This is a genomic window from Cupriavidus sp. YAF13 (assembly GCF_052113425.1).
Taxonomy (GTDB): Bacteria; Pseudomonadota; Gammaproteobacteria; order Burkholderiales; family Burkholderiaceae; genus Cupriavidus.
Genome location: NZ_JBFRDD010000002.1, coordinates 113342 through 170204, shown reverse-complemented (window position 1 = coordinate 170204; position 56863 = coordinate 113342). Strand labels below are relative to the sequence as shown.

Sequence of the window (56863 nt, the reverse complement as noted above, 5' to 3'; positions counted from 1 at the left end):
CCCTGCCGGCCGCTACGTTGCTGGCGGCGGCACGCGCCAGCGCGGGTGAGCGGTTCACGCCGCTGTCGGTGCGCTATCAGCACTACGGCGACGCCAACGCGTTGGTCGAGATTCGCGGCGACAGCGCACGCGTCCTTGGCAACTACGGGTCGGTGTCGGTACGCGCTGCCGCCGGCCAGCCGGACAGCGGCAGCGTGCTGGCGGACCAGACCGCCGCCGGGCGCGACAGCAACCATGCCATCTTCAGCATGATCTACGCGCTGCACTTTGGCACCTACGGCGACCTGGCCCTGCGCCTGGTCTACCTGCTGGCGGGACTGGCAGGGGCCTTCCTGTTCTATTCCGGCAACCTGCTGTGGATCGAATCGCGCCGCAAACCCCGGCAGCAGGCGCAGCCGCGCGTGCACCGTCTGCTGGCGCAGGCGACGGTCGGCGTGTGCATCGGTTGCTGCATCGGCGTGGCGGCGGCCTTCTGCAGCGCCCTGCTCTGGCCCGCGTGGGCTTCCAGCCACACCTACTTCCCGGTCTTTTTCGCGGCCCTTGGGTGGGCTCTGTTACGTGCGCCGGCACGCGCCGCGATCGAGCTGCTGTGGGCCGCGGCCGTTGCCGCATTGCTGGTGCCGCTGGTCAATGCGCTGGTGACAGGGGACTTCCTGTGGCGCGCCGCGCTGGCCGGGCACTGGGCCGTGGCGGGCTTCGATATCGGTGCGCTGGCGCTGGCCTGCGGCTTTGCCGCGCTGGCCTGGGTGACGCAGCGCCGTGCGCGCAACGGCCTGCCCAACTCGGTGTGGGCCATGCAAAGGAAGCCTCGCCCTGATGTGGCGGACACTGCCGCAGTGGGATCGACGGCTGGCTAGGATGACAAAAAGGCAAAAAAGGGCCGCCCCGGACACAGTCGGGGGCGGCCCTTTTCATTTCATGCCACCAGGCGGGCTTCCATCGCGCCGCGCAGGTCGGCGATCAGGTCGCGGGTATCCTCCAGCCCGATATAGAGGCGTACCAGCTCGCCGGCGTTCTCCCAGCCAACGGGCGGCCAGCTGCCTTGGGGCCGCATGGTCTGGACGTGGTACGGCACTGCCAGGCTATGCGCGCCGCCCCAGGACCAGCCAATCGCGAACAGGCGCAAGGCCTCGACAAAGGCATCGACCTGGGCGCGCGTGTAGCGCGCATGCAGCACGATCGAGAACAGGCCCGTGGCGCCGCTGAAATCGCGCAGCCAGAAGTCGTGGCCGGGACAGTCCGGCAGCGCCGGGTGCATGACCTTGACCACTTCCGGGCGCTGGTTCAGCCACTCGGCCACTTCGCGCGCGGCGCGGTCGTGCGCCGCCAGCCTGACCGGCATGCTCGGCAGCGAGCGCAGCACCAGATAGCAGTCGTCGGCCGACACGCCCCAGCCCATCAGCATGCGGGTGCGCTTGATGCGGTCGTGGAGTTTATCGTCTGCGGTCAGCACCGCGCCCATCAGCACGTCGCTGCCGCCCGACTGGTATTTGGTAAGCGCCTGCACCGAGATGTCGATGCCCTTGTCGAACGGCCGGAAATATACGCCGGCGGACCAGGTGTTATCGATGGCGGTGAGCACCCCGCGCGCCTTTGCCGCGGCCACGATGGCCTCGGTGTCGGGGATTTCCATCGTCACCGAGCCCGGCGACTCCATCCAGATCAGACGGGTGTTGGGGCGGATCAGCCCGGCAATGCCCGCGCCGATCATGGGGTCGTAATAGCGGACGGAGACACCGAAGTCCCGTGCCAGCCATTCGCCGTGCTCGCGGTTGGGGCCGTAGACGTTATCCGGGACGAGCACGTCGTCGCCCGACTTGACCAAGGCGAAGTAGACCTGCGAGATCGCGGCCAGCCCCGACGGCAGCAACAGCGTATGGCGCGCGCCTTCGATCAGCGCGAGGTGCTGGCACAGCGCCTCGCTGGTGGGCGTGGCGTGCAGGCCATAGCGCCAGTAGGTGGTGGCACCGTCGCCATGCGCGCGCAGCTCCGCCAGGTTGCGGAACACCACGGTGGAACCACGATGGGTAGCTTGGGAAAACGAGGCGAACCCCGGCGCGATATCCAGCTCTGGCTGGACGGCCATGGTCGCCAGGTAGGCGGGTTGGGAAGCGGGCTGCTCGGGTGGCTGGCGGTCGGACACGGCGATTCCTTGTCTGGCGATAACTCGATGAACGGTCGAGCTTACCAGCATTCGGGTGCGCGTTGGCCCACCTGGCGGGCCCGCCCCTGTCCACCCCGGCTTGACGCTACCGGCCGGAAATCGAGGACTTCGGCGCGGGCGGGGCGTAGGTAATGCCGCTGTTGGGGGTCATGTCGAAGGGCGGGATCACCAGCACGCCCAGTGGCCGGATCATGAAGGGGAGCACGATGGCCGGGTTGACCGGATCGGTCCAGTTGCCGTGCACGATGCCGGCACCGTCGATGGTGCCTTCCCAGTTGCCCGTGACATGCGTGCCGTCATTGGACTCCTCCATCAGGAAAGCGCCGTTCTCGAATTCGCCGGCCAGCAACCGCACACCGCCGGCACGGCCAACGCTGTACTCACCGCGCACGCTGTCGCGCTCGTCGGGCTTGGGGCCCAGGCGCAGGCGCACCGGCTGGTCGCCGAGCGTGCCCACGTAGACCGGCAGCGATGCGTACTCCGGCCGCGGCGCGAGCGCCTTGGGCGCGGGCCCGGTCGAAAGCTGCGTACCGCGCCGCGACTCGCCCTCGCGGATGGCCTGGTTGATCCCGAAACCCTGCACCTGGCTGGCATCGCTGGCGACATTGGCGGTGCCGGGCGTGCCGGTGGACAGCTCGGTACCGCCGGCGGCCAGCGCGGCGCCGGCCAGCGTTGCCGCGGCCAGCCCGGCTGCCAGGGACAGGGAAACGGGAAGTGGCAAGGACATGGACAAAGGCAAGGACAGAGTCGCTACGCGCCGCAAGGCAGCCTCAGGTTCAGAGTCGTTCGAAAATCGCCGCGATGCCCTGGCCACCGCCAATGCACATGGTCACCAGTGCATAGCGGCCTTGCACGCGTTGCAGCTCATACAAGGCCTTGACGGTGATCAGCGCGCCGGTGGCGCCGATCGGGTGGCCCAGGGAGATGCCCGAGCCGTTCGGGTTGACCTTGGCCGGATCGAGGCCGAGCGCCTTGGTGACTGCGCAGGCTTGCGCGGCAAAGGCTTCATTGGCTTCGATCACGTCGAGGTCAGCCACGGTCAGGCCAGCACGTTCCAGTGCCTTCTTGGTGGCCGGCACGGGACCGATGCCCATGGTCTTGGGATCGACGCCGGCATGCGCATAGGAGACCAGGCGCGCCATCGGCTTGAGGCCGCGCTTCTCGGCCTCGGCACGCTCCATCAGCACCACCGCGGCGGCGGCATCGTTCAAGCCCGAGGCGTTGCCCGCGGTTACCGTGCCGTTCTCCTTGACGAAGACCGGCTTGAGCTTGGTCATGTCTTCCAGGACCGCGTCGTGGCGCACGTGCTCGTCGGTGTCGAAGGTCACGTCGCCCTTGCGGCCCTTCAGCGTGACCGGCAGGATCTGGTCCTTGAAGTGGCCCGCGCGGATCGCCACCGATGCGCGGCGGTGCGACTCCAGCGCGGCTTCGTCCTGCTGGCCGCGGGAAATGTCGTATTCCTTGGCCACATTCTCGGCGGTGACGCCCATGTGGATGCCGTGGAACGGGTCGTGCAGCGCACCCAGCATCATGTCGAGCATCTTGGCGTCGCCCATGCGTGCGCCCCAGCGGGCCGACTGCGCCAGATACGGTGCACGGCTCATGCTCTCCGCGCCGCCGCCGATGGCCACATCGGCATCGCCCAGCAGGATGGTCTGCGCCGCGCTGACGATGGCCTGCAGGCCCGAGCCGCACAGGCGGTTGACGGTCAGGGCCGGCGCGTCGATGGTGACGCCGCCCTCCACTGCCGCCACCCGGCCAAGGTACATATCCCGGGGCTCGGTCTGGATGACGTTGCCGAACACCACATGGCCGACGTCGTCGCCGCTGACCTGCGCGCGGGCCAGCGCTTCGCGCACGACCATGGCGCCCATCTGGGTCGGGGAAAGATCCTTCAGGCTGCCGCCAAAGGTACCGATCGCGGTCCGAACGCCGCTCACCACCACCACTTCACGTGTCATTTTGTGTCTCCTGGGCTGATGTTGCAGCGCACAGTATAGCGGCGCGCACGCCAAAACGAACGATCGTACTTTTACCTATCCGGACCGACGGCTGCTGGCAGCCTCAGACTTCGCCCCACAAGTCGTGGCCATCCGCGCCGGTGATCTTCACCGAGACGAATTCGCCGACCTTGTAGCGCGGCGCGCCCTGCGCCGGCGGGTCGATATAGACCAGGCCGTCGATCTCCGGCGCGTCGGCCGACGAGCGGCCGATGCCGCCGTCCTGGTTGATCTCGTCGACCAGCACGCGCAGGGTCTGGCCGACCTTGCGCTGCAGGCGCCGGGCGGACACTTCCTCGGCCACTTCCATGAAGCGCGCGCGGCGCTCTTCGCGGACTTCGTCGGGCAAGGCGCCCGGCAGGTCGTTGGCCGTGGCGCCGTCCACCGGCGAATAGGCGAAGCAGCCCACGCGGTCCAGCTCAGCTTCGGCGATGAAGTCCAGCAGCGTCTGGAACTCTTCCTCGGTCTCGCCGGGGAAGCCCGCGATAAAGGTGCTGCGGATGGTCAGCTCGGGGCAGATCTTGCGCCAGGCCCGGATGCGGTCCATGGTCTTTTCGGCGTTGGCCGGGCGCTTCATGCGCTTGAGCACGTCCGGGTGGGCGTGCTGCAGCGGCACGTCCAGGTAAGGCAGCACGTGCCCTTGCGACATCAGCGGAATGATCTCGTCGACGTGCGGGTACGGGTACACGTAGTGCAGGCGCACCCAGGCGCCGTACTTGGCAGCCAGCTCACCCAGTGCGCCGACCAGCTCGGTCATGCGCGTCTTGAGCGGACGGCCGTCCCAGAAGCCGGTGCGGTACTTCACGTCCACGCCGTAGGCGCTGGTGTCTTGCGAGATCACCAGCAGTTCCTTGACGCCCGACTTGAACAGGTTCTCGGCCTCCAGCATGACTTCCGCCACCGGGCGCGAGACCAGGTCGCCGCGCATCGACGGGATGATGCAGAAGGAGCAGCGATGGTTGCAGCCCTCGGAAATCTTCAGGTAGGCGTAGTGCTTGGGCGTGAGCTTGATGCCGGCGGCCGGCACCAGGTCCATGAACGGGTCATGCGGCTTGGGCAGGTGCGTGTGCACGGCCTGCATCACCTCGCCCAGCGCGTGCGGGCCGGTCACGGCCAGCACCTTCGGGTGCACGGACGTGATGATGTCCTCACCCGCGGCGTTCTTCTTGGCACCCAGGCAGCCGGTGACGATCACCTTGCCGTTCTCGGCCAGTGCCTCGCCGATCGCATCCAGGCTTTCCTGCACGGCTTCGTCGATAAAACCGCAGGTATTGACGACCACCAGGTCGGCGCCGTCATAGGTGCCGCTGATGGCATAGCCCTCGGCGCGCAGCTGGGTAATGATCTGCTCGGAATCCACAAGTGCCTTTGGACATCCAAGGCTTACGAATCCCACATTTGGAATATGGTCTTTCTTGATCGTTGATTCTGAAGGGTTTTTCACGGTTACTTCCAAATGTGGGGCAAGCAGGGCGGGACATGGCCGCCCGGCGGTTCAAAGCCAATCGCGCATTTTAACCGCTCGCCCAAGTTTCTCGGCGCCTGATCCCCGACATGTCTTCGTAAACCTATCGCGACGAGGATGACATCGCTGGCATGCCCGCCAGGGCGCTCTCGATCACCGCCTGGATCGAAAGCGCATCATGCAGGCGCCGGATGGCCGCATGCAGTTCGGCGGCCTCGGGCCAGGTCCGCTTCAGATAACTGAGCCACAGTTTGACGCGCCCGTGCTCATGCAGGCATTCCGCATTGGCCTGCAGTTTCTTCAGGTAGTCGGCGATATGACGGAGCACGGCCGGCCATTCCTCGCCGGAGGCCGACCTGTCCATCAGGCCGCGTATGCGCAAGGCCAGGAACGGATCGGACACGGCGCCCCGCCCGATCATCACGTCGGCACAGCCGCTGACAGCCCGGCATCGCTCCCAGTCGGCAACCGTCCAGACTTCGCCGTTGGCAACAACCGGCACGTCCACAGCAGCATCGATCCGCGCGATCCACTCCCAGTGTGCGGGAGGCCGGTAGCCATGATCGCGCGTCCTGGCATGCACGACGAGCGAGGCTGCGCCGCCTTCCGCCAGCGCCGTGGCGCAGTCGATCGCCAGCGCGGTATCGGACACGCCGAGCCGCATCTTGGCTGTCACGGCGATGTTTGCGGGCACTGCGGCGCGAACGGACAACACGATCCGGTTCAGCAGTTCAGGGTCCGCCAGTAGCATGGCCCCGCCGCCGTGCCGGTTGACGACTTTGGCGGGGCAGCCGAAATTCAGGTCGATGCCATGCGGCGACACGGTAGCAGCCTGGGCCGCATTGACCGCCAGCCATTCGGGATCGCTCCCGAGCAGTTGGATCACCATCGGTGTGCCGCCTGGGGTATGGCCGCCGTGGAGGATTTCCGGTGTGTCCCTCTCGTAGACGCGCTCGGGAAGCAAGGAGCCCGTCACCCTGACGAACTCGGACACACATCCGTCGTATCCTCCCGAGCCGGTCAGCACGTCGCGCAGCACATAATCAGCAAGCCCCTCCATGGGGGCAAGAAACAGCCGGCTCATGCGAAATCTGGCGTCGATGCCGGAAAACGGGAAAACGCCAAACCAACCGTCGGAACGGGCGTGGCCTCGGCGGCAAGCGCCTGGCGAATGTCTTGGGTTGCGGAGGGCATTGGGATTCGCGCTGTGCAGGCGAGTCCGCAGTATGAATCGCCACATTTGACAGGGGTAGCAGCCGCGGTGATTCCGCGCGTTACCCGAATCTGCGTGATTTTAACCGATCGCCCCGGTCAGCGAAGGAAGGTCATGCGTGTGCCGGGAATTCGCCTCCACGACAGCCCGGCCTGAAGCCACTTTGCGGGAAAGGAGGTCGCCGGCGCCGCGAGGGTTTCATGCGTTCCCCGGGGGGGGAATGGGAACGCGCAATAGGCCGGCGCGGCGTGCGCCGGCTCTACTTCTTGTCCGGCTGATTGAACGGGAACGTGCCAAACATGTTCTTGGCCTGGCTTTGCATCTGCTCCTGCATCTGCACGAACAGGTTCTTGCTCTGCTCGATGTAGTTGCTCATCATCCCTTGCATCATCGGGCCCTGCATGTTCATGAACTGGGACCACATGTCGGGGCTGAACGGCTCGCCCGAGTACAGGCCCTTGGAGTTCTCGGCCAGCTTGCTCTGGATGTCGATGAAGGCCTGGATGTTCTTTTCCAGGTAGGTGCCCATCATGCCCTGCATCGCATGGCCGTAGTACCGGATGATCTGCGACAGCATGGAGCTTGAGAACATCGGCACGCCGCCTGTCTCTTCTTCGAGAATGATCTGCAGGAGGATGCTGCGCGTGAGCTCGTCGCCGGACTTGGCGTCGATCACTTTGAAGTCTTCGGTATCCATCACGAGCTGCTTGACATCGGCTAGCGTGATGTAGGTGCTGGTCTGCGTGTCGTAGAGCCGGCGGTTTGGATACTTCTTGATCAGTCGCTCTGCGCCTTTCTTGGTGGTAGCCATCGTGCTCTATCCTTTTATCGTCGCTGTTGCATGCTGCTGCACCGCATGCTGTGCGGTGCGCAAATAGGGACCGCCAGCGGGGGATACAACGTGTTGACCTGCAACGCATGATCTATTTTGGTGCGGGCTAGCCGCTGCCCTGATTCTATGCCCAACAAGGCACTATTGAAAGCCGGACCCGTTAAGGAAAACCCGCACGGGGCAAAGGATTGCGGGTGTTTGGGGCCAGCAATGCCGCGCCACGCCCGCGCATTGGTGCGGTGCGGGGTGTGCGATGCAATATTGCTGCGGGGTGAGAGGCCTCCCGGGCGGCCCCGGAAATAAAAAAGGCCCTCCGCAGAGGACCTTCCCGAGACAAGAAACCATCCAGGAAAACGAGGGATGGCTTGCCGGTCATCACCCCATGTGCAGGCCGCCGTTCAGCGAGAAATCCGCGCCAGTCGAGAAACCCGACTCTTCGGACGCCAGCCACGCGCAGATCGAGGCAATTTCTTCCGGCGCGCCCAGGCGCTTGACCGGAATCGTGCCGACGATCTTGTCCAGCACGTCCTGGCGGATCGACTTGACCATATCGGTGGCGATATAGCCCGGCGACACCGTGTTGACGGTCACGCCCTTGGTCGCCACTTCCTGCGCCAGCGCCATGGTGAAGCCGTGCAGGCCAGCCTTGGCGGTGGAGTAGTTGGTCTGGCCAAACTGGCCCTTCTGGCCATTGACCGACGAGATGTTGACGATGCGGCCAAAGCCGCGATCCGCCATGCCGTCGATGACCTGCTTGGTCACGTTGAACAGCGAGGTCAGGTTGGTGTCGATCACGGCATCCCAGTCGGCGCGCGTCATCTTGCGGAACACCACGTCGCGCGTGATGCCGGCGTTGTTGATCAGGATGTCGACCTCGCCCACTTCGGCCTTGACCTTGTCGAACGCGGCTTTGGTCGAATCCCAGTCGGCAACATTGCCTTCCGAGGCGACGAAATCGAAGCCCAGGGCCTTCTGCTGCTCGAGCCATTTTTCGCGGCGCGGCGAGTTGGGGCCGCAACCGGCCACGACCTTGTAGCCATCTTTGGCCAGACGCTGGCAGATGGCCGTTCCAATGCCGCCCATGCCACCGGTTACGTATGCAATGCGCTGAGTCATATCTACTCCTTGATGGCTAGTTTTTATTGACGCCGGCGGCGGGAAGCCCCCCTCGCCGGCACACCCCTCAGACCGGCCTGCGCGCTTGTTCGCTGCGGCAAGCCCGGCAAATCGTCACTTGCGTTCCACAGCCAGCGCCACACCCATGCCGCCGCCGATGCACAGCGAGGCCAGGCCCTTGTGGGCGTCGCGGCGCTTCATTTCGTGCAGCAGCGTGACCAGGATGCGGCAGCCCGACGCACCGATCGGGTGGCCAATCGCGATGGCGCCGCCGTTGACGTTGACCTTGGACGTATCCCAGCCCATCTGCTTGTGCACGGCCAGGGCCTGGGCGGCGAAGGCTTCGTTGATTTCCATCAGGTCGAGCTCTTCCACGCTCCAGCCGGCGCGCGACAGGCAGCGCTTGGACGCAGGCACCGGGCCCATGCCCATCACCTTGGGATCGACACCGGCGGTGCCGTAGGCGCGGATCGTGGCCAGCGGGGTCAGGCCGAGTTCCTTGGCCTTGGCTGCCGACATGACCACCACCGCGGCGGCGCCGTCGTTCAGGCCCGAGGCGTTGGCGGCAGTCACCGAACCCGCCTTGTCGAAGGCGGGCTTGAGGCCAGCCAGCGCGTCTTGCGTGACACCGTGGCGCACGAACTCATCGGTGGCGAACATCACCGGGTCGCCCTTGCGCTGGGGAATCGGCACCGGCACGATTTCCTCGTCGAACTTGCCGGCCTTCTGCGCGGCTTCCGCCTTGTTCTGCGAACCGGCCGCGAACGCGTCCTGGGCTTCGCGCGTGATGCCGTATTCCTTGGCCACGTTCTCGGCGGTGACGCCCATGTGGTACTGGTTGTAGACGTCCCACAGGCCGTCCACGATCATGCTGTCGATCAGCTTGGCGTCGCCCATGCGGAAGCCATCGCGCGAGCCCGGCAGCACGTGTGGCGCGGCGCTCATGTTTTCCTGGCCACCGGCCACCACGATCTCGGCATCGCCCGCGGCAATCGCGTTGGCTGCCAGCATCACGGCCTTCAGGCCGGAGCCGCAGACCTTGTTGATGGTCATGGCCGGCACCATCACGGGCAGGCCAGCCTTCAGCGCTGCCTGGCGCGCCGGGTTCTGGCCGGAGCCGGCCGTCAGCACCTGGCCCATGATGACTTCGCTGACCTGCTCGGGCTTGACGCCGGCACGCTCAAGCGCAGCCTTGATGACGATGGCGCCCAGCTCAGGCGCGGGAATCTTGGCGAGCGAGCCGCCGAACTTGCCCACCGCGGTACGGGCAGCGGAAACGATGACAATGTCAGTCATTGGGAGGTCCTCTCGAGTTGGATGCAAATAAGGGGTGAAAGAGGCCGGCCCCGCACGGCGCCGGCCCGGACAAATCCTATGCCTTCGCCTTGACGTAGCGGCCCGGTGCCGGCTCGATCGCGTGGTAGTCCTTGTTGCCGTAGTCGGCAGGGGCCGCCTTGCGCGCGCCGGCGTGCTTGGCCAGCCAGGCCGCCCAGTCCGGCCACCAGCTGCCGGCATGCTCGGCGGCGCCGTCGAACCACTCCTGCGCCGAAGCCGGGAGCTTGTCGTTGGTCCAGTGGCTGCGCTTCTTCTTGGCCGGCGGGTTGATCACGCCGGCGATATGGCCCGACGCGCCCAGCACGAAACGCAGCTTGTTCTTGAGCAACGCGGTAGAGGCGTAGGCCGACATCCAGGGCACGATGTGGTCTTCACGCGAGCCGTAGACGTAAGTTGGCACGTCGATGCTGCCCAGGTCCACCGGCGCGTTGCACACGGTCAGCTTGCCCGGCACCTTGAGCTCGTTCTGCAGGTAGGTATGGCGCAGGTACCAGCAATACCAGGGGCCCGGCAGGTTGGTGGCGTCGCCGTTCCAGAACAGCAGGTCGAACGGGACCGGCGTATTGCCCTTCAGGTAGTTGTCGACGACATAGTTCCAGACCAGGTCGTTGGGACGCAGGAACGAGAACGTGTTGGCCAGTTCCACGCCACGCAGCAGCGCGCAGGGCGTGCCCGCCGCGCCACCCAAGGTGGTTTCGCGCAGTTTGACATGGGCCTCGTCGACGAACACATCGAGCACGCCGGTATCGGCGAAATCGAGCAGCGTGGTCAGCAGCGTCAGGCTGGCGGCGGGACGCTCGCCGCGCTTGGCCAGCACCGCCAGCGCCGTGGAGACGATGGTGCCGCCCACGCAGAAGCCCAGCACGTTGATCTGGTCCTGGCCGCTGATCTCGCGCGTGACTTCGATGGCGCGGATGGCGGCATGCTCGATGTAGTCATCCCAGCTGAGCTCGGCCATCGAGGCATCCGGATTGCGCCAGGAAACCATGTAGACGGTATGGCCCTGCTCCACCATGTAGTGCACCAGCGAGGTCTGCGGCTGCAGGTCGAGGATGTAGTACTTGTTGATGCAAGGCGGCACAAGCAGCAGCGGGCGCGCAAACACGTTGTCGGTGACGGGCTTGTACTGAAGCAGCTGGAAGTAGGCGTTCTCGTAGACCACCGCGCCTTCGGTCACGGCCACGTTGCGGCCCACTTCGAAGGCGGATTCGTCGGTCTGCGAGATCTTGCCGCGGCCAAGGTCGTCGAGCATGTTGCGCACGCCGGCCCGCAGCGATTCGCCGCCGGAGTCGATCAGCTTTTTCTGCGCCTCCGGATTGGTGGCGAGGAAATTGGCCGGCGACATGGCGTCAACCCATTGCGAGATCGCAAAACGGATGCGCTGGCGGGTCTTGGCATCGGCTTCGACCGCGCCCGCCAGCTCATTCATGGCGCGCGCATTGATCAGGTAGAAAGCGGCGGCGTAGTGAAACGCCGCGCTGCTGCGCCAGGCATCGCCGGAAAAGCGGCGATCGGCCAGGGCCGTGGCGGGATTGGCGCCGCCCTCGGCCATGCTTCGCCAGAGCGCGGTGAAGTCCTTCATGTAGCGTTGCTGGATGTCGGCCAGTTGATCGGGCGCGATTTTCACGCCCGCCATGGCGGAACCCTTCAATGCCTCGAAACCGGGGATAAATGGCATGCCAGGCATGCCCTGCTGGGTCGTCGCACCGTTCGCCTGTGCCTGACGGGACCATTCCAGCCATGTCGCTGGATCAAATGGCCCCGAAGCAAATGAAAACGGTTGGGACTTGTCTTCCTTGGTGGAAGCTGCCGCACCTTTGCCGGTTGCCATGATGTTTCGTCTCTCTGCCGTCACTTATTTGAAAGCTGGCTGGGCGGCGTACCACCACCGCGGGGCTCTCCCCCGCCGCCAGCCTCGGAACCGGTCCGCGCTGACGCCCTCGGCTGGTGACGTCATGCGGTATGCTTGCCGGACACGCCGCGCCGCAGACCTGAACGTCCCGGCGGAGCCTGCGAATGCCTGCCAGCACACAGCCTTGCAGTGCATTCGAGGCCATTGTTGCCTTGCAATGTTATGCCTGTCAATGCGGAAAAATGCGCGGACCGGCGCTAACGGCAAAATGCGCTCAGCGCGAACCTGCGAGCCTCCCTTTGGCGCCACTCCGGCCACGGGGCTAGCTTGCCCGAGAAGGATGACTTTCTGATGTACATCGTTGCAATCGGTTGGCTGTATGTGGTCCTGATGATGGCCATTACCGAGCATACCGTGGTCGCGGGACTGGCCACGTTCGTCTTTTACGGCCTGTTCCCGGTGGCGATCCTGGTGTACATCATGGGCACCCCGGGGCGCCTGCGCCGGCGCAAGGCAGAGGAAACCAGGCAGGCGAAGAGCGCGCAAGCGCCCTCCGGCTCCGCGGAGCCTGCAGAATCCGCGGGGCCGGAACAGCCGCCTGCCAGGGACTGACGCTGGGAGAGTTTCAGGCGGCCAGCCAGACCAGGCTGGCCATGCGCCCCGTGACGCCGTCGCGCCGGTAGGAGTAGAAGCGCTGCGCATCGCCAACGGTGCAGGCGTCGCCGCCGTACACCGCGGTGCAGCCGGCGCGGGCCAGGCGGATGCGGGCCAGCGCGTAGATATCGGCGAAGTACTTGCCGTCTGCGCCTGCGCGGAAGGCAAGATCCACCTGCGCCGTCTCGTCAGGCCGCGCCTGGACCAGGAATGCCTGCCGGACTTCGGCGCCGACCTCGAAGGCATCGGGGCCGATGGCCGGCCCGAGCCAGGCCAGCCATTGCGCCTGCGCGCCAGCCTGCTCGCCCATGCGCGCCAGGGTTGCCTCGATCACGCCACCACACAGCCCGCGCCAGCCGGCGTGCGCGGCGCCAACCACCGTGCCGGCACGGTCGCACAGCAGCACGGGCAGGCAATCGGCGGTCATCACCGCACAGACCCGGCCAGCGGTCGTGGCAATGCAGGCATCCGCCTGCGGAACCACGCCATCGGCGGCAAACTGGTCCTCGGTGGCAATCGCGCAGCCATGCACCTGCTCCAGCCAGCCCGGCACGGCCGGCAGCCGCGCGGCCAGCCGTGAGCGGTTGGCCGCGACCGCGGCGGCATCGTCGCCCACATGGGTGCCGAGGTTCAGCCCGCCAGGGCTGCCGTCAGCCAGGCCGTAGGGGCCCTCGCTGACACCGCCCTGGCGGGTGGTGGACAACGCGCGCACCCGCGCCGGCGCCGGCCAGTCGGGGACCAGCCAAGGCGCCTCAGTCGTCATCGCCGTATTCCCACGCACCGTCCTCGCCTTCCGTCCAGCCGTCGTCCTCGTCTTCGTCGTCGGCACGGTCAAAGTCGAGCGCTTCGATCAGCGCCTGCAAGTCATCGGGTGGCTGCGCTTCCCAAGATGCGAGCTTGCCGGTGGCCGGGTGCACCAGCCCAAGCCGGAAGGCGTGGAGGGCCTGGCGCGCCAGCGGCACCGGCAGCGGCGCCTTGATGGCCGGACGCTGGCCGCGCTGGGTGGCGGCGCGGTGATAGACCGGGTCGCCTACCATCGGGTGGCCGATCGACTCGAAGTGGACGCGAATCTGGTGGGTGCGGCCGGTTTCGAGCTGGCACATCACCATCGAGACATGGCCGCGCCCGAGCGGCACCGTGCCAAGGGTACGGAAATGGGTGCGCGAGGGCTTGCCGCTGTTGGTGAGCACGATCGCCATGCGGATCCGCTCGCGCGGATCGCGGCCGATCGGCGCATCGATGGTGCCGGACTCAGGCGTCTCGCCCCACACCAGCGCCAGGTAGCTGCGCTTGACGGTACGCGCCTGCAGCTGGCGCACCAGGTCGGTCTGGGCGGTCAGCGTGCGGGCCACCACCATCAGCCCTGATGTTTCCTTGTCGAGCCGGTGGACGATGCCCGCACGCGGCAGGCTTGCAGCTTCCGGGTAGCGGTGCAGCAGGCCGTTTAGCACCGTGCCGCCCCAATTGCCGGCGGCAGGATGGACCACCAGGCCGGCGGGCTTGTCGATGACCAGCAGCGTGGCGTCCTCGTACACGACGTTGAGCGGCACGTCTTCGGCCACGAAGGCGCGCGACTCTGCCGCCGCCTGCGGACGGACCACGACACGCTCGCCCATCTGCACGGAGGACTTGGAGCGGCGCACCTCGCCGTCGACCAGCACCGCCCCGTTCTCGATCCATTGCTGGAGGCGGCTGCGCGAGAAGCCGTTGAGGTGGCGTGCCAACAACTTATCGAGGCGCTCGCCGTGTGATGCGCCATCGACTTCGATCTCTACCGGCTGCATTTCCAATTCGATTGGAGATGCCTCCGTTCCTGCCTCCAGGCCGCCTAGCGCGGCCACATCGGTCAGGTCTTCCAGGTCCTCCACCTCGTTCAAGATGTCGGTTGAATCGGCAGCTTGCTGCTCGATGCCCTTGGCGGCGGTTTCCGGCAAGGGGCTTGGGCTATAATGCTTGACGCTATTTTTCATCCGGGATACGTTGCCCATGCAATTGATGAGCATGAAGCGCGCCAGCTGGCGCGCAAGAATTGGAGCGATTCTGCTCGCAGGCGGCTGCGTCATGCTATCGGCGTGCGGCCTGCTGTCGGATCAACCAGACGAAACTGCCGGCTGGTCGGCTAACAAATTATATTCGGAAGCCAAGGACGCACTAGATTCCGGCGACTTTACCCGAGCTGTGAAGCTGTACGAGAAGCTGGAGGGACGTTATCCCTTCGGCCGTTTCGCCCAGCAGGCACAGATCGATACCGCCTACGCCAACTACAAGGACGGCGAAACCGCCGCCGCGCTTGCCTCGGTCGACCGCTTCATCCAGTTGCATCCGAATCACCCGAACGTGGATTATGCCTATTACCTGAAGGGCCTGATCAACTTCAATGACAATTTGGGCTGGCTTGGCCGTTTTTCCGGCCAGGATCTGAGCGAGCGTGACCCCAAGGCCGCGCGCGCTGCTTATGACGCCTTCAACACGCTGGTCACGCGCTTCCCGGACAGCAAGTACACGACGGATGCTGCCGCACGCATGCAATACATCGTGAACTCGCTGGCCCAGCACGAGGTCCATGCGGCACGCTACTACTACCGCCGCGGCGCCTACCTGGCCGCTGCAAACCGGGCCCAGCAGGCGCTCAAGGACTATGACGGCGCGCCGGCCAACGAGGAAGCGCTGTACATCATGATCCGCTCGTACGATTCGCTGGGCATGAAGGACTTGCGCGACGATACCGCCCGCGTGATGGAAAAGAACTTCCCCAACAGCGATTACATCAAGTACGGGGAACGCCGCAAGGACAAGTCCTGGTGGGAAGTGTTCTGAACGTCAGGCACGGCGCTTGAGTGCGCTGGCAACAAAAAACCCGATCGAAAGATCGGGTTTTTTGTTTGTTGCCCGCCGCCCGCGCCAGGCGGTCAATCGGGCGCGGCTTCCCCTCCGGCGCCGTCGGCCGCCGGCGCGCTTTCGCCATTGCGCAGCGACTCCAGGAAGTGGACCACCGTCTCGACCTCGCGCGTGCGCTTGAAGGGCGGCAGGCTCTGCCAGATCTGGCGGCCGTAAGGCTTCTCCACCAGCCTGGTATCGCAGATCACCAGCACGCCACGGTCGGATTCCGAGCGGATCAGCCGTCCGGCGCCCTGCTTGAGCGTGATCACGGCATGCGGCAGCTGATGCACGGCGAACGGGCTCAGGCCCTTCTTTTGCAGCACTTCCATGCGCGCCGCCAGCACGGGGTCGTCGGGCGGGGCGAACGGCAGCTTGTCGATGATGACCAGCGAGAGCGCCTCGCCGCGCACGTCGACGCCTTCCCAGAAGCTCTGGCTGCCCACCAGCACCGCGTTGCCAAGCTCGCGGAAGCGATCCAGCAATTCGGTACGGCTGGCCTGGCCCTGCACCAGCAGGGGCAGCTCCAGGCCACGTTCCGCAAAGGCCTCGTAAAGCAGGTCGGAGGCGCGCTGCACTGCCCGCAGCGTGGTGCACAGCAGGAAAGCGCGGCCGCCGGCGGCCTCGATCAGCGGCAGCGCGGTCTGCACCACGGCGTCGGTGAACTGCGGCGACTGCGGCGCCGGCAGGTCGCGCGGCACATAAAGCAGGCCCTGCGTGGCGTAGTCGAACGGACTCGGCAGCGTCAGCGACTTGTCCTTGTCCAGGCCAAGCTGGGCCGCATAGTGCGTGAAATTGCCCTTCACGGATAGCGTAGCCGAGGTGAAGATCCAGGCGCGAGGGTGCCCTTCGCGCTGGCGCGTGAAGATTGGCGCGATCGACAGGGGCGTGCGGTGCAACTGCACGGTCTGCGAGAACACCTCGACCCAGCGCACGGTTTCCGGCCCGAAGGCCGCGCTGGCCGGGGCTTTTTCATCGCCATCGACTGCAGCGGGTGCTGGCACCGCCTTGGCATCGTTGCGCCAGGCGGCCAGGCGCTGGTCGAGCTCCACCGCGCGGCGATGGCACTGCTCCAATGACTCGGCACGTTCGGCCTGGCTTTCCAGCAGGGTCACAAACTCCGACAGCGCGGTTTCGAGCGCATCCAGCGTCTCGAAGAATGGCTTGCCGATGCGGGGATCCGCCTCGATCTGGCTCACCGCCAGGCGGGAATTGTCCCGGGTGAAGGCCAGGCGCAGGTCCCGCGCGGCGCGCTCCAGGGGGGCCGCGATCCGCACCCAGTCGGCGGCGTCCCGCGCGTGCGAGAGGCCCTCGGCCACGGTGTCCCGCGCCAGTTCCAGCAGCTGACTGGTGGACAAGCTTTCGCCGAAGAACAGCGTCGCCGTATCGGGCAACTGGTGCGCTTCGTCGAAGATCACCGTATTGGCCGCCGGCAGCAACTCGGCCATGCCCGTGTCACGCAGCACCACGTCGGCAAAGAACAGGTGGTGGTTGACTACCACGATGTCGGCCTGCTGTGCTTCCTTGCGAGCGCGCATCACAAAGCACTCTTTGTAGTTCGGACACTCCGTGCCCATGCAGTTGTCGCGGGTCGAGGTAACCAGCTGCCAGACCGGCGCGTTTTCCGGCACCGAGGCCAGCTCGCCCTTGTCGCCCGACGACGTGACCTTGGCAAAGCGGGCGATCTCGCGCAGCCAGGCGGCATCCTGGCGCGAAGCCAGGCGGCCCTGGATCTCGGCCCGCTCCAGGTGGTAATGGCAGAGGTAGTTGGCCCGCCCCTTGAGCAGCGCCACCGACACCGGCACATTGAGCGCTTTGCGCACCGTGGGGATATCGCGAAGGAAAAGCTGGTCCTGCAGGTTCTTGGTGCCGGTGGAGAGAATCACCTTGCCGCCCCACAGCATGGCCGGAACCAGGTAGGCGAAGGTCTTGCCCGTGCCCGTGCCGGCCTCGACGATGACCGTGTCCGCGCGCTCGATCGCCCCGGCCACGGCGGCGGCCATCTGCTCTTGCGCCGCGCGCGGGCGATAGCCTTCGATGCCGGTGGCCAGTGTCCCGGTCTCGGCAAAGATAGTGGCCAGTTGGGCAGCGTGCGAAGCCGCCGTCCCGGACGGCCCGGCAGCGCTGGCCGCCGGTGCTTCGGGCGAGTCGGGCGTGTCAGGCGTAGCGGCGTGATCAGACGGGTCTGACGTTACGTTGGCGGCGGGCAGGTCTTCGGAATCGGGCAAGGCGAGGCTTTTTGGCGAGCCGCTTCAAGAGCGGCCCGGGGCAAGGGGAATCGGGGAATCAGGAAATCAGGCGGGCACGTCCGGCTCGAGCTGAAGCTGTAGCAAGGTAATCGCATCCTTGAGCTTGAGACGGCGCTTTTTCAGTCGGCGCAGTTGCAGCTCATCGTGCGCGGCATCCGCCGCCATGCGGTCGATCAGGTAGTCGAGATCGCGATGCTCGATCTGCAATTCCATGATCTGTCGCGATAAGGTGTTCAGGTTGCGGTCCATGGGCTCCCCCGCTCAAAGCCGGCGCTGGGCGCCGGCGGGCCGGTACGGCAAATGACGTGGGCGCGGCCAGATGCATCGCGCCGACGTCTGGTACCGGCTATTGTCGCCGGTATTGCCCCCGGCTGTGGGCGCGGCGCTTAGCCGCTCAGAAACCGAAGGGACGTGGCGCGGACGCCTGACCCTGCTGCTCCTTGGCCTTGGCACGACGCTCGTCGACGTCTTTCTGCCGTTGCTCGGCGTCACGCTGCTTTTGCTCGTAAGCCTTGACATTTTCCTGCCGCTGCTTGGCTTGCTGCGCGCCCTGCTCCTGGGCGGCCTTGACGCGGGCATCGAAATCGGCCTGCTTCTTGTCGTAGGCCTGGGCATTGGCGGCGCGCTGCGGCGCATCGGCCTCGTGCTGCGCATCGCGCAGTTTCTGCTCCTGCTGCTTGCGCTCGTAGCTTTCGCGGCTGGCGCGCTCGTTGGCATCGCGGCTGGGCTGCTCCGCTTCGTACTGGGCGCGCTGGATCGCCTGCTGGCGGTCACGCTCGGCCGCCTTGAATGCGCGCTCCGCGTCACCGACCTCAAGCTCCCGCTTGCGCAGCACCTGCAACTCGGCACGCTGGGCGTCCTTGGCCTTGTCGATGCAATGCGTGACGAAGAACTTGTTGTAGCAATCGTGCTCGGCCGTGCCATAGCGATAGGTGGTCCAGGCGCGCGAGTCGCTGATGGCCTTGCGCTCCGCGGCGAAATCCCGGGGCGGCGTTTGCGCCGCGCCGGCAGCGGCAGGAGGCTGCGCGGCACCAGGTGCCGCCTGCGCCTGGCCGAGCGTTGGCAGGAACAACGCCGCCAGGCCCGTGGCAAGCACGGTAAGCCGCACCTGCGCGCGCAGGAAGCGGGCTGCGCGGAGCACAGCCGGAGTGGCGAGGTGGTCGGGGAACGCGGCCGCAAGGGCGGTCGGATGTGGCTTGACGATCATGCTTGGATTCTAACATCCGCCCTGCCGGTTGCCGTGCTTGTCGCCACGCTTGTTGACATACGGGCGGACCGGCATCCCGGCGCGGCGCCACCGCCCCTGCGGGCGCCCCGGGTCACGCGGGCAACCCCCTGCCCAAGCGCCTCGCCGCATGGCGGCAAGCTTGTGGCAAAATGCCCCGCTTTCGACCGACTGTTTTCCTGATGTCCACTCTGCCAGCTTCCGTCATGCAAAAGATCGTGTCGCTCATCGCGGCCGAACTGTCCGTCCAACCCCGCCAGGTGGCGGCGGCCGTAGAACTGCTCGACGAAGGCGCGACCGTGCCGTTCATTGCGCGCTACCGTAAGGAAGTGACCGGCAACCTGGACGACACGCATCTGCGTAATCTGGAAGAACGCCTGCTCTATCTGCGCGAGATGGAAGAGCGCCGCGCCACCATCCTCGCCTCGATCGAGGAACAGGGCAAGCTGACGCCTGAGTTGCGCGCAGCCGTCGAAGGCGCAGAGACCAAGCAGGTCCTGGAAGACCTTTACCTGCCCTACAAGCCCAAACGCCGCACCCGCGCCCAGATCGCGCGCGAATGCGGGCTGGAACCGCTGGCGCTGGCGCTGCTGGCCGACCCCACGCTGGACCCGCAGGCCGAGGCCGCCAAGTACGTCAACGGCAACCCCACCGCCGACGGCGGCGTGCCGGACGTCAAGGCCGCGCTGGATGGCGCGCGCGACATCCTGTCGGAACAGTTTGGCGAAACCGCCGAGCTGCTCGGCAAAGTGCGCGAGCACCTGTGGAGCCAAGGCCTGGTTACCTCCTCGGTGATGGAAGGCAAGGAAGGCGCGGAAGAAGAGAAATTCCGCGATTACTACGAATACAGCGAAACCATCCGCACCATTCCGTCCCACCGCGCGCTGGCGCTGTTCCGCGGCCGCAATGCGGGCGTGCTGATGGTCAAGCTCGGCCTGGGCGAGGAACAGGACGCGATGGTGCCGCACCCGTGCGAAGGCATGATCGCGCGCCATGTCGGCATCCAGAACCAGAACCGCCCGGCCGACAAGTGGCTGGCCGACGTCTGCCGCTGGTGCTGGCGCGTCAAGGTGCAGCCGCACCTGGAAACCGAGCTGCTGACCCAGCTGCGCGAAACCGCGGAAGGTGAAGCCATCAAGGTGTTCGGCCGCAACCTGCACGAGCTGCTGTTGGCCGCGCCGGCGGGCCCGAAGTCCGTGATGGGCATCGACCCGGGCATCCGCACCGGCTGCAAGGTCGCCGTCGTCGACGCCACCGGCAAGCTGATCGACACCGCCACCATCTACCCGCACGAGCCGCGCCGCGACTGGAACGGCTCGCTCGCCACGCTGGCGCGCATGGCCAAGCAGCACAATGTCATGCTGGTTTCCATTGGCAACGGCACCGCCAGCCGCGAAACCGACAAGCTGGTGCTGGACCTGATGAAGGCATTGCCCGAAGCCAAGCTGACCAAGATCGTGGTCAGCGAAGCCGGCGCCTCGGTGTACTCGGCATCGGAGCTGGCCGCCAAGGAATTCCCGGACCTCGACGTGTCGATCCGCGGCGCGGTCTCGATCGCGCGGCGCCTGCAGGATCCGCTGGCGGAACTCGTCAAGATCGATCCCAAGTCGATCGGCGTGGGCCAGTACCAGCATGACGTGAACCAGCGCGAGCTGGCCCGCGCGCTGGATGCCGTGGTGGAGGATTGCGTGAACGCCGTGGGCGTGGACGTGAACACCGCCTCGGCCCCGCTGCTGGCCCGCGTGTCCGGCCTGAACACGGTGCTGGCGCGCAATATCGTCGAGTACCGCGATGCCAACGGGGCTTTCCCCAATCGCGCCGCGCTGAAGAAGGTACCGCGGCTGGGCGACAAGACGTTCGAGCAGGCCGCTGGCTTCCTGCGCGTCAACGACGGCGACAATCCGCTGGACCGCTCCTCGGTCCACCCGGAAGCCTACCCGGTGGTCAAGCGGATCCTCGACCAGATCAAGAAGGGCCTGCCGGAAGTGATGGGCAACCGCGAAGCGCTGCGCGGCCTGTCGCCGGCATCCTTCACGGATGAAACCTTCGGCCTGCCGACCGTGCGCGACATTCTGTCCGAACTGGAAAAACCCGGCCGCGACCCGCGTCCCGAGTTCAAGACCGCCACCTTCCAGGACGGCGTGGAAGACATCAAGCACCTGCAGCCGGGCATGGTGCTCGAAGGCGTGGTCACCAACGTTGCCGCCTTTGGCGCGTTCGTCGATATCGGCGTGCATCAGGATGGACTGGTCCACATCTCCGCCCTGTCCACCAAGTTCATCAAGGATGCGCACGAGGCGGTCAAGGCTGGCCAGATCGTCAAGGTCAAGGTGATGGAGGTGGACGTCAAGCGCAACCGCATTGGCCTGACCATGCGCCTGGACGACGAGCCCGGCCAGGGCCCGGTCCGCGCGGGCCAGACCGACCGCGGCAACGCGCCGCGCCAAGGTCAGGGTCAGCGGCCCGGCCAGGGCAAGGGGTTCGGCGGCAATCAGCGCCGCGATGAACCGTCAGGCGCCATGGCGGCAGCCTTCGCCAAGCTCAAGCGCTGAGCCTCGCGGGACTGACGTAAAAAAGCCCCTGTGCCATGTGCACAGGGGCTTTTTTTCTTTCCGCGGGCCAGTGAGGCTAGCCCGGCCGCAACTGCCGCATGCGAACCGAGGGGGCTGCCGTCAGATCTCCACCTTGGTTCCCAGCTCAACCACACGGTTTGCCGGAATCTGGAAGAAGTCCGAGGGCTTGGCACCGTTCTGATGCATCCAGGCGAACAGGCTTTCGCGCCACATCGACATGCCCGGCAGCTTCGACGGAATCACCGATTCGCGGGCAATGAAGAACGAGGTTTCCATCAGCTCGAACTGCATGTTGAGCTTGCGCTGGGCCAGATCCAGCACCCGCTGCACATCCGGCGTCTCCTTGAAGCCGTACTCGGACTTGAGGATGAACACACCGCCGCCAAGATCCTTGCAGGTCAGGCGATGGTCATCGTCCACATAGGGCACGTCGCGCGTGACGAAGCTCAGGAACACCACGCGCTCATGCAGCACGCGGTTGTGCTTGAGGTTGTGAAGCAGTGAAACCGGTACTGACTCGGTGTTGCCGGTCAGGAACACCGCCGTGCCTTCGACCCGATGCGGAGGGTGCGCCAGCAGGCCGCCGATAAACGGCTCGAGCGGAATGCCATCTTCCAGGCTGCGTGCGCGCAGCAGCTTGCGCCCGCTGTGCCAGGTCATCAGCAGGAAGAAGGCGGTGCCGCCCATCAGCAGCGGGAACCAGCCGCCCTCGGCGATCTTGAGCAGGTTGGCCGAGAAAAACGCCAGGTCGACCAGCAGGAAGGTCAGGCCGATCAGGGTCACCAGGATCGGGTTCCACTTCCACACGTTGCGCATGACCACGGCGGCCAGGAACGTGGTGATCACCATGGTGGTCGTCACCGCGATACCGTAGGCGGCCGCCAGGTTGTCGGATTTCTTGAAGGCCACCACCACGATCACCACCAGCACCAGCAGGAGCCAGTTGATGACCGGCAGGTAGATCTGGCCGATTTCAGCGTCCGAGGTATAGCGGATGCGCATGCGCGGCACAAAGCCCAGCTGGATAGCCTGGCTGGTCAGCGAGAAAGCACCGGAGATAACAGCCTGCGAAGCGATCACCGTGGCGCAAGTGGCCAGCAGCACCATAGGAATCAGCAGGGGCTGCGGCACCATCAGGTAGAACGGGTTGCTGACGGCTTCGGGGTTCTGCAGCAGCATCGCGCCCTGGCCGAAGTAGTTGAGCATCAGGCAAGGCATCACCACCGCGAACCAGCCCGTGCGGATCGGCCGGATGCCAAAGTGGCCCATATCGGCGTACAGCGCTTCCGCGCCGGTCAGCACCAGGAACACCGAGCCAAGCACCACGAAGGCCTGCAGCGAATGCTCCATCAGGAAGGTCACCGCGTAGTACGGGTTGACGGCCATCAGGATCGCGGGCACGTGCATCATGTGATACACGCCCAGGGCGCCTAGCGCGGCGAACCACACCATCATGATGGGCCCGAACAGCTTGCCCACTGCGGCGGTGCCGCTGCGCTGGATCATGAACAAGGCCACCAGGATCACCAGCGTGATCGGTATGACGAAGTGTGTAAGCCCGGGCGCGGCGATCTCCAGGCCCTCCACCGCGGACAGGACCGAGATCGCCGGGGTGATCACCGCGTCGCCATAGAACATGCAGGCGCCGAAGATGCCGAACATCATCAGCAGCTTTGCCATGCGCGAGCGCGGCGTCGCGGTACGCAGCGCCAGCGCCATCAGGGCCAGGATGCCGCCCTCGCCGTCGTTGTCGGCGCGCATGACGAACATCACGTACTTGAGCGAAACCACGATGATCATCGCCCAGAACAACATGGAGATGATCCCCATGACGGCGGCGTCGCTAAAGGGGATGCCGTGCTCGGTGCTGAAGCACTCCTTCAGGGCGTACAACGGGCTGGTACCGATATCGCCGAAGACGACGCCGATCGCCCCGATCACCAGCGCACGCTTGCTGGGACTTTCGACGAAATAATGACTGGATGCGGGCTGGGTCATGGATAAGGGTAAGGTTGAAAGGCTCGCGCAACCGCTTCGGCGCACGGATATGTGCGCCCGGGATGGCGCAACGGCACCGTGCCGCTATTGCATTGCACAAACGCGCGCCATTCTAGATGAAGTGCCGGGTGACGACCACTAGGGAGCATCCCGCCTTGAGGAACCTGCCTCGTGCTGGTGACGTGGCAAGCATGCGAGGGAAGTCCCGCCCGGTCAAGCGCTTGCGCGGGGTGGACCACCAAATCGCCCACGAATAGGGGGATACGCACGTTGCTGCACCGCCACAAATTGTGTGCAGTTAGTCACAATTGAACAGGGATCGTGTGCGGATCAAACGCCAAGATAGCGATCCAGCAGGCCGGGTTCCACCGCCAGTTCGCCCGCAGGCCCGTTCATGACGACCACGCCCTTCTCCAGCACCACCACGCGATCCGCATTGGCCAGCACCGTGCGGTAGTTGCGATCCACCACCACGGATGCAATGCCGGTGGCGCGCACGGTGGCAATGACCTGCCAGATCTCGGCGACAACGCGTGGCGCCAGGCCTTCGGTCGCCTCATCGAGGATCAGGCAGTCCGGGTTGGTCAGCAGGGCCCGTCCGATAGACAGCATCTGCTGCTCGCCGCCGGACAGCTGCTGCCCACCGTGGCCAAGGCGCTCCTTGAGGCGCGGGAACAGGTCCAGCACCCTTGCCTCGTCCCAGTCCATCCGGCCTGACGGCCCTTTGCGCGCCGCCATCAAGAGGTTCTCGCGCACAGAGAGATTGGGGAAGATGCCCCGTCCTTCGGGCACATAGGCCACGCCCAGGCGTGCCACTTCATATGGCTGCGCACGGGAGACGTCGCGCCCGCCAGCGAGGATGGTGCCCTCGCGCTGCCGCACATGGCCCAGGAGGGTACGCAGCAGCGTGCTCTTGCCCATGCCGTTGCGCCCCAGCAAGCCCACGGTCTCGCCCGTGCCGACGCTGAAATCGATCCCGCGCAGGACGTGGCTGCTGCCATACCAGGCATGCACACTGCGTGCGGCAATCATCTCGCTTTGCGCGCTCATGCTGCCTGCTCCCCATGCAGGGCCGCCTGGCGGGAATCTGCCCTCTCCTCCCGCCCTTCGGCCTCCTCGCCCAGGTAGGCCTGCTGGACTTCGCGATTGACGCGGATCGCTTCGGGATCGCCCGAGGCGATCACCGTGCCGTTGACCATCACCGTGATCCGGTCCGCCACGGAGAACACCGCCTCCATGTCGTGCTCGACCAGCAGCACCGCATGGCCATCGCGCAGCGAACGCAGCAGCGCAAGCATGCGTGCCGACTCCTCCGCGCCCATGCCGGCCAAAGGCTCATCCAGCAGCAGGACGGTGGGCTGGGTGGCCAGGCACATCGCCACCTCGAGCTGGCGCTTCTGGCCATGCGACAGCGCCGTGGCAACGGTATCCGCGCAGCCCGCCAGGCCGGCGCACTCCAAGGCTTCGTCGCCCAGCGCGCGGCTGGTGCGGCAACGCTGCGCGCCCTCCCACAGCCGCCAGGCCCGCTGCGCGCGCGACTGTGCCGCCAGGCGGCAGTTCTCGCGCACCGTCAGCGGCAGGAAGATATTGTTGCGCTGGTAGCTGCGGCCCACGCCTTCGCGCGCCAGGCGCGGCTGCGACCAGCCGGTCACGTCGCGCCCCTGCAACTGCAACGCGCCGGACGACGGCGGCAGCTCGCCCGATAACATGTTGATCAGCGTGGACTTGCCCGCGCCATTGGTGCCGATCACCGCGTGGATCTGATGCAAGGCCAGGTCCAGGTCCACGTCGCCCACCGCGGTGAGGCCACCAAAGCGGCGGGTCAGCTTGCGGGCCGACAAGACCGGTGCGGGCACAGGTGCAGGTACAGGTGTGTTCATCGTGATCCTCCTTGGCGCCGGCGCGCGGCACCACGGGCCAGGCTGATCAATCCATGCGGCAGCATGGCCACCGCCAGGATGACGAAGCCGCCCATCAGCAACTGCCAGTGCTTGGTCAGCGTGCTGAACCACTCGGCGAGCAAGACGAAGGAGAAGGCCCCCAGCACCGCGCCCGCCAGGCTGCCGGCCCCGCCCAGGATCACCATCAGCATGGCGTTGCCGGACTGGTGCCAGGATGCGATCTCCGGATTGACGAAGCCGTACTGGATGGCATACAGGTAGCCGGCCAGGCCGGCGAAGGTGCCAGCCACCACGAAGGCGCCAAGCTGGTAGCGATAGGTGGCATAGCCGGCAGCGCGCATGCGCTGCTCGTTATGCTTGATGCCCACCAGCGCATGGCCAAAGCGCGAGCGCAGCACCACCGCCAGCCCAGCCACCGTGAGCACCAGCGCGCCGAGCACCAGCCAGTAGAAATGCGCGACGTCGTTGACGTCGAACGGGTGCGCCCCCAACAGGCCGAACTCCGGCCGGAAGTAGATATAGGTACCGTCGCTGCCGCCCGCGATCTTGGTGTCGTGAAAAACGAAATACACCATCTGCGCGAAGGCCAGCGTGACCATGATGAAATAGATGCCGCGCGTACGCAGCACCAGCGCGCCCACCACCAGCGCCAGCAGCGCGGCCGCGCCAAGCGCGCCAAGCAGCAAAAGCCAGCCGTTGCCCGGACCGGCCTGCGGCGCCATCATCGCGGTGGCGTAGGCGGCCATGGCAAAGTAGGCCGCATGGCCCAGGCTGACCAGCCCGGTGTAGCCGATCAGCAACTGCAGCGACAGCGCGAAGATGGCCATGATCATGACCTTGCTGACCAGCTCGATGTAAAAACGCTGCCCATCCGCATTCAGCAGTAGCGGCAGCACCGCCAACACTGCAAACGCAGCCAGCCAGCCCAGGCCGCCCAGCCAGGGCATGGGCTGGCTGCGCGCGCGCGCCGGCCCCTCCAATGCATTGGTATCGCTCGGCATATCCCTACCCCGCCTTGAACAAGCCCTGGGGTTTCCAGAGCAGGATGAGTGCCATCAGCAGGTAGACCAGCACGCCGGAGGCCTCCTGCCAGAACACCTTGCCGAACGTGTCGACGAAACCCAGCAGCAGCGAGGCCACCATGGCCCCCTTGACCGAGCCGATGCCGCCGATCACCACCACCACGAAGCATACGATCAGCACCTGGCTGCCCATGCCCGGATAGACCGACGACACCGGCGCGGCGATCATGCCGGCCAGCACCGCCAGGGCCACGCCCAGCGCAAACACGAAGCGGTACAGCACCGTGACGTTGATGCCCAGCGACTGCACCATCTCGCGATTGGTGGCGCCGGCGCGAATCATCATGCCAAGGCGCGTGCGGCGAATGACCAGGTACATGGCCGCGGCCACCAGCAGGCAGATCGCGGAGATGAACAGGCGATAGACCGGATAGGTCATGTCATTGCCGATCGGCAGAGCCCAGTCGAGCATGGCCGGCACCGTCACGCCATGTACGTCGTCGTCCACCAGGATGCTGCGCAGTTCCTCGAACACGAGGATGAGCCCGTAGGTCATCAGCACCTGCTGCAGATGCTCGCGCTCGTAGAGATAGCTGAAGAACACCCACTCCAGCACGTAGCCGAACGCCACCGCCAGCACAATGCCCAGCGGAATGGCGATCAGCAGGCTGCCGGTCAGCCCGGCCAGCGTGAAAGCCAGGTAGGCGCCCAGCATGTAGAAGCTGCCGTGGGCGAGGTTGATCACGCCCATGATGCCGAAGATCAACGTCAGGCCGCTCGCGACGAGAAAGAGCAGCAGGCCGTACTGGATGCTATTGAGGCACTGAATGAAGAAGGAAACGATATCCATGGATATCCATGCGGCAAAGCGGCAACTCGGTTGCGGTATGCGGCCCGGCTGACGCCGGGCCGGACTTCGGCACTGCGCCTTGGCGGCGGCGGGCCACTGCGTTCACCCGCTCAGAGCCGGCAGCCGCGCGCCGGATCGGCCAACGCCTTCACTGCAACGGCGCCCAGCTTGTTCTCCCGGCCATCGACTTTGCGCAGGTAGAAATCCTGCACCGGATTGTGCGCTTTCGACAGCGTGAACGTCCCGCGCGGGCTATCGACCTTGGTTTGCTCCATCGCCTTGATGACCTCGGCCTTCTTGCTCATGTCGCCCTTGACCGCCCCGGCGCCGGCGCCCAGCAACTGCGCAGCGTCGTAGCCCTGCACGGCGTACACGTCGGGCTGCAGCTTGTAGGCCTTGGCGTATTCCAGGCGGAAGCGCTTGTCGCGCGGGTTGGACAGGCCATCGGCATAGTGCAGCGTGGTTTCGATGCCTTGCGCCGCGGCGCCCTGTGCTTCCAGCGTGCCGTCGGTGAGGAAGCCCGACGCGTAGAGCGGAATCTTGTCCTTGAGGCCCGCCGCAGCCCAGTCCTTGACGAACTTCACGGCGCCGCCGCCGGCGAAGAACACGAAGACCGCATCGGGCTTGATCGATGCGACCTCGGTGATCAGCGCCTGGAATTCCACGTTGGGGAACGGCAGGCTCAACTCCTTCACCACCTTGCCGCCCTTGGCCTCGAAGGCTTCCTTGAAGCCCTTGACCGACTGCTCGCCGGCTGCGTATTTCCACGTCAGCGTGACCACCTTCTTCATGCCGCGCTCGGCCAGCACATGGCCCATGGCGTAGCCCGGCTGCCAGTTCGAAAACGAGGATCGGAAGATATTGGGGCCGCACAGCGGGCCGGTGGCCTCATCCACACCCGCATTGGGAATGATCAGCAGCGTGTTGTTTTCCTTGGCCACCTTGACGATGCCCATCTGTACGCCCGAGTGCACCGTGCCCACCACCACGTCGACCTGGTCGCGCTTGATCAGCTTGGTGGCGTTCTCCGGCGACTTGGCCGGATCGGACTCGTCGTCCACCTTGAAATACTCGATCTCCCGCCCGCCCAGCTTGCCGCCCTGCTCCTGCACGTACATCTTGAAGCCATTCTCGATGGCGTTGCCCAGCGATGCATAGGTGCCCGTGTAAGGCAGCATGAAGCCAACCTTGATCTTGCCGGTACCCTGGGCATTGGCGCCAGCGGCAAAGGCAAGGGATGCAGCGATGGCTAGGCATGCGGGGGCCAGCCCGCGCGATGTGAAGCGATGCATGGATGTCTCCTGGTGGTCAAGCCGACTTCCGTCGCCTGGGCCGGCATCGCCAGCCTGCGGGACTCCCATCCGTGCGCGGCATTCGCAGACCTCGCGAGCTGCCGGACGGGGGGGAACTGCAGGCCAACGCGCAGGGGGCGCGAAATTATTTTAGGTATGAAGTATGTGCCGTTATAAACCTGACTGCCGCGTCCGTCAACGGCCCGGGCTGGTCGCGGTGAGGCGAGTGGCCGCATCGCGGGAGTTTAAGCAGGACGGTTTGTGGCGCATATCGATGGATACCCTCAATCTGCGCCATGGTGCCGTATTCGTCGTCCTCGCCTTGCACCGCCAGCACGGGACATTGGATCCGCGACAGCAGCGGATGCAGGTCGAAGGCGCGGAACGCTGGATCGAGCCAGATATCGTTCCAGCCCCAGAAGGCGGAATCCACATCGTCGTGATGGCGCGCCAGCTTGCTGCGCAGGTCCGTCTGCAGATAGGTCTCGCGGGTGGCCCGGATACTGCTCACCGAGAGATCCTCCACCAGGATGTGCGGCGCCAGCACGGTGATGCCATCGACCGCCTGCGGAAAACTCGCGGCGTGAATCAGCGCGATCGAGCCGCCGTCGCTGTGGCCGAACAGCCAGGGCTTGCCACGTTTGCGTCCCGGCCCGATCTCGAGTGCGTCGAACAGCGCCGGCAGTGCCTCGCGTGCCTGGCGATGCATGAAATCGACGCCCCACTTTTCCGGGGCGGGACGCGGGGTGGAGCGCCCATAGCCATAACGCGACAGCACCAGCCCGCGAAAGTCGCCAGCCTCGCACAGCGCGGCGGGATAGTCGCGCCACATACTGATCGAACCCAGCCCCTCGTGCAGGAAGACCACCAGCGGGCGCTCCTGCCGCTGCGGCCGCAGCCACTGGATCTCTATCTGGATACGGCGGCCATCGAACGGAATTTCCACCAATTCGCTTTGCATGCCCTTGCCCTTCATCATCGGTCTGTCGTTGCCGGCACGATTGCCGGCTCCGGAGCCACGCCTTCGGCAGCCGCGTGCGCAGCCTCCTCTCGCTGGCGCAGCCGGAAGCGCTGGATCTTGCCGGTGGCTGTCTTCGGCAGTTCAGCCACGCACTCGATCTGGCGCGGGTACTTATACGGGGCCAGCCGCGACTTGACGAACGCCTGCAGCTCGGCCGCCATGCCCTCATGCCAGGACTGGCCGGGGCGCAGCACCACGAACGCTTTCGGCTTGACCAGTTCGTCGGCATCGGCCACGCCGATCACCGCCGCCTCCAGCACGGCCGGATGCAAGGCCAGCACAGCCTCGACCTCGAATGGCGATACATAGATGCCGCCCACCTTGAGCATATCGTCGCTGCGCCCGGCGTAGATGAAATAGCCATCCGCATCCTGCTGGTACTTGTCGCCGCTGCGGGTCCATTCGCCCACGAAAGTGTCGCGGGTCTTGTCGCGGTTGCCCCAGTACATCAGCGCGGCGCTCGGGCCCTTGATAAAGAGGTCGCCGATCTCGCCCGGCGCGCAGGGCTGGCCCGCTTCATCCAGCAGCTTCAGCGCGTAGCCGGGCACCGGCTTGCCGGTGGTGCCGTAGCGCACGTCACCGGGACGGTTCGACAGGAAGATGTGCAACATCTCGGTGGAGCCAATGCCGTCGAGGATGTCGCAGCCAAAATGCGCGCGGAAACGGTCGCCGATATCCTTGGGCAGCGCCTCTCCCGCCGAGGTGCAAACGCGCAGCGCAACGTCCGGCCGACCCGGCAGGTCGCTCGCGGCCAGCATGCCGGCGTATAGCGTGGGCACGCCGCAGAACACCGTCGGGCGCTGCTCGCGCAGCCGGCGGAACACCGCTTGCGGCGTGGGACGTTCGGCCATCAACACGGTGGTGGCGCCAACGGCAAGCGGAAAGGTCAGCGCATTGCCCAGGCCGTAGGCGAAGAACAGTTTCGCCGCGGAAAAAACCACATCGTCTTCACGCAGGCCAAGCACCTGGCGCGCATAGAGATCGGCGGTATGGAACAGGTTGCCATGCGTGTGCACGGTGCCCTTTGGGCGGCCCGTGGAGCCGGAGGAATACAGCCAGAAGGCGATGTCGTCCGGCCGCGTGGCGGCAGCGCCTTCCAGCGGCATGCCCTGCCCGGCCATCTCGGCCACGCTCGGCCCCGGGCCGCCACTACCCGCATCCGGTGCGGCGAGGATCAGCGCGGGCGCGGTGCCAGCTTTACCGATGGCATCGCGCATGACGCTGGCCAGCGGCGCCGAGACCACGGCCGCGCGCGCGCCGCTGTGGTCCAGCATGTATGCGTAGTCGTCGGCGGTCAGCAGCGTGTTGACGGCCACGGGCACCACGCCGGCCAGCAGGCAGCCGAGGAACACCGTGGGGAAATCGATGGTATCCAGCGCGCACAGCAGCAGGCGCTCCTCGGGGCGGATCCCGGCATGCAGCAGGGCGGCGGCAAAGCGCCGGCAGCGCTGGTCCAGCGCGGCGAAGCTGAGCGGGCCGGCATCGTCCACATAGGCGACCTTGTCGGCGCGGCCTGCCGCCAGGTTGCGCGACAGCAAGTCGGCGGCGGCGTTGTAGCGGGCCGGCAGTACGGAAATGGCCGCAGCAGTAGCAGCAGTAGTCGCATCGGCCGCCGGGGACGGGGATGCAATGGGGGGCGTCATGTCTCCACTCCTCGATGCCGTCCCCGGGTCGCACTTCGCCGTGGGGACGGAGTCAGGTTTGTCGTGATTTTTTGTTTTTCTTCTTGACCTGCATTTGTCGATGCATTTTATTGCATATAGCCTATTATGCAAGCAGAGAAATGCACTATATGACACGATGGCCGCGTCCCTTATAATCGCAACCCCGATCCCGGCCCCAACCGCTCCCATTCCCCATCCAGACCCGCCCGCCATGCGCCGCGACCCAGACCCACTGCTGGCCCCCGACTCCTCCGACGCCCGCCCTGCCGGCGAGCGCGATCCCTACCTGACGCAGCTCGGCGAGCGCATCCGCTCGCTGCGCGCGGCGCGGGGCATGTCGCGCAAGGACCTCGCACGCGGCGCGGAGGTGTCCGAGCGCTACCTCGCCAACCTGGAGACCGGCACCGGCAATGCATCCGTGCTGCTGCTGCGCCAGGTGGCGCGCGCGCTGGATGTGCCGCTGCCGGTGGTGCTGGCGGAGATGGAGACCCAGCACGCTGCTGGTGGCCAGCCTGCCTCGGAGTTCTCGCAGCTGGTGCAGTGGCTGGCGCAACTGCCCACGGCCGACCTGTCACGCGTGCGTGAGGCTTGCCACCACGCCCTGGCGCCCTCGGCCTCCCACGACGCGCGCCATCGCCGCATTACGCTGATCGGGCTGCGCGGCGCCGGCAAATCCACACTCGGGCGGGCGCTGGCCGCGGCCATGGAAGTACCCTTCGTCGAGCTCAACGGCGTCATAGAGCAGGAAGCCGGCGCCAGCCTGGCCGAAATCCACTCGCTCTACGGGCAGGCCGCCTACCGCCGCTACGAGATGCGCGCGCTTGAACGCGTGCTGCGGGAGAACGACCGCATGGTGCTGGCCACGCCCGGGAGCCTGGTCTCGGAGCCCTCCACCTTCAACCTGCTGCTGGCACGCTGCTACACGGTCTGGGTGAAGACCTCGCCCGAGGAACACATGGCGCGGGTAGTGGCGCAGGGCGACATGCGCCCGATGGAAGGCAACCGTGAAGCCATGGACGATTTGCGCCGGATCCTGCTGGCGCGCACCCCGCTGTACTCCCGCGCGGACGTGACGATCGACACCAGCGGCCAGGATCCCACCACCTCCCTGCAGGCCTTGCGCGCCCATCTTCGCGTGATTGGTGCGTGATTGGTAGCGTGATTGGCGCCTGGACATCGCGCAAGGATTGCGCCGGCTAGATTTATGCACTATATTTCATCGCAAAGGATGATCGACAATATAATGCATAAAGGAGACCACGATGTCCGCCCCGGCCGCTCCCACCGCCACCTCCACTGAGCAAGCCCCCGTCACCTTTGAGCGTGACCCCGCGCAATACCGGCACTGGAAACTGACGTTCGCTGGCCCGGTGGCCACGCTGTCCATGGATGTCGACGAAGACGGCGGCCTGCGCCCCGGCTACGCCCTCAAGCTGAACTCCTACGACCTCGGCGTGGACATCGAGCTGCACGACGCCGTGCAGCGCATCCGCTTCGAGCACCCGGAAGTGCGCACCGTCGTCCTCACCAGCGCCAAGGACCGCATGTTCTGCTCAGGCGCCAACATCTTCATGCTCGGCAAGTCGTCGCACGCCTGGAAAGTGAATTTCTGCAAGTTCACCAACGAAACCCGCAACGGCATCGAGGACGCCAGCCGCCACTCTGGCCTGAAGTTCATCGCGGCCTGCAACGGCACCACCGCCGGCGGCGGCTATGAGCTGGCTCTGGCCTGTGACGAGATCGTGCTGGTCGACGACCGCTCCTCCGCCGTCAGCCTGCCCGAAGTGCCGCTGCTGGGCGTGCTGCCTGGCACCGGCGGGCTCACGCGCATCACCGACAAGCGCCGGGTGCGCCGTGACCACGCCGACATCTTCTGCACCACCACCGAGGGCGTACGCGGGCAGCGGGCGCACGACTGGAAGCTGGTCGATGCCGTGGTCAAGCCGGCGCGCTTCGCGGAGCATGTGCAACAGCGCGCGCTTGCGCTTGCCGCGCAGAGCGACCGGCCCGCCGGCCAGGATGGCGTGAAGCTCACGCCACTGTCGCGCAGTCAGGATGCGCACGGCTACCGCTATGACACGGTCCAGGTGCATATCGACCCGCATGCCCGCAAGGCCACGCTGACGATCTTCGGTCCGGCCAAGCACCAGCCGCAGGCGCTGGCCGCAATCCTTGCCGCCGGCGCCGACTGGTGGCCGCTGAAGATGGCGCGCGAGCTCGACGACGCCATCCTCACGCTGCGCGCCAACCATCTCGACATTGGTATGTGGATCCTCAAGACCGAGGGCAACCCCCAACAGGTGCTGGCCACCGATGCGCTGCTGGACGCGCATGCCGGCCACTGGTTCGTGCGCGAGACCATCGGCATGCTGCGCCGCACGCTCGCGCGCCTGGAGGTGTCGTCGCGCACGCTGTTTGCGCTGATCGAGCCGGACTCCTGCTTTGCGGGCACGTTGCTGGAACTGGCCCTGGCCGCCGACCGCAGCTACATGCTGCACCTGCCCGACGCGCCGGACGATGCACCGCGCGTGTTCGCCAGTGCTGCCAACTTCGGCCGCTATCCGGGCGTCAACGGACTGACCCGGCTGGCCGCGCGCTTCTACCAGGACGAGGTGGCAATCCAGGCCGTGCAGGACCATATCGGCGCGCCGCTCGACGCCATCAACGCCGCCTCGCTCGGCCTGGTCACCGCCACCCCCGACGACATCGACTGGGAAGACGAGATCCGCATTGCCATCGAAGAGCGGGCCAGCCTGTCGCCCGACGCCCTGACGGGACTCGAAGCCAACCTGCGCTTCGGGCCGGTGGAGACCATGGAGACCCGCATCTTCGGCCGCCTCACCGCCTGGCAGAACTGGATCTTCAACCGGCCCAACGCGGTGGGCGAGCAAGGCGCGCTCAAGGTGTTCGGCTCGGGCAGCAAGGCCCGCTTCGACTGGGACCGCGTCTGAGCCTGTTTGCCCGTCCGGGCCAGGCGTCCACGCAACAAAAAACAAGACAAGGAGACAACCCCGTGAGCATCGACTACAGCCAGAAGATCCCGAACAACGTCAACCTGTCCGAGGACCGCGCGCTGCAGCGCGCGCTCGAGCACTGGCAGCCGGCCTTTCTCGACTGGTGGCGCGACATGGGGCCCGAAGGCTCGCACCAGCACGATGTCTACCTGCGCACGGCGGTCTCGGTCGATCCTTCCGGCTGGGCGCACTTCGACTACGTCAAGATGCCGGACTATCGCTGGGGCATCTTCCTCCAGCCCGCCGACCCGGCGCGCCGCATCCATTTCGGCGAGCACAAGGGCGAAGCGGCCTGGCAGGAAGTGCCGGGCGAGCATCGCGCCAACCTGCGGCGCATCATCGTCACCCAGGGCGACACCGAGCCGGCCTCGGTGGAGCAGCAACGCCACCTGGGCATGACCTGTCCCTCGCTCTATGACCTGCGCAACCTGTTCCAGGTCAATGTGGAAGAAGGCCGCCACTTGTGGGCCATGGTGTACCTGCTGCATCGCCATTTTGGGCGCGACGGGCGCGAAGAGGCCGAGGCGCTGCTGGGACGGCGCTCCGGCGACGAGGACAACCCGCGCATCCTGGGCGCCTTCAACGAGCGCACGCCGGACTGGCTGGCCTTCTTCATGTTCACCCACTTCACCGACCGCGACGGCAAGTTCCAGCTCTGCGCGCTGGCCGAATCCAGCTTCGACCCGCTGGCGCGCACCACGCGCTTCATGCTGACCGAAGAAGCCCACCACATGTTCGTTGGCGAGTCCGGCATCTCCCGCGTGATCCAGCGCACCTGCGAAGTCATGCGCGAGCGCGATATCCAGGATCCCGCGGACGTGCGCGCCGCTGGCGTGATCGATCTCGATACCATCCAGCGCTACCTCAACTTCCACTACAGCGTGACCATCGACCTGTTCGGCGCCGACCAGTCGTCCAACGCCGCCACTTTCTACAGCGCCGGGCTCAAGGGCCGCTTCGAGGAAGGCAAGCGCGGCGACGACCACGTGCTCAAGGGCGACGTGTACCGCATCCTCGACGTCACCGACGGCCGCCTGGGCGAGCGCGAGGTGCCCATGCTCAACGCGCTCAACGAGGTGCTGCGCGACGACTACGTCAAGGACACGCTCGGCGGCGTGGCGCGCTGGAACAAGGTGATCGAAAAGCACGGCGTCGCATTCCGCCTGACGGTGCCGCACAAGGCATTCAACCGCAAGATCGGCAGCCTGGCCAACGTCCGTGTCTCGCCGGCTGGCGATCTGCTCACCGAAGCGCAATGGCAGGCCGGCGAGCGCGAGTGGCTGGCAACCGACGAGGACCGCGCCTTCGTGGCCTCGCTGATGGGCCGGGTCACCGAGCCCGGCAAGTACGCCAACTGGATCGCTCCGCCGATAGTGGGCGTCAACCGCCAGCCGATGGATTTCGCGTACGTGCGCTTCAACTGACCCTGACCAGCCCGGACTGACCCACGGGCAACATGCGGCGCAGCACCGGCGACAGACCGGCCGCGCGCCAAGGAGACCAAAGAGATGGGCGCCCCCGACATCATCAAGCAGCACCTGATCGACCCCGAGATCTGCATCCGCTGCAACACCTGCGAAGACACCTGCCCGATCGACGCGATCACCCATGACGACCGCAACTACGTGGTCAGGGCCGATGTGTGCAACGGCTGCGGCGCCTGCCTGGGGCCGTGCCCCACCGGCGCGATCGACAACTGGCGCACGATGCTCAAAAGCGAGGCCTATCCGATCGAGGCGCAGTTGCTATGGGACGAGCTCCCCGCCAGCCTGCCCATGCCGGCGGACACGGGGCTCGATAGCACGCCGGATCCGGCTTCGCCGCAGACCGGGCAGGAGCCGCAAACCCAGCAGGTGGAAACCAGCCGGCATACCTCGCCCAGGGCGCCGTGGTCGGCAGCGCATCCGTATGTCAACCTGCATGGCGTGCGCGCCCCCGTCACCGCCACCGTGGCCGGCAACTACCGTCTCACCGCCGACGACGCATCGAGCGATGTGCATCACATCGTGCTGGATTTCGGGCAGCACTTTTTCCCGGTGCTGGAAGGCCAGGCCATCGGCATCGTGCCGCCCGGCACCGACGCCAACGGCAAGCCGCACTACATCCGCATGTACTCGATCGCCAGCCCGCGCGACGGCGAGCGGCCGGGCTACAACAACCTCGCGCTTACCGTGAAGCGCGTCGAGCAGGATCATGAAGGGCAACCGGTGCGCGGCGTGGCATCCAACTTCCTGTGCGACCTCGCGCGCGGCGACGAAGTGCGCGTGGTCGGCCCGTTCGGCACCACCTTTCTGATGCCCAACCACCGCGAAGCCAGCGTGATGATGATCTGCACCGGCACCGGCTCGGCCCCGATGCGCGCCATGACGGAGCACATGCGGCGCAACCTCGAGCAATTCGACGGACAGCGCCTGTTGTTCTTCGGCGCCCGCAGCGCGCGGGAGCTGCCCTACTTCGGCCCGTTGATGAAACTGCCGCCGAGCTTCCTCGATATCCATCTCGCCTTCTCGCGCGATCCCGGCCAGCCCCGGCGCTATGTGCAGGACGCCATCCGCGAGGCCGGTGCCCGCGTGGCGGCGCTGCTCAACGATCCGCACGGCCACGTCTACATCTGCGGGCTCAAGGGAATGGAAGACGGGGTGCTGGCTGCGTTCGCAGAGGTCTGCGCCAGCGCCGGGCTGGCCTGGGGTGAACTGGAAGCCGCCATGAAGACGGAGGGACGGCTGCATATCGAGACGTACTGATCCGGCGCAAGGCCTCGCTGCGTTGCGCCCCACACCCGCGCAACGCAGAGCGCCACAGAAAGTCAAATACAGGACAAGTGAGCATTCTGCAGTAGGCGAGGCCACCAAGCCATGCGGATAAAGATGGCGTTTTCCTGCTTCCCTTACGAAACGAACCGCCTATAATGTTTCTGAAGAAACAGGAGCGAGGCGATGCAACCCAAGCAAGTCCCCGAGCATCTTCCTGCCGGCAGTCCGGACCCCGGCACCACCCTCACCAAGGCGGTCATGCGCGCAGCCGGCTTCCTTGGCATCAGCCAGGCAGGCGTGGCCAACGTGCTGGGCATCAGCACCGCCTCGGTTTCCCGCATGGCTTCCGGGGGCTATGTGCTTGACGCGCATCGCAAGGAATGGGAGTTCGGCGTGCTGTTCGTGCGCCTGTTCCGCTCGCTCGACGCCATCCTCGGCCACAGCGACCAGGCCCGCCTCTGGCTGGCCAACGAAAACCTGGCGTTGGGTGGCAAGCCGCTCGACCTGATCCGCACAACAGAGGGCCTGGTACGTGTCGTTCACTATCTGGATGCCACCCGCGGTCGCGTCTGAGCGCAAGCCGTTTGCGCTCACGCTCTGGCGCGCGGTAGAGGCCCAGCATGTGGTATCGACCATGCCGCTGGTCGACAGCCTGGAGGAGCAAGCCGTGCTGGAAGCCGTGCTGGACGCCGGCAAGCCCGCGGTGCCCGCCGACGCACGCCACCTGCACTATCTTCTGTTCACGCCCTTTCGCTACCCGCCCTCGCCCTGGGGCTCGCGCTTTCGCGCCGAGCAGGATCCTGGCGTGTTCTACGGCGCGGACGATATTCGCACCGCCTGCGCGGAACTGGGCTACTGGCGCTGGCGCTTCCTGCTCGACAGCCCGGCGCTGCCGCGCATCGACGCCCGGCCCCACACCTTGTTCCAGGTCAGCGTGCGCACCGACGGCATCGCGCTCGACGCCCCGCCCTTTGCCGAAGACGCGGCGAAGTGGACCGATCCCGACCACTATGATGCCTGCCAGGCCTTGGCCCGCACGGCCCGGGAAGCTGGCCTCGGCATGATCCGCTACACCTCGGTGCGCGACCCGGAGCACGGCGCCTGCGCCGCACTGCTGACCCCGCGCGCCTTCGCCGATCCGCAGCCACGCACCACCACCACCTGGATGCTGACCGTACGGCCTGACCGCGTCATCTGGCAACGCGACGACCTGCTGCAGCGGGACAGCTTCCAGTTTGCCGCCAGCTTCTGGCAGCGCAGCAAGGCCAGCCCGGACCCTGCCTGAGCCCCGGCGCGCCATTGCGGCCACGATCCTTATCGGGGCGAGTTCTTGCGCCCTTCGCCATTCCTGCGCAATTGGCTGTTGCACTGCGACAAGATTTGCCTTATAATCTTTTTCTTCGACGGACGCGGGGTGGAGCAGTTGGCAGCTCGTCGGGCTCATAACCCGAAGGTCGCAGGTTCAAGTCCTGCCCCCGCAACCAAACGCCTGCATGCCAATGCAGCCACGGTCGAATGCAAAGCAAACCAACGCCCTATACGGGCGTTTTTTGTTTTGTGCGCCGGGTGCCTGGCTTCGGTGCGGTCCCGCGCGCTGGCCACCCCAAACTAGCATCCCACCCCCGGCAGCCCCCATCGGCGGTGATACACTTTCGCCATTCCTCCCGGACGCCTCTCATGAAATTCTGCTCGAACTGCGGCCATGCGGTCGTGCTGCGCATCCCTGAAGGCGACTCGCGCCTGCGTTCTGTGTGCGACAACTGCGGCACCATCCACTACGTCAACCCGCGCAATGTGGTCGGCACCATTCCCGTGTGGGAGGATAAGGTGCTGCTGTGCAAGCGCGCCATCGAGCCGCGCTACGGCTTCTGGACGCTGCCGGCCGGCTTCATGGAGATCGGCGAGACCACCGCGCAGGGCGCCGCGCGCGAGACGCTGGAGGAGGCCGGGGCACGGGTGCAGGTCGGTGAACTGTTCTCGATCCTGAATGTGCCGCATGTGCATCAGGTGCATATGTTCTACCTGGCAACGCTGGAGGACCTGGACATCTCGGCGGGCGAGGAAAGCCTGGAGGTGAAGCTGGTCGAGGAAGCCGACGTACCCTGGGACGAGCTGGCCTTCCCCACCGTGATCCATTCGTTGCGCTGCTTCTTCGCGGATCGCGCGGCGGGACGGCTGGCCGACGGCACCTTCCGCCTGCACAGCCTGGATATCGACAAGCCGATGCGCCCGCTGACCACCCGGGCCACGGTCGAACCCTGAACCCGGGCGCGTTGCCCGCACTGCCCGCATGATCACCTGGCTGGATCCGCATGATCCGTTCCCGCCGGTCGAGCGTGCGCTCGGCCCGGGCTCCGACGCGCCCGGCCTGCTTGCGGCCAGCCGCGAGCTGTCGGCCCAGCGCCTGCTGCTGGCTTACCGGCAAGGCATCTTTCCCTGGTATGCCGAAGGCCAGCCGGTGCTGTGGTGGAGCACCGATCCCCGCATGGTGCTGCCGCCGCAGGCACTGCGCATTTCCAGCACCTTTCGCAAGACCCTCAAGCGCGTGCTGCGCGACCCGGACTGGGAAGTCCGCGTCGACGACGACTTTATCGCCGTCATGCAGGCCTGCGCCGAAACCCCGCGCGATGGCCAGCATGGCACCTGGATCACCGAGGACATCATCGCCGCCTATGGCGCACTCCACCGCAATGGCTTGGCGCATTGCGTGGAGACCTGGTACCAGGGCGAGCGCGCGGGCGGCCTGTACGGCGTGGCGCTCGGGCGGATGTTCTATGGCGAATCGATGTTCGCGCGGCGCACCGACGCCTCCAAGATCGCCCTGGCCGCGCTGTGCGCGTTCCTCGGCAACCACGGCGTGGCGATGATAGACTGCCAGCAGGAAACCGATCATCTGGCTTCGCTCGGGGCGAGTCCTATCCCGCGTGCGGAGTTTGCGGCCCATATCCGCATTGCCACCCGCCAGCCAGATATCGTGCCGTGGGGTTTTGACAAGACGGTGCTGGAGAGATGGACTCAGGTGCAGTCATAGGGCGCGCCGCATTGGCCACTCGCCGCACGGCTTGGCCGCAGCGCCATCGGCTTTCCCGCGTTGCTGTTTCATCCCTGGCCGTTGCAGACACATGAGCAAGCTAAAGGAACTCCCCCTTTCCGCGTTGCAGTTCTACGCTACGGCACCCTACGCTTGCAGCTACCTAGATGGCCGCATGGCGCGCTCTCAGGTGGCCACGCCCGCCCACCTGATCAATGCCGATGTCTATTCGCGGCTGGTGCGCGCCGGCTTCCGGCGCAGCGGCATCTTTACCTACCGCCCCTATTGCGATGAATGCCACGCCTGCACGCCGTGCCGCGTAGTGGTCGACCAGTTCCGCCCGGACCGCAGCCAGCGCCGAGCCTGGCGCCAGCACGGCAGCCTGCAGGCGCTGGTGGCGCCGCTGACCTATGTGGAAGAGCATTATTCGCTCTACCTGCTGTACCAGTCGATGCGCCACGCCGGCGGCGGCATGGACCAGGACAGCCGCGACCAGTACGAGCAGTTCCTGCTGCAAAGCCGGGTCAACTCGCGGCTGGTTGAATTCCGCGAGCCGCCGGGCTCGCCAGAGGCCGGGCGGCTGCGCATGGTCAGCATGATCGATGTGCTCGACGACGGCCTGTCCTCGGTCTACACCTTCTACGACCCGCTGGAGGTGCACGCCAGCTACGGCACCTACAACATCCTGTGGCAGATCCAACAGGCCCGCGAGCTCGCCCTGCCACACCTGTACCTGGGCTACTGGATCGCCGATAGCCGCAAAATGGCCTATAAGGCGCGCTACCAGCCGCTGCAGGTGCTGACCGCAAACCAGTGGCGCGCGTTCGATGAGATGCAAGCGTCGCTCCGGGATACAGCGCGTGCCGTGGCATCGCCCACTGCTGTGCCAGTCGTGCCGCCGCAGCCCGGCGACGAAGCCCCGGAAAACAGCCTGTAGCGGACAGCCTGCGCAAGTCATGCCCGCGCCAGCGGCGCAGTACCCGATCCGGCCCAACCGTTACAATGCCGCCTTGGTCCCGACTTCCAAGCTGATTCCCTGTGCTGAACGCGCTCTACCCCCTGTTTCGCCCCGCCCTGTTCTCGATGGATGCGGAGGACGCTCACCATTTCACCCTCAACAACCTGCTCCGCGCCAAGCGCATGGGGCTGGCGGGCTGCATCGGCAATACCATCGCCGATGACCCGCGCACGGTGATGGGCGTGCGCTTCCCCAACCCGGTTGGCCTGGCCGCCGGGCTCGACAAGGATGGCGCCTACATCGACGGGCTGGCCGCCTTCGGCTTCGGCTTTATCGAGGTGGGCACCGTAACGCCGCGCCCGCAGGCGGGCAACCCGCGGCCGCGCATGTTCCGCCTGCCGCAGGCGGATGCGCTGATCAACCGCATGGGCTTCAACAACGGCGGCGTGGATGCCTTTATCGCCAATGTGAACGCATCGCGCTGGAAGGCCGAAGGCGGCGTGCTGGGCCTGAACATCGGAAAGAACGCCGATACGCCGATCGAGCGCGCGGTGGACGATTACCTGCACTGCCTGGAACGGGTCTACCCGCATGCCAGCTACGTCACCGTCAATATCTCCTCGCCGAACACCAAGAACCTGCGCCAGCTGCAAGGCGCCAGCGAGCTCGACCACCTGCTCTCCACGCTCAAGGACGCGCAGCAGCGCCTGGCCGACAAGCACAAGCGCTACGTGCCGCTCGCGCTCAAGATCGCGCCAGACCTCGATGCCGACCAGATCGGCAATATCGGCGACGCGCTGGTCCGCCACCGGATCGACGGTGTGATCGCCACCAACACCACGATCGCCCGCGACGCCGTCAAGGGCCTGCCGCACGGCGAGGAAGCTGGCGGCCTGTCGGGCCGGCCGGTGTTCGAGTCATCCACGCGCGTGGTCAAGGGCCTGCGCGCGGTGGTTGGAGACGCGGTGCCCATCGTAGGCGTGGGCGGCATCTTCAGCGGCGCCGATGCGCAAGCCAAGATCGCGGCCGGCGCGCAACTGGTGCAGGTGTACAGCGGGCTGATCTACCGCGGCCCGGTGCTGGTCAAGGAATGCGCCGCCGCGCTACGCGCCTGACGGCCCCGGCCCGAACCCGCTTTTGCGCCTTATCACCCCAGCCTCACAAGGATAGCCATGGAAACCACCCGTCTTGGCCGCAGCGACCTGCAGGTTTCACGCATCTGCCTGGGCACCATGACCTTCGGCGAGCAGAACACCGAAGCCGAAGGCCACAGCCAGCTCGACTACGCGGTGTCGCGCGGCATCAACTTCATCGACACCGCCGAGATGTACCCGGTCAAGCCGCGTGCCGAAACCTATGGCAGCACCGAGCGCATCGTCGGCACCTGGCTCAAGCGCCAGCAGCGTGAGCGCATCGTGCTGGCCACCAAGGTGGCGGGCCCGGCGCGCATGCCGTGGATCCGCAATGGCGGCGACCTGACCCCGGACAGCATCCGCGCGGCGGTGGACGCCTCGCTGGCACGCCTGCAGACCGATTACATCGACCTGTACCAGATCCACTGGCCCGCTCGCAACGCGCCCATCTTCGGGCAAAAGCAGTTCGATCCGGCCAATGAGCGCGAGTGCGCCTCGATCCAGGCGCAGCTCGAAGCCATGGGCGAGCTGGTGCGCGCGGGCAAGATCCGCTATGTCGGCGTGTCCAACGAAACGCCGTGGGGCGTGGCCGAGTTCGTCAAGCAGGCAGAGCTGCACGGCCTGCCGCGCATCGCCACCATCCAGAACCCGTACAACCTGCTCAACCGCAGCTTCGAGCAGGGCCTGGACGAGGCGTGCTTTCGCACCGACGTAAGCCTGCTGGTATACAGCCCGCTGGCCTTTGGCCAGCTCACCGGCAAGTACCTCGGTGGCGACCTCGCCCACCCCGTGTTTGACGCGCAAGCCAAGGGCCGCCTGACGCGCTTCCCGCCCGACTGGAGCCCGCGCTACCTGCGCCCGGAAAGCCTGGCCGCGGCCGCCCGCTATGTGACGCTGGCACGCGAGCACGGCCTCTCGCCGGCAACGCTGGCGCTGGCCTGGAGCTACTCGCGCTGGTTCGCGGCGAGCACCATCATCGGCGCCACCTCGCTGGAACAGCTGCGCGAGAACATCGATGCCTGGCAAACGCCGCTGCCCGAGGCGATAACCGCGGCCATTGCCCGCATCCACGCCGAAATCCACAATCCTGCGCAGTAACGTTTCCGCGCTCCAGGCACCAGCGGCGGTGCGCCGCCCGGAGCCGCCCATGGCGTGCTCCGGGCCTGCCGTTTTCCCCTACTGACGCGCTGGAACAGGGCAAAACCGGGCAAAATTCGCCTCGAAAATGGTATCCTCGCAGGCTTATCGCCGTCGTATCCGCTGTACAAGAGCGTCCTCCAGCCTGCCGCCTGGTGTATCGCCCACACAACGGACCGGCCGGTTGGCGCAGCGCGCCGCCGGGCAAGACGGCGGACCAGTTCTTATCGAGAACGAAACGCGGCTCATCACCCAGAACCCATATCCGGGGGAGATTAAAAATTATGAAGTGTCTCAAGACATCGACCAAGACCATCCTGGGCAGCGCCGTCGCCCTCGCGCTGCTGTACGGTGGCGCCGTGCAGGCCCAGACCGTCAAGGTGCTTTCGATCGTCGACCATCCCGCGCTGGACGCCATCCGTGATGGCGTGCGCGACGAGCTGAAGACCGCCGGCTTTGATGCCGACAAGAGCCTGAAGTGGGAATACCAGAGCGCGCAGGGCAATACCGGCACGGCCGCGCAGATCGCCCGCAAGTTCGTTGGCGACCAGCCCAATGTGATCGTGGCCATCGCCACGCCGTCGGCCCAGGCCGTGGTGGCCGCCACCAAGTCGGTGCCGGTGGTGTACTCCGGCGTGACCGATCCGGTCGCCGCCCAGCTGGTCAAGAGCTGGAGCGCATCGGGCACCAATGTGACCGGCGTGTCGGACAAGCTGCCGCTGGACCGCCAGGTTGCCCTGATCAAGCGCGTGGTGCCCAAGGCCAAGACGGTCGGCATGGTCTACAACCCTGGTGAAGCCAACTCGGTGGTGGTGGTCAAGGAACTGAAGGCGATGCTGGCCAAGGAAGGCCTGACGCTGAAAGAAGCCGCCGCACCGCGCACGGTCGACATCGGCGCCGCCGCCAAGAGCCTGATCGGCAAGGTCGATGTGATCTACACCAACACCGACAACAATGTGGTGTCGGCGTACGAAGCCCTGGTCAAGGTCGCCAACGAGTCGAAGATCCCGCTGGTGGCTGCCGATACCGACAGCGTCAAGCGTGGCGCCATTGCCGCGCTGGGCATTAACTACGGCGACCTCGGCCATCAGACCGGCAAGGTGGTGGTGCGTATCCTGAAGGGCGAGAAGCCCGGCGCGATCGCTTCGGAAACCAGCGACAAGCTGGAGCTGTTCGTGAACACCGGCGCGGCCGAGAAGCAAGGCGTGACGCTGTCGCCCGAGCTGATCAAGGAAGCGAAGACCGTCATCAAGTAATCACGGCACGCTGACCCTGCGCGTTCGCGCGCAGGTGGCTCTATCCGGGCCCGCCCCCGGAAACGCCTGCGCCGCGCCGCCTGACCCGGGCAGCGCGCCAGGCGTTTTCAGATTCGGCCTCCCGTGCCGGACACAAGCAACTGGATTTCCCCCATGTCCCTCTTTTCCCTGCTGGGCGCCCTGGAGATCGGCCTGATCTTCAGCCTCGTCGCCCTGGGGGTGCTGATCTCCTTCCGCATCCTCAATTTCCCCGATCTGACCGTCGATGGCAGCTTCCCGCTGGGTGGCGCCGTGGCGGCCACGCTGATCGCCTCGGGCCAGGATCCGTTCATCGCCACCGGGCTGGCGATCGTTGCGGGCGCCTTTGCCGGCTTCGTCACGGGCTGGCTCAACGTGCGCCTCAAGATCATGGACCTGCTGGCCAGTATCCTGATGATGATCGCGCTGTACTCGATCAACCTGCGCATCATGGGCAAGCCCAATGTGCCGCTGATCACCGAGTCGACCATCTTCACCATCCTGCAGCCGGACTGGCTGCCCGACTACATGCTGCGCCCCGCGCTGCTGCTGATCGTGGTGGTCGTGGCCAAGCTTGGGCTGGACTGGTTCTTCTCCTCGCAGCTCGGCCTGGCCATGCGAGCCACCGGCGCCAATCCGCGCATGGCGCGCTCCCAAGGCATCGCCACCGGCCGCGCCACGCTGGCGGGCATGGCGCTGTCCAACGGCCTGGTAGCCCTCGCGGGCGCGCTGTTCGCGCAGACCCAGGGCGGCTCCGATATCTCCATGGGCATCGGCACCATCGTGATCGGCCTGGCCGCGGTGATCATCGGCGAGAGCATCCTGCCGGCGCGCCGGCTGGTGTACACCACGCTGGCCGTGGTGCTGGGCGCCATCCTCTACCGCTTCTTCATTGCGCTGGCCCTGAACAGCGAGTTCATCGGCCTCAAGGCACAAGACCTGAACCTGGTCACTGCCGTACTGGTGACGGGTGCCCTGGTGCTGCCCGGGACCCGCAAGAAGCTGTTCGGCCGCAAGAACGGAGGTGCCTGAGATGCTGCGCGCACAAGACCTGAAACTCACCTTCAATCCCGGCACCCCGATCGAGACGCGCGCGCTGCGCGGCCTCAGCCTGGATATCCCGACGGGCCAGTTCGTTGCCGTGATCGGCTCCAACGGCGCCGGTAAATCCACCTTCCTCAATGCCATCAGCGGCGATCAGATGGTGGACACCGGCCGCGTCACGATCGACGACGTCGACGTCACGCGCAAGCCGGCCTGGGACCGCGCCCCGCTGGTGGCACGCGTCTTCCAGGACCCGATGGCGGGCACCTGCGAGGCACTGACGATTGAAGAAAACATGGCGCTGGCCATGGCGCGCGGCAGCCGCCGGGGCTTTCGCGCGGCGCTGAACAAGCCCTCGCGCGAGCTATTCCGCGACAAGCTGCGCCTGCTCAACCTCGGCCTGGAAAACCGCCTGACCGACCGCATCGGCCTGCTGTCGGGCGGCCAGCGCCAGGCCGTGAGCTTGCTGATGGCCTCGCTGCAGCCCTCGCGGATCCTGCTGCTGGACGAGCACACCGCCGCGCTGGACCCGAAGACCGCCGCCTTCGTGCTGGAGCTGACCGCCAAGATCGTGGAGCAAGCCAAGCTCACCACGATGATGGTCACGCACAGCATGCGCCAGGCGCTGGACTACGGGCAACGCACGGTGATGCTGCACCAGGGCCAGGTGGTGCTGGACGTGTCGGGCGACCGGCGCGCCGGACTGGACGTGCCGGATCTGCTGCGCATGTTCGAGCAGACGCGGCATGAGCAGCTGGATGATGATGCCCTGCTGCTGGGCTGAGCCTCGCGCTTCGTTCGCTTAGCCACGCACCCATGCAAAAGGCCCCTGCTTGAGCGGGGGCCTTTTGCATTTCTGGCAAGGCGTGTGGCTGCTCAGGCAGTGGCCGCCTTGTCCAGCCAGCGCTTGAGCTGGTCGGTGACGGCGGTGCTCGAAAACGAGCAGCTATCCTGCGCAAATACCGCCGCCATCTCCAGCCGGCGCAGCAGCTCTTCCATCGCCTGCCCGAACATCGGCGGCAGCACCAGGCCGGGAGCTGCCTCGCGCCAGTTGCGCACCAGGCCATCGGCCGCGAGCTGGCCGCCGACGTGTTGTTCGAGTGCGGCGCGCATGGTTGCCAGCGCCGGTGCATTGCTCATAGTCGTGGCCATCAACGCGCCCTCCTTTCTTTGTAAAGTTCGCGGAACGTGCGTCCGCTCGGTGCCGGCAGGTCGCGGGTCTCGGTCCAGCCACGGCCAGCCATCGGCAAGCTGGCAATCAGCTTGCTGCTGCCGCCCATGCGCGAGAGCAAGCGCGCGCCGATGCGAGTGGCGAAGGCGTATAGCCCCGGGCGGCGCGCCACGTAGCCCCATACTTGCAGCCCGAGCCGCTCCTGCCAGGGACGCAGGCCACGCTCCATCTGCTTCTCGCGCAGCTTGCGCAGCAGGTCCGACAACGGGATCGAAGCCGGGCACACGCGGTTGCATTCTCCGCACAGCGTGGCCGCCTGCGGCAGGTCCAGCGCGTTGGCGATGCCGGTATAGCTCGGCGTCAGCACGCTGCCCATCGGGCCCGGGTAGACCCAGCCATAGGCATGGCCGCCGATCTTCTGGTACACCGGGCAATGGTTCATGCAAGCGCCGCAGCGGATGCAGCGCAGCATGTCCTGGAAGTCGCCGCCGATCAGGCCGCTGCGCCCGCCGTCGACCAGCACGAAATACATATGCTCCGGGCCGTCGCGCTCGCCCTCGGCGCGCGGGCCGGTCAGCAGCGAAAAGTAATTCGAGATGGCCTGGCCGGTGGCCGAGCGCGGCAGCAGCCGCATCACGGTGGCCAGGTCTTCCAGCGTCGGCAGCACCTTCTCGATGCCGGTCACGGCCACGTGCACGCGCGGCATCACCGTGCACATGCCTTCGTTGCCTTCATTGGTCACCACCGCCACCGAGCCTGTTTCAGCAATGATGAAATTGCCGCCGGTCACGCCCATGTCGGCCGACAGGAATTCCGGGCGCAGCACTTCACGCGCCTCGCGCGTCATCTCGGAGATATCGGTCAGGCGCGGTTTGTGGTGGACCTTGGCGAAGAGATCGGCGATCTCTTCCTTGTCCTTGTGCACTACCGGGGCAATGATGTGCGACGGCGGCTCGGCATCGTTGATCTGCAGGATGTATTCGCCCAGGTCCGTCTCGATGCTCTGCACGCCCATCTCGCCCAGCACCTGGTTCAGGCGCATTTCCTCGGTCACCATCGATTTGCTCTTGATGACCTTCTTCACCCCGTGCTTCTGCGCAATCTCGGCTACCAGCCGCGCGGCGTCGGCCGTGGTCTCGGCGAACAGCACGGTGGCACCGCGGCGCGTGGCGTTTTCCTCGAAGGTGGCGAGCCAGACGTCGAGGTTCTGCAGCGCGCGGTCGCGGCGCTCCTTGAGCGCCTCGCGGGTGGCATCGAAGTCGATGTCGCGGATGGCATCGGCGCGCGCCGTGACGAACTTGGTGGAGAGCTTCTTGAGGTTCTGCTGCAGGCGCTGGTCGGCCAGCTTCTGGCCCGCGCGCGCTTTGAACTCCATGCTGCGAACTTGCATAGCGGGGATCTCGCTAAGATTTATTTTTCCGCTGGCCGGGATCAGGCATCACCGGCGAGCACTTGCGCGATATGCAGCACCTGGGTACGCGTGTCGCCGGTCCTGCGCAGGCGCCCTTCGATATTGAGCATGCAGCCCAGGTCGCCCAGCACCACGGCATCGGCACCGCTGGCCTTGATGTTGGCGCACTTCTCATCGACGATGGCCGTGGAGATATTGCCGTACTTGACCGAGAAGGTACCGCCAAATCCGCAGCAAGCCTCGCAGTCCTTCATCTCGCTCAACTGCACGCCGGGCAATTGCGCCAGGAGGGCGCGGGGCTGGCTCTTGACGCCCAGCTCGCGCAAGCCGGAGCAAGAATCATGGTAGGTAATGCGGCCCGTGTACTTCGAGTCGAACTCGCCCAGCTTGGCCACGTTGACCAGGAAATCGGTCAGCTCGAACACCCGCGAGCGCAGGCCTTCGTAGCGGCCATTCAACTCGGGATCGTCGCCGAGCAGGTCCGCATAGTGATACAGCACCATGCCGCCGCAGGATCCGGACGGAATCACCACGTAGTCGAACATCTCGAACTCGCGCAGGAATTTTTCCGCCAGGTCACGCGATGCCGTGCGCTCGCCCGAGTTGTAGGCAGGTTGCCCGCAACAGGTCTGGGCTTCGGGCACCATCACCTCGAAGCCAGCCTTCTCCAGCAACTTGAGCACCGAGAAGCCGATTTCCGGACGCATGAGGTCCACCAGGCAGGTGGCGAACAGACCAACTCGCATTGTTTCCCTTTTCCAGACCCCCGAAACCCCGCAATTATGCGCCCTTGCGCACCGGCCAGCATACAAAAGCATGCACCGCAGGGGTGAATTCGCCGCATTTTTGCATGCCTTTTCCGACACATTCCCCAGCGGCAAAATCCGAAGATTCTTACGGCAATGCCATTTCACCTATTGAAATTTTCACAATGCGAGATAGAATCAGGCAACCGCTTAATTTGCCGCACGGCAACATTTCCCCATGGCAGAAGCAGACAAAGCCCCCGGCAAGACGTCCATCCAGGTCATCGAACGCATGATGACCCTGCTGGATGCGCTCGCCCAGCATGCTGATCCGGTCAGCCTCAAGGAACTGTCGCTGACCACCGGGCTGCACCCTTCCACCGCGCACCGCATCCTCAATGACATGGTGGCCTGCCGCTTTGTGGACCGCTCGGATCCGGGCAGCTACCGGCTTGGCATGCGGCTGCTGGAGCTCGGCAACCTGGTGAAGGCCCGTCTGTCGGTACGCGATGCGGCGCTGGCGCCGATGCGGGCCCTGCACCGCGTGACGGGGCAGACGGTGAACCTGTCGGTGCGGCAAGGCGACGAGATCGTCTACATCGAGCGCGCCTATAGCGAGCGCTCCGGCATGCAAGTGGTGCGCGCCATTGGCGGCCGCGCGCCGCTGCACCTCACTTCAGTAGGCAAGCTGTTCCTGGCCGCCGATGAAGTCGCGCGCGTTCGCAACTACGCCACCCGCACCGGGCTGGCCGGCCACACCCGCACCTCGATCACCGACCTGATCAAGCTCGAGCGCGAACTCAACTGGGTGCGCACCAATGGCTACGCGCGCGACAACGAAGAGCTGGAGCTCGGCGTGCGTTGCATCGCCGCGGGCATCTACGACGACTCGCGCCGTCTGGTGGCCGGATTGTCGCTCTCGGCCCCGGCCGACCGCCTGCAGGACAGCTGGCTGCAAAACCTGAAGGAAACCGCGTTGCAGATCTCGCGCGGCATGGGCTACGCGACTGACGTCGCAGCCTGAACCCGGCGGGATGGACGGCGCGGGGAGCCACGGGCCCTTCGCGCCGAACCCTGACCTCACCCGCTTCCCCTCTCTTTTCCCCTTCCCCCCTTTCCCCGTTCCCTCGCGCAGGACCTCCAACTGAAAATTAGGTATATACCCTTAGTTTTCAGATAACCTGAATAGCTATATCCTGCTGGGCATGCGGACCAAAGCCATTACCCTCACCGAACAGGTGACCCAGCAGCTGCGCGCCGAGATCGCCGTCGGCACCTATCCCGTCGGCGCCCGGCTGCCGACCGGCAAACAGCTTGCCGAGCAATACGGTGTCAGCCCCGCCGTCATCCGCGAGGTGACCGAGCACCTGCGCTCCCAGGGCCTGGTCGAAAGCCGCCAGGGCGTGGGCAGCACGGTGCGCTCGCGCGTGGGCAATGCCGGCTTCCAGCTGCCGCAGGAGATCGGCATCGACCGCGACGAACTGGCCAGCATCTACGAACTGCGGCTCGATCTGGAGAGCGCCGCCGCCGCGCTGGCGGCGCTGCGGCGCACCGCGCAGGATGTGGCCGGCATGCAGGCGCTGCTGGACCGGCTCGCGGCGCAATTGCACGACCCGCACCGCAGCGCGGAGGCAGACACCGCCTTCCATGTGGCGATCGCCACCGCCACCCACAACAGGTACTACCTGCAGCTGCTGCAGTACCTGAACCTGCAACTGCACCAGGCCGTGCATGTGGCGCGGCTCAATACCCGCCAGCAGGAGGGCCTGTCCGAACAGGTCCACCAGGAGCACCTGGCCATCTTCCACGCAATCCGCGCCGGCGACCCTGAACATGCGCGCGCCGCGGCGGTAGCCCACCTGCGCGGCGCGGCGGCGCGCCTGGGCCTGCAGCTGGCAGTGCGCGGCGAGCCCACCACCAGCGGCCAAGAGCCCTCTCATTCCGCGGCCTGACGCCGCATTGCCACCCCGGATAGACCCATCATGCAAAACTCAGCTTTCCTGCCCCGCTTGATCGAAGCGCTAGGCCCCGACGTGGTCGCCACCGAGCCAGACCAGGTTGCGCCGTGGCTCGCCGACTGGCGTGGCCTTTACCGTGGCAATGCGCAGGCTGTAGTGCGCCCGCGCTCGGTGGATGAAGTGGCACGTTGCCTGGCCTTGTGCCAGCAGGCCGCGGTCCCGGTGGTGCCGCGTGGCGGCAACACCGGCCTGTGCGGCGGCGCCGCGCCCGACAGCAGCCCCGCCAACGTGGTGCTGAGCATGGACCGCATGAACGCGATCCGCTCGATCGACACCATCGCCAACACGCTCGTCGCCGAAGCGGGCTGCATCCTGGGCAACCTGCGGCGCGCCGCGCAGGAGGCGCATCGCCTGCTGCCGCTCAGCCTGGCGGCCGAGGACTCCTGCCAGATCGGGGGCAATCTCGCGACCAACGCGGGCGGGGTCAATGTGGTGCGCTACGGCATGGCCCGCGAGCTGGTGCTGGGCGTGGAAGCCGTGCTGCCCAACGGCGAGATCTTTCACGGCCTGCGCGCCTTGCGCAAGGACAACACCGGCTACGACCTCAAGCAATTGCTGATCGGCTCCGAAGGCACGCTGGGCGTCATCACGGCGGCGGCGCTGCGCCTGTTTCCGCGCACCGACGCACGCTCGGTGGTGCTTGCGGCAGTGGCCTCCCCGCTGCAGGCGCTGGAGCTCTTCGAGCTGCTGTTTGCGCAGTGCGGCGCTCGCCTGCAAGCCTTCGAATTCTTCACCGGCGATTGCGTCGACCTCGTGCTCAAGCACGCGGAGGGCGTGCAGGAGCCCTTCGGCCAACGCTATCCTGCCTACGTGCTGGTTGAGCTGGCCGACACCACCGACGAAGCCGCCCTCAACGTGCTGCTGGAGCGCGTGATTGGCGAGGCGCTGGAGCGCGAGCTGTGCCTGGACGCTGCCGTCTCCGCGTCGCTGTCGCAGCTGCAGAGCCTGTGGAAGCTGCGCGAGGAAATCTCCGAGGCCCAGCGCGCCGACGGGCCGCACCTGAAGCATGATGTGTCGCTGCCGATCGAGCAGATCCCGGCATTCATGGTGTCGATGGAGGCGCGCCTCAAGGCCATCAGCCCCAGCATCCGCCCATTTATCTTCGGGCATTTCGGCGACGGCAACCTGCACTACAACCTGTCGCGCCCCGCAGGCGCGGAGCGCGACTGGACCGCGCAGCATGGCAAGGCGCTGACCGCCGAAGTGCTGGACGAGGTGGCACGCTACGGCGGCAGCATCAGCGCCGAGCATGGCATCGGCCAGCTCAAGCGCGATGATTTCCTGCGCCTCAAGGACCCGCTCGAGCTGCGCATGATGCAGGGCATCAAGCAGTTGCTGGATCCGGCCGGCATCATGAATCCGGGCAAGCTGCTCTAAGCGCCCTGCCCAGCCCCAAAGAAAAACGCGCCGGTGACGGCGCGTTTTTTTGCCTGCAAGCAGCAGGCGGCAAGATCACTCCGGTGCCGCCATCAGATGCCGCGAGGCTGCTGGGCGGTCAGGATCGCCTGGGGGCTGGTTGGGCTGCCAGGCCCCTGCGTCAGGTTTGGGGACGTAGGAAAAGGGCGGCCAGGCCCGGTCTGCACGTGTTCCAGCCAGTCTTTGACGCGGTTGGCATCGGCAAAGCGGGACAGCTTGCCAACGGAATCCAGGAACACCATCACCACATTGCGGCCATTCACGCGTGCCTGCATCACCAGGCACTGGCCAGCCTCGGAGATAAAGCCTGTTTTCTGCAGGCCGATCTCCCAGTTGCCGCCGCGAACCAGGCGGTTGGTGCTGACGTAATGCTGGGTGCGGCCCAGTACGTTGACCTCATGCTCGGTCTGCGTCGAAAACTCGCGGATGGTGGGGTTGCGGTACGCCGCGTTGACCATGCGCACGAGGTCCATCGCGCTCGAGACATTGCTGCTCGACAAGCCGTTCGAATCGACAAAGTGGCTGTCGTTCATGCCGAGCTCGCGTGCCTTGCGGTTCATGGCCTGCACAAAGGCCGGCAGGCCACCCGGGTAGCTGCGGCCCAGCACCGATGCCGCACGATTCTCCGAGGACATCAGCGCCAGCAGGAGCGCCTCCTGGCGGGAGAGCTGCGCGCCAAAGCGCAGGCGCGAACTGCTGTGCTTCTCGTTGTCGCGGTCTTCCTCGTTGATGGTAAGCACCTCGTCCATCGGCTGGCGCGCGTCCATCACAACCAGGGCGGTCATCAGCTTGGTGATCGAGGCGATCGGCAGCACCGCGGCGGCGTTCTTCTGGAACAGCACTTCGTTGGTGTTCTGATCCATCACCAGCGCCACGCTGGAGCGCAGCGCGAGCGCATCTTCGGTGTCACGCAGGCCGAGCGCCTCGCCCAGCGAGGGTTTCGCGGGGATGAACGCCGCGCGAACCGGCGCCGCCTGGCGTTGTGCCACCACGGTGCGCTTACCGTTTCTCAGCACCACGACCTTGCGCGTAGTGGCGCGCTCGGCCTTGCCGCTCGTCGCGACCTGCTTGGACTTTGCGGATTTAGAGGAAGAATTTGCCGATTTTTTATCGGACTTAACGACTTTTGCCGACTTTTTGCTGGTTTTTGCGGTGTCCGACGTTTTCGTCGCGGCATCGGCCACAGGGGCGGCCAGCATGGAAACGGTCAACAGCACAGAGGCCGCAACCGAAGTAAGAGGGGTAGAGCCGAAGAATCGCAAAAATAAGGGGGAATCAGACCGGAACATGATTCATTCAGCGCGCAACTAGGATTGCGCCAGTTTAGGAAAAAAAGAAATTGTTAGCAAGATTAAAGACTTACGAAGCCTCTTTAAAGTTCGATTTGCAAACAATTCCACATTACGGCAAATGCGGGGCACGCATCACATGACACGTGCATTAAGACCGACGTCGACTGTGGTAATTCCACACTGTTTCATCTCTGTTTCATCTTTCTCACCCGCCCATCGGGTTGCCCCGAGCCAACATGCAGCGGGCAGCGACAGCACAAAGCGGGCCTTCGCCGCCGACACGTTCTTAAGATAAGAAACGCGCGAACCCGCTTACCGGTTCACGCTCGGTACTAAGGGTATTCTCTATGGCGGCGGGGTCGGCATGGCCCAGGGCCATGCCGCACACCACCATTTCATCCGCCGGCAGGCGCAAGTGATTGCTGATGACCGCGTGGAATTGGGTGAACGCCGCCTGCGGACAGGTATCCAGCCCGCGCGCCCGCGCCGCCACCATGATGCTTTGCAGGAACATGCCGTAGTCCAGCCAGCTGCCCAGCTCCAGGATGCGGTCGATCGTGAAGATCATGCCCACCGGGGCGCCGAAAAACGTGAAGTTGCGCGAGTGCTGCGCATGCATGCGCGCCTTGTCCTCCCGGCTGATCTGCAGCAGGCTGTACAGGTCCCAACCTACCTTGCGGCGGCGGTCAATGTACGGCGCCACCCACTCGCGGGGATAGTAGGGATACTCCTCGCGATACTTGCTGTCGCGCTGCGGATCGTCGTAAGCGGCCAGCACGTCGGCCGACAGCTTCACCTTGGCGTCGCCAGTCAGCACATAGACCCGCCATGGCTGGGCGTTGGTGCCCGACGGAGCCCGGCTGGCCACGGCCAGGATCTCGTTGACCACGTCGCGCGGCACCGGCGTATCGAGAAACGCGCGCACCGAGCGGCGCGTGATGATGGCCTGATCGATCAGGGCGGCGCCCCGCTTCTGCTGCGAATCCATGGTTCTCAACTCCTTTGCGCGGGCCGGATCATGCGCCGGCATCCGCCGGTTCGCACACCAGGGCCTGAAGCGCTTCGCGCAGCGCGGGCGGTAGCGGCACCGGGCGGCGCGTGGCGCGATCCACATAGACATGAACAAAATGGCCCTGCGCCGCGGCTACGTCTTCGTCGTTACGGAACAGGCCCACTTCGTAGCGCACGCTCGAATTGCCCAGCCTTGCCACGCGCAGCCCCGCCACCACCGTGTCGGGAAAACTCAGCGCGGCAAAATAATTGCATTGCGTCTCGATCACCAGCCCGATGGTGTCGCCGGACCCGATATCCAGCACGCCCGCCCGGATCAGGTAGGTGTTCACGACGGTATCGAAGTAACTGTAGTAGATGACGTTATTGACATGGCCATAGACGTCGTTATCCATCCAGCGCGTGGTGATGGGCTGGAAATGACGGTAGGCGTTGCGGGTATCTGCGGTCGGTTTCATCGAAAGGCGTGAGGCGCGAAAAGGGAAATTAGCGGCGGATCACCAGCGCAACACCACCGGCGGCCAGGGCCATGCCAAGCGCGGCCAGCGGCGGGAAGCTCTCGCCGAACAGCAGCCACGCCATGGCGGCGGTGGTCGGCGGGGTGAGATACATGAGGCTGGATACCTTGGTGGCCGCGCCTTGCCGGATCAACAGGAACAGCAGCGAGATGGCCCCGATGGACAACGCAACCACCGACCAGGCGAGCGCGCCAACCATCTCGGCATTCCACTCGACGTGACGGGTTTCGGTGAGGAACATGAACGGCAGGCAGGCCAGCGCCGCCGCCGCGAACTGGATCACCGAGCCCATGCGCAGGTCGAACATCGGGCAATGGCGTTTCTGGTACAGCGTGCCAAAGGTGATCGAGAACAAGGCGCCCAGCGCCAGCAACAGGCTTGGCGCGGACAGCCCGCTGGCCGACAGTTTGTTTGCCACCACCAGGCCCACACCAAGGATGCCAAGCAGCAACCCCAGCCACTGGCGCCGCCCGATGGTCTCGCCCATGCGCGAGGCCGCCAGCGCGGTCAGGATGGGCTGCATGCCGACGATCAGGGCGGATACGCCCGCCGGCATGCCCAGCTTGACAGCCGCCCACACGCCCCCCAGGTAGCCCGCCTGCAGGAACAGCCCTGCCAGCGCGATGTGCCCGACCATGCGCCAGTCGGTCGCCCCGGCGCGCTGCGGCAGCGGCACGCGCGCCATCAACACGAAGGGCACCATCAGCACCAGCACGCCGACAAAGCGCAGAAACAGGAAGGTCATCGGCTCCGCGTGCGGCATGCCGTACTTGGCTACGATGAATCCCGTACTCCAGATCACGACAAACAGCCACGGCATGGCGGCCATCCACAAGGTGCCGCGTGCCGCATGGGCCTGGCTGGTTGCACTCATCGTTGTGCCTTCTCCATATCGCCGGTGGACAGGATCGCACCTGCGCCGGCGGCGTCCGGCTTGTCGCGCCGGGCATAGCGTGCGTGATATTGCGCGGCGAGCGCGACGGTTTGCGCATGCACCGCGACGGTGGTCTCGATCTGGTTGCCGTAGCCGCCGGCCATGGCCACGGCAATGGGCAGGCCGCGCTCCAGGGCCGCGTCGAACACCAGGCAGTCACGCCGGGCCAGCCCGGCCAGCGTGAGTTTCAGGCGCCCAAGCCGGTCGCCCTCATGCGGATCGGCCCCGGCTAGATAAATGATCAGGTCGGGAGCGAAGCGCGCGAACAGCGTATCGAGTGCGCCCTGCAGCGCTTGGGCGTAGGCCTCGTCGTCGCAGCCATCGGGCAGGCCCACGTCGAGATCGCTGGCCTCTTTGCGGAACGGATAGTTTTTCTCGCCATGCAGGGACAGCGTAAAGATGAAGGGATCGTCACGCAGGATGGAGGCGGTGCCGTTGCCCTGGTGCACGTCGAGGTCGACCACGGCCACGCGCGCCACCCGACCGTCGCAGCGCAATCGGCGCGCGGCGATAGCCGCGTCGTTGAAGACGCAGAAGCCACCGCCCTTATCGGCATAGGCGTGATGCGTGCCGCCCGCCAGGTTGACCGAGATGCCCTCGCGCAGCGCTACGCGGCAGGCCTCGATGGTGGCACCGGCGGAGCGCCGCGAGCGCTCGACCATGGCGTCCGACCATGGAAAGCCGATCTCGCGCTGGCGC

At 65.9% G+C, this 56863-nt stretch carries 51 protein-coding genes and 1 tRNA gene (2 of these 52 cut by a window edge); 22 read left to right on the top strand and 30 right to left on the bottom strand.

Features of this window, described 5'->3' with window-relative positions; translation table 11 throughout:
- Positions 1–857, top strand: partial view of a PepSY-associated TM helix domain-containing protein gene (locus tag AB4061_RS02790; protein ID WP_441630686.1) — the 3' portion only. Its footprint begins 775 nt before the window's first position; 857 of the gene's 1632 nt are visible here — the last part of the coding sequence; its start codon lies off the left edge, out of view; the stop codon is at positions 855–857.
- 59 nt (positions 858–916) lie between these two features.
- Here the strand turns inward: AB4061_RS02790 and AB4061_RS02785 are convergent, their stop codons facing one another.
- From AB4061_RS02785 to phaC, 9 genes are all read right to left on the bottom strand, one after another.
- Complete coding sequence (locus AB4061_RS02785; protein ID WP_441630685.1) at positions 917–2143, bottom strand: cystathionine beta-lyase; 1227 nt, start codon at positions 2141–2143, stop codon at positions 917–919.
- Positions 2144–2249: 106 nt separating this feature from the next.
- Positions 2250–2891, bottom strand: a complete 642-nt coding sequence (locus tag AB4061_RS02780) for a hypothetical protein (protein ID WP_441630683.1) — start codon at positions 2889–2891, stop codon at positions 2250–2252.
- A gap of 49 nt (positions 2892–2940) precedes the next feature.
- Positions 2941–4125: a beta-ketothiolase BktB gene (bktB, locus tag AB4061_RS02775; protein WP_441630681.1), complete on the bottom strand. Its 1185-nt coding sequence runs from the start codon at positions 4123–4125 to the stop codon at positions 2941–2943.
- A gap of 103 nt (positions 4126–4228) precedes the next feature.
- Entirely contained in the window at positions 4229–5608 is a 1380-nt protein-coding gene (rimO, locus tag AB4061_RS02770) for a 30S ribosomal protein S12 methylthiotransferase RimO (protein ID WP_052494509.1), read from the bottom strand.
- Between the two features lie 124 nt (positions 5609–5732).
- Positions 5733–6713 (bottom strand): tRNA dihydrouridine synthase, encoded by a 981-nt coding sequence (locus AB4061_RS02765; RefSeq protein ID WP_441630678.1) that lies wholly within the window; start codon positions 6711–6713, stop codon positions 5733–5735.
- A 388-nt stretch (positions 6714–7101) separates the two neighbouring features.
- Positions 7102–7653 (bottom strand): polyhydroxyalkanoate synthesis repressor PhaR, encoded by a 552-nt coding sequence (gene phaR / locus AB4061_RS02760; protein WP_006155938.1) that lies wholly within the window; start codon positions 7651–7653, stop codon positions 7102–7104.
- Positions 7654–8049: 396 nt separating this feature from the next.
- A complete protein-coding gene (locus AB4061_RS02755; protein ID WP_043345337.1) occupies positions 8050–8790 on the bottom strand; it encodes a 3-ketoacyl-ACP reductase in 741 nt (246 codons plus the stop codon).
- 114 nt (positions 8791–8904) lie between these two features.
- Positions 8905–10086, bottom strand: coding sequence for an acetyl-CoA C-acetyltransferase (locus AB4061_RS02750; protein WP_043345333.1), 1182 nt, complete (start codon positions 10084–10086; stop codon positions 8905–8907).
- Positions 10087–10162: 76 nt separating this feature from the next.
- A complete protein-coding gene (phaC, locus tag AB4061_RS02745; RefSeq protein ID WP_441630676.1) occupies positions 10163–11956 on the bottom strand; it encodes a class I poly(R)-hydroxyalkanoic acid synthase in 1794 nt (597 codons plus the stop codon).
- Between the two features lie 372 nt (positions 11957–12328).
- Here phaC and AB4061_RS02740 point away from each other — a divergent pair, with 372 nt between their 5' ends.
- Positions 12329–12589 (top strand): hypothetical protein, encoded by a 261-nt coding sequence (locus tag AB4061_RS02740; RefSeq protein WP_441630674.1) that lies wholly within the window; start codon positions 12329–12331, stop codon positions 12587–12589.
- 13 nt (positions 12590–12602) lie between these two features.
- Here AB4061_RS02740 and pgeF read toward each other — a convergent pair whose 3' ends face one another.
- The gene (gene pgeF, locus AB4061_RS02735; RefSeq protein WP_441630672.1) at positions 12603–13394 is read right to left on the bottom strand and encodes a peptidoglycan editing factor PgeF; all 792 of its coding nucleotides are present in this window, start codon (positions 13392–13394) and stop codon (positions 12603–12605) included.
- Positions 13384–14634, bottom strand: a complete 1251-nt coding sequence (locus tag AB4061_RS02730) for an RluA family pseudouridine synthase (protein WP_441630670.1) — start codon at positions 14632–14634, stop codon at positions 13384–13386. Before AB4061_RS02730 ends, pgeF begins: the two co-directional genes overlap by 11 nt.
- Here AB4061_RS02730 and AB4061_RS02725 point away from each other — a divergent pair.
- Complete coding sequence (locus tag AB4061_RS02725; RefSeq protein WP_183031633.1) at positions 14618–15448, top strand: outer membrane protein assembly factor BamD; 831 nt, start codon at positions 14618–14620, stop codon at positions 15446–15448. The two genes, AB4061_RS02730 and AB4061_RS02725, sit on opposite strands and share 17 nt — an antisense overlap.
- Before the next feature lie 92 nt (positions 15449–15540).
- On the opposite strand, the gene AB4061_RS02720 is transcribed toward AB4061_RS02725, so the two are convergent.
- The 3 genes from AB4061_RS02720 to AB4061_RS02710 form a co-directional block, all read right to left on the bottom strand.
- On the bottom strand, positions 15541–17718 hold the full coding sequence (locus AB4061_RS02720; protein ID WP_441630904.1) for an ATP-dependent DNA helicase: 2178 nt from the start codon (positions 17716–17718) through the stop codon (positions 15541–15543).
- Between the two features lie 84 nt (positions 17719–17802).
- Positions 17803–18006, bottom strand: coding sequence for a DUF465 domain-containing protein (locus AB4061_RS02715; RefSeq protein WP_150987726.1), 204 nt, complete (start codon positions 18004–18006; stop codon positions 17803–17805).
- 145 nt (positions 18007–18151) lie between these two features.
- Positions 18152–18964, bottom strand: coding sequence for a hypothetical protein (locus AB4061_RS02710; RefSeq protein WP_441630668.1), 813 nt, complete (start codon positions 18962–18964; stop codon positions 18152–18154).
- Between the two features lie 200 nt (positions 18965–19164).
- Between AB4061_RS02710 and AB4061_RS02705 the strand changes: the two genes are divergently transcribed.
- Positions 19165–21534, top strand: coding sequence for a Tex family protein (locus AB4061_RS02705; RefSeq protein WP_441630666.1), 2370 nt, complete (start codon positions 19165–19167; stop codon positions 21532–21534).
- Between the two features lie 120 nt (positions 21535–21654).
- On the opposite strand, the gene AB4061_RS02700 is transcribed toward AB4061_RS02705, so the two are convergent.
- The 8 genes from AB4061_RS02700 to AB4061_RS02665 form a co-directional block, all read right to left on the bottom strand.
- Positions 21655–23553, bottom strand: a complete 1899-nt coding sequence (locus tag AB4061_RS02700; RefSeq protein ID WP_441630664.1) for a potassium transporter Kup — start codon at positions 23551–23553, stop codon at positions 21655–21657.
- A gap of 330 nt (positions 23554–23883) precedes the next feature.
- Positions 23884–24603, bottom strand: coding sequence for an ABC transporter ATP-binding protein (locus AB4061_RS02695; protein ID WP_441630662.1), 720 nt, complete (start codon positions 24601–24603; stop codon positions 23884–23886).
- Positions 24600–25433 carry an ABC transporter ATP-binding protein gene (locus tag AB4061_RS02690; RefSeq protein WP_441630660.1) on the bottom strand — a complete coding sequence of 278 codons (834 nt, stop codon included), beginning with the start codon at positions 25431–25433 and terminating at the stop codon, positions 24600–24602. Before AB4061_RS02690 ends, AB4061_RS02695 begins: the two co-directional genes overlap by 4 nt.
- Positions 25430–26401, bottom strand: a complete 972-nt coding sequence (locus AB4061_RS02685; protein ID WP_441630902.1) for a branched-chain amino acid ABC transporter permease — start codon at positions 26399–26401, stop codon at positions 25430–25432. Before AB4061_RS02685 ends, AB4061_RS02690 begins: the two co-directional genes overlap by 4 nt.
- Positions 26402–26459: 58 nt before the next feature.
- Positions 26460–27326 (bottom strand): branched-chain amino acid ABC transporter permease, encoded by an 867-nt coding sequence (locus tag AB4061_RS02680; RefSeq protein WP_150987739.1) that lies wholly within the window; start codon positions 27324–27326, stop codon positions 26460–26462.
- Positions 27327–27436: 110 nt separating this feature from the next.
- On the bottom strand, positions 27437–28618 hold the full coding sequence (locus AB4061_RS02675; protein ID WP_441630658.1) for an ABC transporter substrate-binding protein: 1182 nt from the start codon (positions 28616–28618) through the stop codon (positions 27437–27439).
- A 145-nt stretch (positions 28619–28763) separates the two neighbouring features.
- Positions 28764–29579 carry an alpha/beta fold hydrolase gene (locus AB4061_RS02670; protein WP_441630900.1) on the bottom strand — a complete coding sequence of 272 codons (816 nt, stop codon included), beginning with the start codon at positions 29577–29579 and terminating at the stop codon, positions 28764–28766.
- Between the two features lie 14 nt (positions 29580–29593).
- Positions 29594–31282 carry a benzoate-CoA ligase family protein gene (locus tag AB4061_RS02665; protein WP_441630656.1) on the bottom strand — a complete coding sequence of 563 codons (1689 nt, stop codon included), beginning with the start codon at positions 31280–31282 and terminating at the stop codon, positions 29594–29596.
- A 232-nt stretch (positions 31283–31514) separates the two neighbouring features.
- Between AB4061_RS02665 and AB4061_RS02660 the strand changes: the two genes are divergently transcribed.
- The 15 genes from AB4061_RS02660 (at position 31515) to AB4061_RS02590 (ending at position 46431) form a co-directional block, all read left to right on the top strand.
- Positions 31515–32453: a helix-turn-helix transcriptional regulator gene (locus tag AB4061_RS02660; RefSeq protein ID WP_441630654.1), complete on the top strand. Its 939-nt coding sequence runs from the start codon at positions 31515–31517 to the stop codon at positions 32451–32453.
- A 112-nt stretch (positions 32454–32565) separates the two neighbouring features.
- The gene (boxC, locus tag AB4061_RS02655; protein ID WP_441630652.1) at positions 32566–34254 is read left to right on the top strand and encodes a 2,3-epoxybenzoyl-CoA dihydrolase; all 1689 of its coding nucleotides are present in this window, start codon (positions 32566–32568) and stop codon (positions 34252–34254) included.
- Between the two features lie 62 nt (positions 34255–34316).
- Positions 34317–35741 (top strand): benzoyl-CoA 2,3-epoxidase subunit BoxB, encoded by a 1425-nt coding sequence (boxB, locus tag AB4061_RS02650; protein ID WP_441630650.1) that lies wholly within the window; start codon positions 34317–34319, stop codon positions 35739–35741.
- 84 nt (positions 35742–35825) lie between these two features.
- Positions 35826–37061: a benzoyl-CoA 2,3-epoxidase subunit BoxA gene (gene boxA / locus AB4061_RS02645; protein ID WP_441630648.1), complete on the top strand. Its 1236-nt coding sequence runs from the start codon at positions 35826–35828 to the stop codon at positions 37059–37061.
- A 192-nt stretch (positions 37062–37253) separates the two neighbouring features.
- Positions 37254–37643 carry an MbcA/ParS/Xre antitoxin family protein gene (locus tag AB4061_RS02640; protein ID WP_043345277.1) on the top strand — a complete coding sequence of 130 codons (390 nt, stop codon included), beginning with the start codon at positions 37254–37256 and terminating at the stop codon, positions 37641–37643.
- Positions 37603–38355, top strand: coding sequence for an RES family NAD+ phosphorylase (locus AB4061_RS02635; RefSeq protein WP_441630646.1), 753 nt, complete (start codon positions 37603–37605; stop codon positions 38353–38355). Before AB4061_RS02640 ends, AB4061_RS02635 begins: the two co-directional genes overlap by 41 nt.
- 123 nt (positions 38356–38478) lie before the next feature.
- A tRNA-Met gene (locus AB4061_RS02630) sits at positions 38479–38554 on the top strand.
- 193 nt (positions 38555–38747) lie between these two features.
- A complete protein-coding gene (locus AB4061_RS02625) occupies positions 38748–39332 on the top strand; it encodes an NUDIX hydrolase (protein WP_441630644.1) in 585 nt (194 codons plus the stop codon).
- A gap of 28 nt (positions 39333–39360) precedes the next feature.
- Complete coding sequence (aat, locus tag AB4061_RS02620) at positions 39361–40101, top strand: leucyl/phenylalanyl-tRNA--protein transferase (protein ID WP_441630642.1); 741 nt, start codon at positions 39361–39363, stop codon at positions 40099–40101.
- Positions 40102–40192: 91 nt separating this feature from the next.
- Positions 40193–41038: an arginyltransferase gene (locus AB4061_RS02615; protein WP_441630641.1), complete on the top strand. Its 846-nt coding sequence runs from the start codon at positions 40193–40195 to the stop codon at positions 41036–41038.
- A 101-nt stretch (positions 41039–41139) separates the two neighbouring features.
- A complete protein-coding gene (locus tag AB4061_RS02610; protein WP_441630639.1) occupies positions 41140–42174 on the top strand; it encodes a quinone-dependent dihydroorotate dehydrogenase in 1035 nt (344 codons plus the stop codon).
- Positions 42175–42231: 57 nt separating this feature from the next.
- The gene (locus AB4061_RS02605) at positions 42232–43290 is read left to right on the top strand and encodes an aldo/keto reductase (protein WP_441630637.1); all 1059 of its coding nucleotides are present in this window, start codon (positions 42232–42234) and stop codon (positions 43288–43290) included.
- Between the two features lie 323 nt (positions 43291–43613).
- Positions 43614–44585, top strand: coding sequence for an ABC transporter substrate-binding protein (locus tag AB4061_RS02600; RefSeq protein WP_441630635.1), 972 nt, complete (start codon positions 43614–43616; stop codon positions 44583–44585).
- Positions 44586–44738: 153 nt separating this feature from the next.
- Positions 44739–45635, top strand: a complete 897-nt coding sequence (locus AB4061_RS02595) for an ABC transporter permease (protein ID WP_441630633.1) — start codon at positions 44739–44741, stop codon at positions 45633–45635.
- Position 45636: 1 nt separating this feature from the next.
- Entirely contained in the window at positions 45637–46431 is a 795-nt protein-coding gene (locus tag AB4061_RS02590) for an ABC transporter ATP-binding protein (RefSeq protein WP_441630631.1), read from the top strand.
- A 92-nt stretch (positions 46432–46523) separates the two neighbouring features.
- Here the strand turns inward: AB4061_RS02590 and AB4061_RS02585 are convergent, their stop codons facing one another.
- From AB4061_RS02585 to AB4061_RS02575, 3 genes are read right to left on the bottom strand one after another with little or no spacing between them, the layout of a single operon-like run.
- Complete coding sequence (locus AB4061_RS02585) at positions 46524–46799, bottom strand: hypothetical protein (RefSeq protein ID WP_441630629.1); 276 nt, start codon at positions 46797–46799, stop codon at positions 46524–46526.
- Complete coding sequence (locus tag AB4061_RS02580) at positions 46799–48208, bottom strand: LutB/LldF family L-lactate oxidation iron-sulfur protein (protein WP_441630627.1); 1410 nt, start codon at positions 48206–48208, stop codon at positions 46799–46801. Before AB4061_RS02580 ends, AB4061_RS02585 begins: the two co-directional genes overlap by 1 nt.
- A gap of 41 nt (positions 48209–48249) precedes the next feature.
- Positions 48250–48975: a (Fe-S)-binding protein gene (locus AB4061_RS02575; RefSeq protein ID WP_441630625.1), complete on the bottom strand. Its 726-nt coding sequence runs from the start codon at positions 48973–48975 to the stop codon at positions 48250–48252.
- A 238-nt stretch (positions 48976–49213) separates the two neighbouring features.
- Here AB4061_RS02575 and AB4061_RS02570 point away from each other — a divergent pair, with 238 nt between their 5' ends.
- From AB4061_RS02570 to AB4061_RS02560, 3 genes are all read left to right on the top strand, one after another.
- Positions 49214–49999 carry an IclR family transcriptional regulator gene (locus AB4061_RS02570; protein ID WP_006155981.1) on the top strand — a complete coding sequence of 262 codons (786 nt, stop codon included), beginning with the start codon at positions 49214–49216 and terminating at the stop codon, positions 49997–49999.
- Positions 50000–50180: 181 nt separating this feature from the next.
- Positions 50181–50927: a FadR/GntR family transcriptional regulator gene (locus AB4061_RS02565; protein WP_441630623.1), complete on the top strand. Its 747-nt coding sequence runs from the start codon at positions 50181–50183 to the stop codon at positions 50925–50927.
- A 30-nt stretch (positions 50928–50957) separates the two neighbouring features.
- Positions 50958–52370 (top strand): FAD-binding oxidoreductase, encoded by a 1413-nt coding sequence (locus AB4061_RS02560; RefSeq protein WP_441630621.1) that lies wholly within the window; start codon positions 50958–50960, stop codon positions 52368–52370.
- Positions 52371–52462: 92 nt separating this feature from the next.
- Here AB4061_RS02560 and pbpG read toward each other — a convergent pair whose 3' ends face one another.
- The 5 genes from pbpG to AB4061_RS02535 form a co-directional block, all read right to left on the bottom strand.
- The gene (gene pbpG, locus AB4061_RS02555) at positions 52463–53608 is read right to left on the bottom strand and encodes a D-alanyl-D-alanine endopeptidase (protein ID WP_441630619.1); all 1146 of its coding nucleotides are present in this window, start codon (positions 53606–53608) and stop codon (positions 52463–52465) included.
- 379 nt (positions 53609–53987) lie between these two features.
- Entirely contained in the window at positions 53988–54689 is a 702-nt protein-coding gene (locus AB4061_RS02550; protein WP_174422717.1) for a nitroreductase, read from the bottom strand.
- Positions 54690–54717: 28 nt separating this feature from the next.
- Entirely contained in the window at positions 54718–55170 is a 453-nt protein-coding gene (locus AB4061_RS02545) for an acyl-CoA thioesterase (protein WP_441630617.1), read from the bottom strand.
- A 28-nt stretch (positions 55171–55198) separates the two neighbouring features.
- A complete protein-coding gene (locus AB4061_RS02540) occupies positions 55199–56104 on the bottom strand; it encodes a DMT family transporter (RefSeq protein ID WP_150987796.1) in 906 nt (301 codons plus the stop codon).
- Positions 56101–56863 carry the 3' portion of a histone deacetylase family protein gene (locus AB4061_RS02535; RefSeq protein WP_441630614.1) on the bottom strand. Its footprint extends 212 nt past the window's final position, so 763 of the gene's 975 nt are visible here — the last part of the coding sequence; its start codon lies off the right edge, out of view — the gene reads right to left on this strand; its stop codon occupies positions 56101–56103. Before AB4061_RS02535 ends, AB4061_RS02540 begins: the two co-directional genes overlap by 4 nt.

What these genes read in the sequence shown, in the direction of transcription:
- AB4061_RS02780 (WP_441630683.1), bottom strand. Translation starts at nt 2,891, where the DNA reads ATGTCCTTGCCACTTCCCGTTTCCCTGTCCCTGGCAGCCGGGCTGGCC.
- AB4061_RS02640 (WP_043345277.1), top strand. Translation starts at nt 37,254, where the DNA reads ATGCAACCCAAGCAAGTCCCCGAGCATCTTCCTGCCGGCAGTCCGGAC.
- aat (WP_441630642.1), top strand. Translation starts at nt 39,361, where the DNA reads ATGATCACCTGGCTGGATCCGCATGATCCGTTCCCGCCGGTCGAGCGT.
- pgeF (WP_441630672.1), bottom strand. Translation starts at nt 13,394, where the DNA reads ATGACGACTGAGGCGCCTTGGCTGGTCCCCGACTGGCCGGCGCCGGCG.
- boxA (WP_441630648.1), top strand. Translation starts at nt 35,826, where the DNA reads ATGGGCGCCCCCGACATCATCAAGCAGCACCTGATCGACCCCGAGATC.
- AB4061_RS02675 (WP_441630658.1), bottom strand. Translation starts at nt 28,618, where the DNA reads ATGCATCGCTTCACATCGCGCGGGCTGGCCCCCGCATGCCTAGCCATC.
- AB4061_RS02660 (WP_441630654.1), top strand. Translation starts at nt 31,515, where the DNA reads ATGCGCCGCGACCCAGACCCACTGCTGGCCCCCGACTCCTCCGACGCC.
- AB4061_RS02670 (WP_441630900.1), bottom strand. Translation starts at nt 29,579, where the DNA reads ATGCAAAGCGAATTGGTGGAAATTCCGTTCGATGGCCGCCGTATCCAG.
- AB4061_RS02595 (WP_441630633.1), top strand. Translation starts at nt 44,739, where the DNA reads ATGTCCCTCTTTTCCCTGCTGGGCGCCCTGGAGATCGGCCTGATCTTC.
- AB4061_RS02740 (WP_441630674.1), top strand. Translation starts at nt 12,329, where the DNA reads ATGTACATCGTTGCAATCGGTTGGCTGTATGTGGTCCTGATGATGGCC.
- AB4061_RS02705 (WP_441630666.1), top strand. Translation starts at nt 19,165, where the DNA reads ATGTCCACTCTGCCAGCTTCCGTCATGCAAAAGATCGTGTCGCTCATC.
- AB4061_RS02680 (WP_150987739.1), bottom strand. Translation starts at nt 27,326, where the DNA reads ATGGATATCGTTTCCTTCTTCATTCAGTGCCTCAATAGCATCCAGTAC.
- AB4061_RS02685 (WP_441630902.1), bottom strand. Translation starts at nt 26,401, where the DNA reads ATGCCCTGGCTGGGCGGCCTGGGCTGGCTGGCTGCGTTTGCAGTGTTG.
- AB4061_RS02575 (WP_441630625.1), bottom strand. Translation starts at nt 48,975, where the DNA reads ATGCGAGTTGGTCTGTTCGCCACCTGCCTGGTGGACCTCATGCGTCCG.
- AB4061_RS02695 (WP_441630662.1), bottom strand. Translation starts at nt 24,603, where the DNA reads ATGAGCGCGCAAAGCGAGATGATTGCCGCACGCAGTGTGCATGCCTGG.
- AB4061_RS02585 (WP_441630629.1), bottom strand. Translation starts at nt 46,799, where the DNA reads ATGGCCACGACTATGAGCAATGCACCGGCGCTGGCAACCATGCGCGCC.
- AB4061_RS02605 (WP_441630637.1), top strand. Translation starts at nt 42,232, where the DNA reads ATGGAAACCACCCGTCTTGGCCGCAGCGACCTGCAGGTTTCACGCATC.
- AB4061_RS02730 (WP_441630670.1), bottom strand. Translation starts at nt 14,634, where the DNA reads ATGCTCATCAATTGCATGGGCAACGTATCCCGGATGAAAAATAGCGTC.
- AB4061_RS02715 (WP_150987726.1), bottom strand. Translation starts at nt 18,006, where the DNA reads ATGGACCGCAACCTGAACACCTTATCGCGACAGATCATGGAATTGCAG.
- AB4061_RS02570 (WP_006155981.1), top strand. Translation starts at nt 49,214, where the DNA reads ATGGCAGAAGCAGACAAAGCCCCCGGCAAGACGTCCATCCAGGTCATC.
- pbpG (WP_441630619.1), bottom strand. Translation starts at nt 53,608, where the DNA reads ATGCTGGCCGCCCCTGTGGCCGATGCCGCGACGAAAACGTCGGACACC.
- phaR (WP_006155938.1), bottom strand. Translation starts at nt 7,653, where the DNA reads ATGGCTACCACCAAGAAAGGCGCAGAGCGACTGATCAAGAAGTATCCA.
- AB4061_RS02560 (WP_441630621.1), top strand. Translation starts at nt 50,958, where the DNA reads ATGCAAAACTCAGCTTTCCTGCCCCGCTTGATCGAAGCGCTAGGCCCC.
- AB4061_RS02750 (WP_043345333.1), bottom strand. Translation starts at nt 10,086, where the DNA reads ATGACTGACATTGTCATCGTTTCCGCTGCCCGTACCGCGGTGGGCAAG.
- AB4061_RS02700 (WP_441630664.1), bottom strand. Translation starts at nt 23,553, where the DNA reads ATGACCCAGCCCGCATCCAGTCATTATTTCGTCGAAAGTCCCAGCAAG.
- AB4061_RS02590 (WP_441630631.1), top strand. Translation starts at nt 45,637, where the DNA reads ATGCTGCGCGCACAAGACCTGAAACTCACCTTCAATCCCGGCACCCCG.
- phaC (WP_441630676.1), bottom strand. Translation starts at nt 11,956, where the DNA reads ATGGCAACCGGCAAAGGTGCGGCAGCTTCCACCAAGGAAGACAAGTCC.
- AB4061_RS02565 (WP_441630623.1), top strand. Translation starts at nt 50,181, where the DNA reads ATGCGGACCAAAGCCATTACCCTCACCGAACAGGTGACCCAGCAGCTG.
- AB4061_RS02540 (WP_150987796.1), bottom strand. Translation starts at nt 56,104, where the DNA reads ATGAGTGCAACCAGCCAGGCCCATGCGGCACGCGGCACCTTGTGGATG.
- AB4061_RS02710 (WP_441630668.1), bottom strand. Translation starts at nt 18,964, where the DNA reads ATGATCGTCAAGCCACATCCGACCGCCCTTGCGGCCGCGTTCCCCGAC.
- AB4061_RS02600 (WP_441630635.1), top strand. Translation starts at nt 43,614, where the DNA reads ATGAAGTGTCTCAAGACATCGACCAAGACCATCCTGGGCAGCGCCGTC.
- AB4061_RS02615 (WP_441630641.1), top strand. Translation starts at nt 40,193, where the DNA reads ATGAGCAAGCTAAAGGAACTCCCCCTTTCCGCGTTGCAGTTCTACGCT.
- AB4061_RS02545 (WP_441630617.1), bottom strand. Translation starts at nt 55,170, where the DNA reads ATGAAACCGACCGCAGATACCCGCAACGCCTACCGTCATTTCCAGCCC.
- AB4061_RS02725 (WP_183031633.1), top strand. Translation starts at nt 14,618, where the DNA reads ATGCAATTGATGAGCATGAAGCGCGCCAGCTGGCGCGCAAGAATTGGA.
- AB4061_RS02625 (WP_441630644.1), top strand. Translation starts at nt 38,748, where the DNA reads ATGAAATTCTGCTCGAACTGCGGCCATGCGGTCGTGCTGCGCATCCCT.
- boxC (WP_441630652.1), top strand. Translation starts at nt 32,566, where the DNA reads ATGTCCGCCCCGGCCGCTCCCACCGCCACCTCCACTGAGCAAGCCCCC.
- AB4061_RS02765 (WP_441630678.1), bottom strand. Translation starts at nt 6,713, where the DNA reads ATGAGCCGGCTGTTTCTTGCCCCCATGGAGGGGCTTGCTGATTATGTG.
- AB4061_RS02580 (WP_441630627.1), bottom strand. Translation starts at nt 48,208, where the DNA reads ATGCAAGTTCGCAGCATGGAGTTCAAAGCGCGCGCGGGCCAGAAGCTG.
- AB4061_RS02550 (WP_174422717.1), bottom strand. Translation starts at nt 54,689, where the DNA reads ATGGATTCGCAGCAGAAGCGGGGCGCCGCCCTGATCGATCAGGCCATC.
- AB4061_RS02665 (WP_441630656.1), bottom strand. Translation starts at nt 31,282, where the DNA reads ATGACGCCCCCCATTGCATCCCCGTCCCCGGCGGCCGATGCGACTACT.
- bktB (WP_441630681.1), bottom strand. Translation starts at nt 4,125, where the DNA reads ATGACACGTGAAGTGGTGGTGGTGAGCGGCGTTCGGACCGCGATCGGT.
- AB4061_RS02755 (WP_043345337.1), bottom strand. Translation starts at nt 8,790, where the DNA reads ATGACTCAGCGCATTGCATACGTAACCGGTGGCATGGGCGGCATTGGA.
- AB4061_RS02690 (WP_441630660.1), bottom strand. Translation starts at nt 25,433, where the DNA reads ATGAACACACCTGTACCTGCACCTGTGCCCGCACCGGTCTTGTCGGCC.